Here is a 56,313-nt window from a genome sequence, read left to right on the forward strand (position 1 = left end):
GAGGTCAGCCGGTCCAGGGTAGCGGTCATGCGGGCGGTCGCTGCGGCGTTGGTCTCCTGGTACGGCACGTAGGCGCCGAGCATCGCCTGTTGCAGGTCCTTGCCGGCCTGGACGCTCGGGACGAAATCGGTGATCAGAGCGCGCTTCTGGGCGACATTGCCGAGCATGCCCTCGACCTGGCCGTTGTCGATGGAGGTGCCGCGCAGCAGCCCGAGGGTCGATTCTTCGATGTTCAGGGCATTGAGGGCCATGAGCCGTGCCGCGTCGGGGTTGGTCGCGAAGACGGCGAGCGAGGTCATCTGGTCGAGCATGGTCCGCTGCGCGTTCCACGCGGTCAGCATGTTCGTGCCGTCGGTGAGCACGTCGGTGTTCTCGGTGAGGTCGAGCAGCATGCGGAAGGTCGCTTCACACCGGATGAGGAAGTCGATGGTGCGCTTCTTCAGCTCGTCCCGCGACATGCCGCCGCCCTGGATCGTGTTGTAGAGCGCCTGCCCGTCCTCGACGAGCGCGGTCAGGCTCTCGGTGATCCTCGGGTCGAAATCACCGGCAGCCGCGTGGTTTCGCACGTTGGCCATCGACGTGGTGACCATCTCGGGGGTGATGTCGTCCGAGGTGAGACCGAGGCTGGCCGCGGTCGCGGGACTGACCACGACGTTGGAGAACTCGAACAGTGCCGGTACGACTTCCATCTGGTCCGACAACGAACCGAAGCGGCGCGCCTCGTCGAGCTGCGTCGAGACCCGCAGCGCGCCGAGCGCGATGGCCGCCAGGAGTGGAATCGCGAGCACGACGGCGAGCTTGTACGACAAGCGCCAGTTCATCAGATTGAGGGAGCGGCTCTTTCGTTGCCCCATGTGGTTGCGTCGTCCTTCCCGGGGGATGCGTCTCGGGTAGGCGGGATGGGCGCACCCTTCGGCATATCAGGTGCTCGTTATACAGGACGACAATGCCTGTTGTACATATGAGTTATATGTTCGGTTTTGCGACCTCGCAGAATCTCGTTCCGGGCACGTGATGTCCGTCACTTCAAGATCGAATCCGGAGCAGATCTCGTACGTGTCCGGTCTCGTTGATCGACGCTGCCCGCCGGGTTCCGTCCCGCGAGACCAGGACTCGGGTCACCGAGGTGTACTCGATGGGGAACTCGAGCGGCCGCCCCAATCCGAGGATGCCCTGCAACACGATGTTGACGACTCCGCCGTGGACGACGACGGCAACGGTGTCCTCGTGCGCGCAGTCCGCGACGATCCGCTCGATGCCGGCGTGCACGCGGGTGCGGAACGAGTCCTCGTCGACGAAGTCCGGCAACAGGCCGGCGCGGATGTGCTCGTACGCGGCGGGGGCGAGGTCGCGGGCGTCGTGCAGCGGGATGTAGTGATCGAGCCCGTAGTCGTATTCCGCGAGATCGACGATCTGCTCGACGGGAAGGTCCCGGTCGGCGGCGATCGGTGCGGCTGTTTCCAGCGCGCGGCGCTGCGGGCTGCTGAAGATCCGGTGGATGGGGTACGGGGTGAGCGCACCGGGCAGTCGTGCGGCCTGGGTCCGGCCGTCGTCGGCGAGTGCGGGGTCGGCAGGCCCACCGGACGCCCAGGCGGGCACGGGAAGGGCGTGGCGGATCAGGAGCAACTGCACCCGATCACAGTGCCACGCGTGCCGAGCGCTCGCTCGGCGGGGTGCGAGGTTTCACGTGAAACCACGTACCGGCTCAGCGACCGCGCGGCTTGGCGAGCGGGAAGGCCAACGATTCCCGGATGCTGCCGCCGGTGATGAGCATGACGATGCGATCGACGCCCATCCCCAGCCCGCCGGTCGGGGGCATCGCGTGCTCGAGCGCCTGGAGGAAGTCCTCGTCCAGCTCCATGGCCTCCTCGTCGCCGCCGGCCGCGAGCAGCGACTGTTCGGTCAGTCGCCTCCGCTGATCGATCGGATCGGTCAATTCGCTGTAGGCGGTACCCAGTTCGATGCCCCACGCGACGAGATCCCACTTGGCGGCGACCCCCGGTTTCGTCGGGTGCGGCCTCGTCAGCGGCGACACCGACGTCGGGAAGTCGGTGTAGAAGGTCGGAAACTCGGTGCGGGACTCGACGAGATGCTCGTACATCTCCTGCGCGGTCGCGCCGGCATCCCAGGCCGGGTTGTAGGGGATCTCGCGGTCGTCGCACAGGCGCCGCAGTTCCTCGACCGGTGTGCTCGCATCGACGTCGACGCCGAGTGCCTTCGAGATCGCACCGTGGAATGTCTCGACCGGCCACTCCCCGGAGATGTCGATCTCCACCGGTGTCCCGTCGGGGCCGGGGCGGATCAGGATCTCGCGACCGTGCGCGGCGACCGCGGCATGCTGGATCAGCTCGCGTGCCATCACCCGCATCTGCTCGTAGTCGCTGTGCGCCTCGTAGGCCTCGAGGATCGTGAACTCGGGATTGTGCTTGAAGTCCGCGCCCTCGTTGCGGAACACCCGGCCGATCTCGAAGACCTTCTCCATGCCGGCGACGCACAGACGCTTCAGATACAGCTCCGGAGCGATCCGCAGATACAGATCCAGGTCGTAGGCATTGATGTGCGTGACGAACGGGGCGGCGTTGGCGCCCCCGTGCACCGACTGCAGGATCGGTGTTTCCACCTCGAGATAGCCGCGCGCGCCGAGCCGGTCGCGTAGGGACCGCACGATGGCGCTGCGCGCGGCGAGCAGCCGGCGTGCGTCGGGGTTGATCGCGAGATCGACGTAGCGTTGCCGCACGCGAGCCTCGGGATCGACGAGTCCGCGCCACTTGTCGGGCAGCGGATGCAGGCATTTGCCGTCCAGCCGCCAGTCGTCGACGAGCAACGCCACGTCGCCGCTGCGGCTGCGTCCCATCGTCCCGCTCACTTCGACGAGGTCACCGAGGTCGAACGCGAAGCGGCGGCCGTCGACGCGGTCGCGGTCGACGAGGAGTTGGACGTCGCCGGACCAGTCGCGCAGCACCGCGAACAGCACGCCGCCGAAGTCGCGGATGCGCAGCAACCGCCCGGCGACGCGGACCGGGGTCCCTGCGGGTGCCTCGTGTGCGGCGACCGCGGTGTGGGTGGGGCGCACGGCCACCGGGTACGGATCGATGTCCGCGTCGGCCAGCGGGGCGAGTTTCGCCATGCGCACTCGCACCTGCTCGGGGCGGCGCGGTCCGGCCGGCGCACCGACGCCGGTGCTGCCCGCCGCGGTGCTCATGTCGGCGGAGGGGGCGCTGCCGTCGTCGTGCAGCAACCCGGATTCGACGAGCGACTCCGGAGCGTGATCGTGTGTTCCGGTGTGTCGCGCGGCCTTTCGTCGTCCGAAGCTGGGAACGGTCAGGAAGCCCTCGGCGATCGCGGACGCGATGCCCACGCGAGGCAGTTCCCGGTTCTCCCGGAAGCACAGGTACCGGGGAGCCCACCGCGGACGGTATTTCAGATTGGAGCGATACAGCGCCTCGAGCTGCCACCAGCGGGAGAAGAACAGCAGGATCGAGCGCCACATCCGCAGGATCGGGCCCGCCCCGATGCGCGACCCCTCCTCGAACACCGATCGGAACACGGCGAAGTTCAACGAGATCCGGGCGACACCGAACTCGTTTCCGCGCGCGGCCAGTTCCGAGACCATCATCTCCACCACCCCGTTCGGGGCGGAGGGATTGCGCCGCATCAGGTCCAGCGAGACGCCGTCGGTGCCCCACGGCACCAGCGAGAGCAGCGCGACGACCTCACCGTGAACCAGCGCCTCGACGAGGAGGCAGTTGCCGTCCAGGGAATCGCCGAGCCGGCCGAGCGCCATGGAGAAACCGCGTTCGGTTTCGGTGTCCCGCCACTCGTCCGACAGCCGGATCACCTCGGCGGTCTCGTCGTCGGTCAGATCGCGGTGCCGCCGGATCCGCACCGTCACGCCTTGTTTCCTGGCGCGGTTCACCGCCTGCCGGACGGGACGCATCTCCCTGCCGGACAGCGTGAAATCCGCGGTGTGCAGGATCGCTTCGTCGCCGAGTTCGAGCACCGACAGCCCGGCGCGGCTGTATGCCGTGGCGCCGGCTTCGCTCGCACCCATCACCGCCGGCGCCCAGCCGTAGCCGCGCGCCAGGGCGAGCCATTCGTCGATCGCGTGCGGCCACGCCTCCGGGTTGCCGATCGGGTCACCGCTGGCCAGGCACACCCCGACCTCGACGCGGTAGGTGACCGCGGCCTTCCCGCTGGGGGCGAACACCACCGCCTTGTCGCGGCGGGTCGCGAAATAGCCGAGCGAGTCGTCGCCGTCGCGGTCGAGCAGACCGCGGATCGCGGATTCGTCGCTGCCGGTGAGCGCGTTGGCCGAGCGTTGCGAGCGGAACAGGACGACGACCGCGGCCAGCAGTGCCAGTGCGCCGAGCAGGCCCAGCAGTGTGTTGACGAAACCGTGTGGGCGACCGCTGAACTGGTCGTTGTCCAGTGCGGTCAGCGCGGTCACCCGGTTGAACGCCCACAGCAGTCGTTCGTCGCCGGGCAACGAGCCGGGGAACAGTTCGACCAGACCCCAGCCGACGAGGGTCGCGAGTGCGAGTCCGGCGACGAGGACCCCGAGCGCCTTCCACACCGCTCCGCGCCGGACCCGCGTGTAGAACTGCGGATACGCGGCGACGAGGATCGCGACGACGACCACGTGCACGGCGAGCGCGACGGCCGCGTCGGGGTCGCGGTCGGTGATCGTGACGACCGCGTTGTCGATCGTGAAGGCGATGAGATAGACGGTCAGGATCCACCAGGCGATGCGTTTGCGTCCGGCCAGCGCCGCCGCGAGCAGCCCCAGGACCAGCGCGTACGAGAGACTGGTGTCCGGCGCGTCGAAATAGTAGGTGTCGATGTACTCGCGCGGCGCGTGGATCCAGTAGCGCAGGGTGGGGGAGATCGACCACAGCGCCACCATCACGGCGAATACGCCCAGGCTCGTGCCGGCCACGTGCGGGACCGAAGCGAGTCGCCCCCCTGCGGGCGCGGCCGGGAGGCGGGTGGATACGGCCGGTGGGACGGTGACATCCGCAGGCATGATCACGACGTTAGCCGCGCGGCCCGGAGCGGAAGGTGAAACCGCGGGATCGGGCAGACGCGCCGAGGGTGGGCGCCGTGACGGCGCCCACCCTCGGGGGTACTGGATTCCGGTCGGGCCGGAGCGGGGTCAGACCCGGCTGCGACCGGTGACCAGCTTGACCAGGAACAGCAGGATGCATGCACCGACCAGGCAGGTGATGAAGCTGAAGATCCAGCCGCCGCTCTCGACATCGACGCCGAACAGGCCGAAGATCCAGCCGCCGAGCAGACCACCGATGACGCCGACGACGATGTTGAGCAGGATGCCCTGCTGCGCGTCGGTACCCATCAGTTTCGAGCCGATCCAGCCGGCCAGGCCGCCGATGATGATCCAGGCGATGATGCTCAGTGACAACATAGCGTCGAGTCTCCTTTGTGCGTTATCGGTGTCGTACCGGGGAATTCCCCGTTTCGATCATCGATATACCTTGCGTCGGAATGTGTTTCGCGGTCACGAGATGGTGGTGCTCATCCGCCGATCATCATCGACGCGGTGAGGATGGCTCCGGCGGTGGCGAGCGCGACCAGGGCGCCGAGGGGCGCCGACTGTGTGAGGACGGCGGACGGGACTCCCGTCACGCCGATGCCGGCAAGGGCGAGCGAGGCGGGGAAGCCGAGTGGGTGGTCGGCGAGGGGGGCCAGGGAGTCGTTCGAGCGGGATCCGAAATCGTTCCCGCGGGACGCGATCGGCCGTTCGGCAATGTCGGCGTGCATAGTCGTCCTCTCCTGAACGGCGCTCGAATGCGCCATCGGGGGCGTACCTGCTGTCTGCCGTACGGATGCCCATTTCGCATCGGGTTCATACCCCGGAATATCCGATATCGACGATTCCGGTTTCCTCGGCGGAATTTCTTCTCCGGCGAGACCGAATTTCCGGCCGAGTCCTTCCGGGGTCAGGCGGAGGCAGGGCGCAGCGCCCGCCGTTCGGTTTCGGACAGTCCGCCCCACACTCCGTACGGTTCCCGGATCGCGAGGGCGTGTCTCAGGCAGGCCGTCCGTACCGGGCAGCTCATGCACACCGTCTTCGCAGCGATCTCGCGCTTGCGCCGGTTGCGTCGGGACTCACCGGTCGGCGCGAAGAACACCGCCGAGTCGGTTCCGCGGCAGGCCCCGTGCAGTTGCCATTCCCATTCGCTGTCGACCGGTCGCAGACGGGGATTTCGGTAGTTTCCGATTCGGTTGCTGTTCCTGACGTTCTGGGTCATTCTCAAACCTCCGGCTCGATGGGAAATTGCATTTCACTCGTTCGAACAGGTGAATACTTCTATGGCACTCGGCACGGACGTGTCAAGCAGCGAAAAATGGGTTTGAAATGCGAAAAGGATGGGTACAGGGCCCTCGCCGGATCGCGATGTATGAGATGGCTGCGATCGGGGTAAGAGGGGGCGATCGTGTGTGAATCACACCGAAGGGAGCTGTCGAACGATGCAGGACGGACCGGCAGGAATGCAGTCGGGTGCCGAGCCCTCGCTCGTGAGCGGCGTGGACGTCGCGCGGGGGCCCGCAGCCGAACCGGACGCGGCGACTGTCCAGGTCACGCCCTGTTTCGTGAGCGGAGGGCGGTCCCGTGGGTGAAGTGGACGCGGAGCGATCAGCGTCGGGTTGTAGCGTTCAGCGAATGGAAAACCCAGAAGTTGCATCCGGATCTCATCTCGGACTGGACGTGGATGTCACCGAGGGCGTGGTCGTGCTGCACGTGAGCGGGGAGATCGACGTGGTCACCGCGCCGGTGTTCGAGCGCAAGCTCGCCGAGCTGGCGTCCGTGTCCGGCGTCCCGGTCCTGGTGGTCGACCTGCTCGGCGTCCAATTCCTCTCGTCTGCGGGCCTGGCCGTGCTGATGCGCACGGCCGACGACCTCGAAGGGCGCTCCCGGTTCCTGATCGCTGCCGACGGCCCGGCCACCGCTCGGCCGATGACCCTGGTGGGGATGGCCGACGCCCTCGAGATCTTCCCGACGGTCGAAGCGGCACTCTCGACGGTATGAGCGAGCAGGGACCGCAGTTCGCCCCGCCGTCTCCGGCAGCTGCCGGGGGCGGCGTTCGCGGTGCCGTGGACCGGCCGCTGACGTTCGAGGGCGTGCAGGCCGACCCGCACGTGCTCGCGTGGGCGCGCAGGCAGCTGGCGGGGTGCGCATCCGAGCTCGGATTGCCGCCGGATACGACCGGCGACGTTCTTCTGGCGACCTACGAGGCGCTGGCGAACGTCGTGGAACATGCCTATCCGCCCGGCGAGCCGGGAACGTTCGATCTGGTCGTCGAGAACAATCGCGAGGAAGCAGTGCTCACCGTCACCATCCTCGATCGAGGGGTCTGGAAACCGGAGAGCGACAACCGCGTGACGAGGCGCGGACAGGGACTTCGTCTGATGCGCGCCTGCAGCGACGCCGTGCGGGTCGATCGTCGGGACGGGGGAACGCAGATTCAGCTGCAGTGGAACTACGGGGAGACTCGCAGGTCGCTGCCCGAACGAGAACAGCAGGTCGACCCTTGAGCCACTCACCGCTGGCGCACGCCATGTCCGACTCCGTCGCCTCCTCGCGACCGAACGCCGAACCCGTCCCGACGACGTTGTCCGTCCCCGCCCTGCACACCCAGCTCCCGATCGTGCGGATGCTGACCGAGGTCGTGGCCATGCACAGCGGCTGCACACTCGACCAGGTCTCGGACCTCAAGCTCGCGGTCGACCAGGTCTGCACGCTGCTCATCGATGCGGCCGCCCCGCATTCCGGGGTCTCGTGCTCCTACCGGGTCGTCGGTGACGACCTGCACGTCTCGGTCACCGCGACCACCGTCGCGCACTGGCGCCCGGCGTCCGACAGTCTCGAATGGCGGATCCTCGAACTGCTGACCGACACGGTCACCGCCGGGGAAGAGCCCGCCGAGTCCGGCCGGGGCACCGTGTCGACGGTCGAGTTCACCTTGGCGAAGCCCGCGTGACGGTCGCCGAGACCGGCCCGCCGGCAGGCCGGTCGCCGTCGGCGGGCACTCGGAGAATCGACGAACAGCGAGTCGACGAACTGTTCGCCGCGCTGCGCGGCTGCGCGTCCGGCGCCGAGTCCACCGCGCTCCACGAGCAGATCGTCACTGCGGCGATGCCGTTGGCACAGAACATCGCCCAGCGGTTCTCCGGGCGCGGCGAAGACATGGACGACCTGAATCAGGTTGCGTACGTGGGGTTGCTGCAGGCGATCGACCGGTTCGACGCGGACAAGGGAAGAAGTTTCGTCGCCTACGCCGTTCCCACGATCATGGGGGAGATCCGCCGCTATTTCCGCGATCACGCCTGGACCGCCCACGTGCCGCGCCGGCTCAAGGATCTGACCGTTGCCGTCAACAAGGTCACCGATGGCCTCGCGCAACGTCTGGGCCGGTCCCCGACGGTACCGGAGATCGCGGCCGAGATCGGTGCCGATCCCGCGGAGGTCATCGAGGCACTCGCCGCCCGCAGCGCGTATCAGCCTGCGTCCCTCGACACGCCGCTCGATCTCGGCGACGACGGGTCGGGCGCGACGCTCGCGGACACTCTCGGCGAGGAGGACGACGAACTCGAGAAATCCGAGCGGTACCTCGTGTTGCGCCCGCTGCTCGACCGCGTTCCGGAAAGGGAGCGTCGCATCCTCGTCCTCCGGTTCTTCAAGGAGAAGAGCCAATCCGAGATCGCGCGGGAGATCGGCGTCTCCCAGGTGCACGTCTCCCGTCTGCTGACCCGGACCCTGGCCGAGATGCGAGCGCGACTCGGCGAGGAGTGATTGACATGTGCGGCCTGTGGGTATGAGGTCTCGTACCCCAGACGAGGAGGGCCCATGAAGAAGATCATCGCCGCCGCACTGGTTGCATCCGGAGCCGTGCTGTCGCTGGCCGCCTGTGGAGACGACGACTCCGATTCCGCTTCGGTCACCAACGACAACTCCGTCGAACAGCCGACCTCGGCCGAGGAGACGACCGCCGCCGAAACCTCGGTCACCTCCACGGAACAGCTGGGGACGTTCGACCAGGCCAAGTTGTCCGCCTTCGTCGTCGCGTTCCGCACCGGGTATTCGGACCTCTCGGAGAACCGGGACGATGCGAGCATCGAGAACATCGTGATCACGTCGTGCAACGACCTCGCCAACGGTGTCGACGAACAGCAGGTCACCGAGAAGATCGTGACGCTGGCCGCCAACAACGAGGCGCAGCCCACCCCCGAGCAGGCCGAGCAGATCTACGACCTCGTCACGCCCGCCTGCCCCTGATACAGCCTCACTCTCCGGCGCGGCTGTCTCCGCTCACGTCCGTTCGTGACGTTTCCGGAGGCGGTCGCGTTCGGCCGTGAGTGCCGTGTTCGCGTCCTCGAGTTCGAGGATGCGCGCGATCCCGGCGAGATTGACGCCCTGACCAGACAGTCTGGTGATCCGTTCCAGCCGGGCGAGATCGTCCCCGCTGTAGCGGCGCGTGCCACCGTCGCTGCGGGCCGGGGTGAGCAGGCCGTGCTGTTCGTACAGGCGCAGGGTCTGGATTCCGACGCCGGCCAGCTCTGCGGCGACCGAGATCGCGTACACGGCCTTGGCCGACCCGGGCAGGTGGTCGCGTCGATCCGGGTCCATCACGTTCCTCTCTGATCGGTGCTCAGATTACCTGATATCACCTCTTGCACTCTCCTGTCAGGAGTGCTAAATAATATCTGTGTCAGATGACATAGGTTATCTGAGTTCCCTTCAAGTGAGAATGGAGTGAACCGGAGGTGGCGACCATGTTGATGCGCACCGATCCTTTCCGCGACCTGGATCGTTTGACCCAGCAGGTGTTCGGGACGCCGGCACGTCCGGCGGTGATGCCCATGGACGCGTGGCGTGAAGGCGACGAGTTCTTCGTGGAGTTCGATCTCCCGGGCATCGACGCGAACTCCCTGGATCTCGATGTCGAACGCAACGTGATCACCGTCCGGGCCTCGCGGCCCGAGCTGGACCAGGGACGATCCATGATCGCTGCGGAACGCACCCGCGGGGTGTTCAGCCGGCAGCTGTTCCTGGGGGAGAACCTCGACACCGACGCGATCCGCGCCGACTATCGCGACGGTGTGCTGCGCCTGACGATCCCGGTCGCGGAGAAGGCCAAACCCCGCAAGATCGAAATCGCGCGCCACGATCACGAGCAGCAGGCCATCGACGCCTGAGCCGACCGCTCGAGTCCGGGGAGATCCGATGACGACCGTCGCATTTCCTGATCTGTCATGGCTCGACGACCTGCAGGGCAGGCGGCCCGCACCGATACCGCCCACCCAGCGAAGTCCTCCGCACGGAGTGCCGGCACCGAGCCGCTCACCGAAAGCGAGGTGATGCCCGTCGCATCCACATGTGCTCCTGTAATCCGTCGTGTCTTTCTGCCCGCGGGTGGGTCCGGACGACTCGTGTCTCCGGGCCCACCCGAACTTTGTGGTCACTGCCGTATAGGCACGCCTTCGAGACTTCGAGGCGACGACCAGGGCGAACCGGCATCCAACCGGGCGGCTCGACCGAGCGGGAGCGGAATTTCCGGAAGAAGAGGAATGAGAGGCCCGCGATGTGGGTATCAGGGGGCCGATTCCTGTGGCACGAAGGGTGGAACGATGCAGACGAGGCAGGGGAAAGCGCCATGGACGGCCGCTCGCCGGTCGATGGTCAAGAGCATGTACGCGTTGTACGGAGTCTCGTACTTCCGCGGTCCCGCTCCGGAAGCCGGTTCACGGGCGCGCACGCAGCAGGCAGGAGGAACCGTCTCGTGGGTGTAGCGGATCCCGAACGCGTATCGACCGGTGACGCCGGCCGGGCGAGCGAGGTGGCCGAGGGCGCGCCGGGCTCGCCGTTGAGCCTGGACGTCGACTTCATCGAAGGCGTCGCGGTGCTGCACGCCGGTGGCGAGATCGATGTGGTCACCGCTCCGGTGTTCGAACAGAAGCTGAACGAACTGGGTGCGATGTGCGGCACGTCCACGCTGGTCGTGGACCTGCTGGGGGTCCAGTTCCTGTCGTCGGCGGGGCTGGCGGTTCTCATGCGTACCGCCGACGATCTCGAAGGCCGCTCCCGCTTCCTCGTCGTTGCCGACGGCCCGGCCACCGCGCGTCCGATGACGCTGGTGGGCCTGACCGAGACTCTCGAGGTGTTCCCGACCGTCGAAGCAGCCCTGTCGACGGTATGAACGAACAGGGACGACAGACTGCGTCTCCGCCGCCGGCACAGCCCGGCGGCGGGAGCGATCGACGTCTCTGCCTCGACGAGGTTCGCGCCGACCTGACCGTGCTCGCCCCGATCCGGCGCCGGTTGGCGGAGTTCGCGCGCGAGATCGGACTCTCGGCGGACATGACCGGGGACATGCTCCTGGCGACCTACGAAGCGCTCGCCAACGTCGCCGAGCACGCCTACCCGCCGGGGGTGGAGGGAACCTTCGATCTGTGCGCGGACGATCGTCCCGACGAGGGTGTTCTGATCGTCACGATCGTGGATCGAGGACGATGGAAGCCGGAAGTCGACAACAGCCGTGCCCGCCGGGGACGGGGCGTGCGACTGATGCACGCGTGCACCGACAGCGCCCGGGTCGACACGGGCAGCGGCGGAACCAGAATTCATCTGCAGTGGAACTACGGAACGGACCGCACTTCCCTGCCCGAGCCGGAACAGCAGGTAAAACCTTGACACAGACCGCATCTCATCCGATCGCGGCGGAAGCCGATCCGGGTCCGGGCCCGATGTCGACCGGCGACGGGATTCCCACGACGTTGTCGGTTCCCGCGCTGCACGCCCAGCTGCCGGTCATCCGCATGCTCACCGAGGTGGTGGCGATGCACAGCGGGTGCACGCTCGACCAGGTCTCGGACCTGAAACTGGCGGTCGACCAGATCTGCACCCTCCTCATCGATGCGGCCGCGCCCGCCAGCGAGATCACCTGCCGATTCGACGGCGCCGGCGAGGTGTTCCGCATCGAGGTCACCGCGACGACGATCGCACCGTGGCGACCTGCGCCGGACAGTCTCGAGTGGCGAATCGTGGAGCTGCTGGCAGACACCCTGTCCGCGAGCGAGGAGCCTGCGCCGACCGGTGAGACAGCGGAATCGAGGGTCGAGCTGAGCATCGGGATGCCGGCATGACCGTCGCCGAACTCGATTCGCCGTCCGCCCGGACGGGCCCGGCGAACAACCGCAGAATCGACGAGCAACAACTCTCGGACCTGTTCACCGCCTACCGTGCCTGTCCCGCCGGTTCCGCGCGGGCCACCGCCCTGCACGAGCAGATCGTCACGACCGCGATGCCGTTGGCGCAGAACATTGCTCAGCGTTTCTCGGGCCGCGGCGAGGACATGGACGACCTGAACCAGGTCGCGTACGTCGGGTTGCTGCAGGCGATCGACCGGTTCGACGCCGAGAAGGGGCGGGGGTTCGTGGCATACGCCGTTCCCACCGTCATGGGCGAGATCCGACGTTACTTCCGCGACCATGCCTGGTCCACGCACGTACCGCGGCGGCTCAAGGATCTGACCGTCGGCATCAACAAGGTCACCGACGATCTGGCGCAGCGGCTGGGCCGGTCCCCGACAGCCGCCGAGATCGCCGCCGAGATCGGTGCCGAAACCGGGGAGGTGATCGAGGCTCTCGCCGCTCGCAGCGCGTATCAGCCTGCCTCCCTGGACACTCCGCTCGACCTGTCCGACGACGGTTCGGGTGCGACGCTGGCGGACACGCTCGGCGAGGAAGACGGCGAACTCGCGAAGTCCGAGCGGTACCTCCTTCTCCGGCCGCTGCTCGAGCGGGTCCCGGAGCGGGAGCGCCGAATCCTGATGCTGCGCTTCTTCGAGGAGAAGAGCCAGTCGGACATCGCGCGCGAGATCGGTGTCTCCCAGGTCCACGTTTCCCGGCTGCTGGCCAGGACCCTGGCCGACATGCGGTCCCGGTTGCTCGAGGAATAGGCCCAGTCCACTCACCGGAGACGGGACCGGAGAAGCGGGCCCGCTGCTTCGCGACAGGAAGAGAACCATCGATGACGAACCCCGCTCGGAAGATCCTGTACAAGACCCTGTCCACGGCCACCGGCGTGCTCGGCGGTGTGCTGGCCGGACTGGCGTTCCGCCAGGTGTGGATGCGACTCGGCGACGGCGACACACCGCCGGATCCCAAGGACCTGTCCCAATCGAACCGCGAGGTGCTTTTCGCCGCGGCCCTGCAGGGTGCCGTGTTCGCCGTCGTCAAGGCGGCCGTCGACCGTGCCGGGGAACGCAGTTTCCGAACCCTGGCCCGCTGAACGATTCCCCCGGCCGGGCCGGTTCGACCCTGCCCGTCCGGGGGCCTGCGTCACCGCAGTGCGGCGAGCTCGTAGCCCGTGGCGAACTGCTGCGGACCCAGCAGACGATGGGCGGCGTAGACCGTGAACAGGGGCGCAGCCGCTCCGTGCAGCATCAGAGGCTGCGAATTCCGGAACTCGAAGACCACGCGCCCGCTCAGCGGCTCCGGATGGAAAGCGGTGACCGTGGACCAGTCGAAGTGCATCACCTGTCCCCGTACGAACGCGATCAGCCCGTAGCCGGATGCCATGACGTGCACCTGCTGGTGCTCCCGCCACTTCTGGGCTGCCGCGGCGGCGGCGGCGGATCGTCTCCGCGCGTTGCCGATCATCGATCCGACCGCCATCCCCACCCCGATCGCTCCGGTCCCCACAGCGACGGTGTGCACATACGATCCGTCGCCTGCCGAGACGTAGCGGGCGTACCCCACGGGCGCCTGGACGTGCACCTGTTCCTCGGGCCGCAGGACCACCGGGCCGCACGGCTGAGGTGCCAGCGGGGTGCCGATGCTCAGATGCCGGTAGAGCGCGCGGGCAGCTGCCCACTGGCGCTCCACGTCGTCGCGGTGGCGCCGGGCCGCCGCCTGTTCGGCGGGCCATCCCTTCCAGCGCCAGCTCAGGCCGGCGAGCGCCAGGCACAGGGCGACGATCGTCAGCGGCGGTCCTCCGAGTAACGCGAAGCTCGCGAGCGTCGACGTGTCGCCGGTCTTGGTCGTCGTGTCGACCCCGATCGCAGCCGCCACGGTGCACAGCACCCCTGTCATGGCGACGAATGCCCATGTGATCCATCGGCGTTCGCGTTCCCACACGAAGCGTGAACCTCCGCTCGGGCCTTTCCCCTCGCTGTTCATCGATCCCCCTCGATATCCATGGGTCGAATGCTATTGCTGCCGATCCGGCCACCCGCACGGGGCCGGACGCCGTCCCGGGTGCCCTCGTCCCCGGCCACTCGCGTCTCGGCTGTGACATGGAACACATCCTGAAACCTCGGAGCCGCCCGGCGCATCGAACCTGGGACGAATCGAATACCTCGCGGGGTGGGGAGGAGTGCGTCGTAGGATGCCGGCCCGACCGGTTCGATCCGTCGCGAGAACCGTCGGCCGCCATCGGCCGGCGACGTGGACACCACGTAGGTGAACGAGCCTGTCGCGGTGCACGTTCGGATATCCACGCATCGAAAGTCCATGTGGTGCACGGCTGTCGGAGTCGACATCTGTGCGGGCGTGGACGAGCTACCGGAGAGGAATGCTGTGAAGCGCACCTTGAAATTCATCACTGCTGCGGCAGTCGTACTCGCACCCACGCTGGGCGCGATGCCCACCGCCCAGGCCACGCCGCTCGGCTGCGCGGGCGGGTATCTGGCCCTGGGTGCCGCGGGGGCGGGCTCGATGACCGGAGCCGGCACCGTGCCGTCTCTTCTCGGCGCAGGCGCGGCCACCGCCGTCATCTTCGATCAGTGCGGGATGATGCCGGAAGAGGGGGTTGTCATGGATATCCCCGCCGGTGCCACCTGCGTCGAGATGAGCAACCCCGACAACCGGGTTCCCTGTCCCGGACAGGCACGTGTGTATCCCGGACCGATGACTGCGTGACCGGTCGGGCCGCTACACCGTCCCGGGGGTAGCGGCCCACGCCGTCGGACGCCGCCTTCGCCGGGCGGGTCGGATCAGTGTCCCGGCAAGCGCACGACCTGGACGAAGAAGTTGTCGATCTGCCGCACCGCCGCGATGAACTGGTCCAGATCGACCGGCTTCGTGACGTAGGCATTGGCATGCAACTTGTAACTGCGGACGATGTCCTCCTCGGCACCGGAAGTGGTGAGGATGACGACCGGGATGTCCGCGAGATCCTGGTCGGACTTGATCTTCTCGAGCACCTGCCGTCCGTCGTACTTGGGGAGGTTCAGGTCGAGCAGGATCAGGTCGGGACGGACCGCATCGACGAATTCGCCCCGCCGGTACAGGAAGTCCAGCGCCTGTTCCCCGTCGCGCACCACGTGCAGGGTGTTGCCGACCTTGTTGAACTCGAAGGCCTCCTGGGTCATCAGGACGTCTCCCGGATCGTCCTCGACGAGCAGGACGTCGATGGCGTGTGCTTCGGGGTTCATGGGTTCGTTCCTTCGGTGGTGGCGGCTGTGGGGGCGGGCTGCCCGGACACGGTGACGAGGCCCTCGGTGGCGGGCCGGGCGACGGGCAGAGTAAAGCAGAAGCGGGCGCCGGTGCCGGAATCCGGGTCGAGCCGGATGTCTCCGCCGTGGTACTCGACGATCTTCTTGCACAGGGCGAGCCCGATGCCGGTTCCCGAGTACTCCTCGCGGGCGTGCAGCCGCTGGAAGATGACGAAGATCTTCTCCGAGAACTCTTCCGGAACTCCGATTCCGTTGTCCTGGACGCAGATCCGCCACATGTCGTCGGATTGCTCGGCGGTGACGGTGATCCTCGGTTCGGTGTCGGGCCGGGTGAACTTGAGGGCGTTTCCGATGAGGTTCTGCCAGAGCATCGACAGCAGCGTCGGGTCCCCTTCGATCTCCGGGAGCCGCTCGGGCCGCTCGATGTGGGCGCCGGATTCCTCGATGACGGAACCGAGGTTCGCCAGGGCCTTGTCGAGGGGCCGGTCCAGCGGGATCCGCTCGAAGTCGCTCCCGACCCGTCCGACCCGGGAGAACGCCAGCAGATCGTTGATCAGCGCCTGCATCCGGCGTGCGCCGTCGACCGCGAAATCGATGTACTGGCGGCCGCGGTCGTCGAGCTCGTTGCCGTAGCGTTTCTCGAGCAACTGGCAGAACGATGCGACCTTGCGCAGCGGCTCCTGCAGGTCGTGGGACGCAACGTAGGCGAACTGCTCGAGGTCCGCATTGGACCGCCGCAGCTCCTCCGCCGTGGCGTCGAGCTGGCGGGTCTGCTCCTCCAGTTGCCGCTGCCGGTCGCGGACCACGTCCAGTTCGGCGACGATGCGCCGGCGCATCCCCTCGATGTCGGTGGCGAGGGAACGGATGTCGGCGGGACCGCGGCCGCCGTCGACCCGATGCTCGAACTCGCCCTGCGCGACCCGGCGCGAGGACGCCGACAGCCGTGCGAGCGGGTTGGTGACGGCGATGCGCACCAGCACCGCGAAGACGGCTGCCGCGATCACCAGCACGAGAGCGAGGACCGTGAACACGGCGTTGCGGATCGCACGCATGTGATCGATCTGTGCCCGCGCGTCGGCCACCGCCTCGGTCAAATGCAGGTTCTGCTGGTCGAAGCCCGCGCGGACCTCGTCGAACAGGTCCCTGCCGCGGTCGTAGAACGCCGGGTCGGGTGCCGTACCGGCGAGCAGGGGTTCGGCGAAGCCGGACCGCCAGTCCTGCGCCGCCGCGTCGATGGCGTCGAGATCGGCGAGCAGGTCGGGCCAGTCATGGAGCAGTTCCCGGATCCGGGTCTCGGACTGCTCCTGGGCCTGCACGCCGTCCCGGTAGGGGGCGAGGAAGGTCGCGTCCCGGGTGAGGGCGTAGCCGCGCACACCCGTCTCCTGGTTGACCAGCGCGGCCTGCAGTTGGTAGACGGTCGAGCGGGCGGGCATCAGGCGATCCGTCAGATCGTCGGTCACCCGCGAATTCGCCGAGAGCGCCGTGGCGCCGGCCGCCGAGCCCGCGATGACGAGCAGCGTCATGATCGCCAGGATCAGATTGAACCAGCCCTGCACCGTCAGTTTCGTGCCGCCGGGATTCTGCGGAATCGAAGTCGTCACGCGCGGCCTTCCTCGGTGGCCCACTGCACGTGCAGGACCGCGACGTCGTCACTGAGCCCGTCGTGCGGTGCGGCGAGCGTCTCCACATGCGCGATCAGGGAATCGACGAATTTCTCCCCGCTGCAGGCGCTGCCCAGGGAGCGCGCATACGCCAGCAGGCCCTCCTCACCCAGCCGGTCCTGCTCGTCGACCCGCGCCTCGAACAATCCGTCGGTGAACAGTACGAGCGCGGTCCGCTCGTCGACCTCGAGCGTGGTCTTCCGCCAGGTGCCGCTCTGCCTGCGCAGGCCGAGGGCGGGGCCGCCGGGTACCTCGAGCCACTGGACATCGCTCGGTGTGCGCAGCAGGATTCCCGGATGGCCGGCACGCACAACCTCGATGGAGCGGCGATCCGGGGCGAGGACCACGCTGGTGGCGGTGGCGAAGACGTGCGACCGGGGTCTTTCGGCGACGAGCACCTGTTCCAGCGTACTCATCGCCGTCTCTGCGTCGACGCCACCGAGAACGAGTGTGCGCCAGGCTATTCGCAATCCGACACCGAGAGCCGCCTCGTCGGCGCCGTGCCCGCAGACATCGCCGATCAGCACGTGGACGGTACCGTCGCCGGACTCGACGACATCGAAGAAGTCGCCGCCCAGCAGGCCGCCCGCCCGGCCGGTCCGGTATCGGGTCACCACGTCCACGCTCTCGCTGCGCAGCAGCGGAACCGGAAGCAGACCGCGCTCGAGGCGGGCGTTCTCACGGGAGCGCTGCTCGCTCGCCCGCAACGCGGCGGCGGCCTGCTCGGCGCGTTTACGTTCGATCGCGTAGCGCACCGAGCGGGTGAGCAGTTCCGCGTCCACGACGCCCTTGACCAGGTAGTCCTGGGCGCCTTCGGCCACGGCGGTGAGCCCGGCCTGTTCCTCGGCCAGTCCTGTCATCACGATCACCGGCACCCCGGCGGCGTACCTCTGCACGGCCCCGAGTGCGTCGAGTCCGTGCGCGTCCGGAAGGTTCAGGTCCAGCACGATGCAGTCGGGCAGGCTTTCGCCGAGCCGGGTGCGGGCTTCGTCGAGTGAACGAGCCCACGTGATGGCGAATTCGATCATGGCGTCCGACGCCATCTCCTCGACGAGGACAGCGTCCCCCGGATCGTCCTCGATCAGCAGGAGGGTCACCGCGGCCGCTTCGGACCGGCCGAGGCCACCGTCGGAGTCGAGCACATTTCCTCCTGCAGTCGTCGTGCAACGTCCGCCGGGCCCCACGGACCCGGCGAACGTTGTGAACCATACGAATCTATCGTTACGTGACCCGTTCGTGATCCTCAGCCGCCTCGACGGAGTCCGCTCCGTCCCGCGAGGCGAGCCTGCTGGGCCACCAGATTCGCTTGCCGATGTCGATGGTCAGCGCCGGCACCAGCAACGACCGCACGATCAACGCGTCGAGCAACACGCCGAACGCCACGATGAACGCGAGCTGTCCCAGGAACAGTAGCGGAATCACCGCGAGCGCCGAGAACGTCGCAGCCAGGACGACCCCCGCCGACGTGATGACGCCGCCGGTCACCGTCAGCGCACGCAGCGTGCCCTCCCGGGTTCCGACCCGCGCGCTCTCCTCGCGGACGCGGGTCATGAGGAAGATGTTGTAGTCGATCCCGAGTGCGACCAGGAACACGAACCCGAACAGCGGCACCACCGGGTCCGCGCCCGGGAAATGGAACACGTGGTTGAACAGCAGCGACGCCACCCCGAGCGTCGCCGCATACGAGACGATGACGGTGAGCATCAGCAGCACCGGTGCCACGATCGCCCGCAACAGCAGGATCAGGATCAGCAGCACCACCGCCGTGACCACCGGGATGATGACGGTGCGGTCGCGCGTGGCGGTGTCCTTCGTGTCGAGATCGACCGCAGTGGTGCCGCCGACGAGCGCGTCGGCATCCGGCACGGCGTGCACGGCGTCACGGATCCGTTCGACGGTGCGTTCGGCCTCGAGCGAATCGGCGGGATCGGACAAGGTGGCCTGCACCGCGACGCGACCGTCGACGACGGTCGGCGTCCCGTCGGGACCGGTCACCGGCGTGACGGTCGTGACACCCTCGACCCGGGCCGCCGAGGTGACCGCGCCGAGGGAGTTCTCGCGTGCGACGACGATCGTGGGCGAACCGGTGCCTGCATCGAAGTGCTCACCGAGGATCTGCTGACCGGACGACGAATCCGTCTCGAGCAGGAACACATCCGACGACGCGACACCGCCCGCCTTGAACTGCGGCAGCAACAGTGCGAACCCGACGAGGACGATGCTGCACACCATCCAGATCGGACGCGGATTGGCACCGACCTTCTGCGCGATCGAATTCCAGAACCGGTGCGCCGAAGCGAGATCACCTCGGTCCGCATCGGGATCCACCTTCGGCCGGGTCGGCCAGAACGCGGTCCGGCCCAGCAGCACCAGCGCGGCCGGCAGGAACGTCATCGACGCGATGAACGACGCGGCGATCCCGATCGCCGCGACAGGCCCGAGACCGCGGTTCGAGTTCAGGTCCGACAACAGCAGGCACAGCACACCCGCGATCACCGTCGCGGCGGACGCGGCGATCGGTTCGAGCGTCGAACGCCACGCGGTGCGGATCGCCTCGTACTTGTCCTCGACCGAGCGTAGTTCCTCGCGGTACCGCGCCACCAGCAACAGGGCGTAGTCGGTGGCGGCACCGAACACCAGGATGAACAGGATGCCCTGGCTCTGCCCGTTGAGCGCGATCGCGCCCGCATCGGCGAGCAGATACACCGCGAGGCCGGCCAGAGCGAGCGCGAAGATCGCCGACACGATCACGACGAACGGGAGAATCGGGCTGCGGTACACGGCGAAGAGGATCAACAGCACCACGCCACCCGCGACCAGCAGCAACATCCCGTCGATCCCGGCGAACGCGGAGGACAGGTCGGCGATCTGCCCGGCCGGGCCGGTGACGTGCACGGTCAGCCCGTCCGGCGGAGACGCCACCCGCTCGCGCAGCTCCTCCACCGCCTCACCGACGTCGCTGTCGCCGTCGATCGGCACGATCAACTGGGCGGCCCTGCCGTCCTGGGAGGGGATCGGCGGCGGACCCACCGATTCGGCTGCGAGGAACGCCAGGTCCTCGGGGGTGATCCCGGAATCACGCTCCGCGACGACGATCGCCGGCACGGCGTTCGTATCGGTGAACTCCGCATACAGCTGATCCGCCCGGGTCGACTCGGCCGACGCCGGCAGGAACGCGCTGTTCCCGTTCTGCGCGACCTCGCTGAGCTTCCCGGCGAACGGGCCGCCACCCCCGGCGATCGCGAGCCACACGAGCAGCAGCAGGGCGGGCAGGAGCCATCGCAGGCGCCGCGTCGGGCGCTTCGGTGGTGTCGAGGTCGTGGTGGTCAAGCGTTCCTCCTGGAGTCGGTGGCCCCTCGCAGTGTGAACCATCGTGCCCGCGCTCGGAGCGGACGATCGGTATTCGGAGCCGGCCCGGATGCGGACGGGTGCCGCACGATCTGTGACGTGCCGCCTCGCTCCGCGTCGGCGTGAGGTGCCGCCTCGCTCCGCGCGTTAGGGTGAGGCGTGGCCGCCTCACCGCCGACCCCGGACCGGTCCCACACCCCCCTCGCCGACGAACTGCGCGCGGCCGGATGCGTGTTCGCGGAGGAGGAAGCGGCCCTGCTCGCGGACGCGGCCCGCAGCCCGGAGGAACTGTCCGAGCTGGTCCGGCGGCGCGTAGACGGCGTGCCCCTCGAGCACGTCCTGGGCTGGGCCGAATTCTGTGGCCGGCGCATCGTGGTCGAGCCCGGAGTGTTCGTGCCGCGTCGTCGCACCGAGTTCCTCGCCCGCTGCGCTGCCGAGCGCCTGAGGCCGGGGAACGTCGTCGTCGACATGTGCTGTGGTTCGGGCGCGGTCGGCGCGGTCCTGGGGCACGAGGTCGCGGGGATCGATCTGTACGCCGTCGACGTCGATCCGGTCGCAGTGGGATGCGCCCGCCGCAACATCGAACGGTTCGGTGGTCGCGTCTTCACCGGCGACCTGTGCGCGGCCCTGCCCACGTCGATCGCGGGGCGGGTCGACGTCCTCGTCGCGAACGCGCCCTACGTCCCGTCCCGTGCCGTCGCGTTCATGCCACCGGAAGCACGCCTGCACGAGCCGCGGGTCGCCCTCGACGGCGGCGGGGACGGACTGGACGTGCACCGGAGACTGGCGGACGCCGCACCCGGCTGGCTCGCGCCCGGCGGGCGCCTTCTGATGGAGGCGGGTGTTTCCCAGGCGGACACGGCGGCGCTCATCCTCGCCGCCGCAGGGCTCGACGCGATGGTGCGGACGTCGGAGGAACTCGACGCCACCGTCGTCGTCGGGACCTGCCCGTCGTGATGCGACCGCGGCCGCTGTCCCGGCGGACGGCCGCGCGGTGCCGGGCGTGCGCGGCTGCCCCCTCGGCGCGGGGACAGTGCCGACTCAGCTCAACGGCAGTTCGGCGAAGATGCTCGTCGGCTGTGCGGAGCCGCCCGTCGGTTCGACGCTGAAGCCCAGCGCCGTGGCGCCGGAGAGGTCGCCGAGCACGGCCGTCGTCGACGGTGCGACGTCGGCGGGAGTCATGGTGCCCGCGGACGTGGTGCCCTGGGGTCCGATCAGCCACATCTGGTAGACGGTGCCCTCGCTCGGCGGGGTCACGTTGTTCATCACCAGGACCCCCGCGTCGACCTCCTTCGAGTAGACGACGGTCGCGGTGCCGCCGCCCTCGATCGAGCCCGAGGTGGTGCGCACGTCGTCGGCCGCGAGAATCTGCGCGGACGTCGGCGGGGTGGCGACGTTCTGCCCGATCCGCGACCCGATGCCGACGGCGCCGATCGCGACGATCACCGCGGCAGCCACGGCCAGCAGGAAATTCCGTCGCCGGTTGCGGTGCTGCGCGAGCGAGATCGGCGCAGGTGTCTCCGATGCGGAAGTGGCTGTGGCGGAGACCGTTTCGAGGAGCCGCTGCCGGACCCGCTCCGGCGGTTCCACGGCGCCGATGAGAGAGACCTGCGCCATCGCCTCCCGGATCTCACGGACCTCCCGCGCGAATGCGGCGGCCACTTCGGAACCGGCGGCGGTCACGCGCGCGTCGATCTCGTGGCGTTCGGAATCCGAGACCGCGTCGAGGGCATAGACCGCGGCGAGCCCGAGGAGCTCCTCACCGCCGAAATCGGCGTGGGTACTGTTCGTCATCGCTGGTCACCCCCGAGGCAATTTCGTAGACGGAGCAATCCGTCCCTGATTCTCGATTTGACGGTCGGCAGAGTGGCGGACAGTCGTTCCGACACCTCTCGGTAGGTCAGGCCGCTGTAGTACGCGAGTTCCACCGACTGGCGTTGCAGATCGGTGAGCGTGCCGAGACAGTCCGCGACCTGCTGTGTGTCGTCGCGGCGCACCACCTCCTCGCTCACCGAGTCGAAGGCCGCGTCCGCGGACACCGCGCCGTAGCGGGCCTCGCGGTCGGCGCCGGACTGTTCGGAACGGACCCGGTCCACGGCCCGCCGGTGGGCGAGTGTGATCAGCCACGACAACGCCGAACCCTGGGCGGGATCGAACCCGGGTGCCGTCCGCCACACCTGCAGATAGACCTCCTGCAGCGTTTCCTCGCTGTATCCCGGATCGCGCAGCACCCGCAGCACCATGCCGTAGGCGCGGGCGCGCGTCAGATCGTAGAACTCGGCGAATGCCGCCTGATCCTCCGTCGCTACCTTCGCGAGGAGTGCGTCGAGTGTGTCGGTGCCGCCGCCGACGTCGGTCATCGGCCGTGTCCGCTCATCGCCGAAAAGCCTAGCTGGGCGAATCGGGCAGCTCAACTCGCTTCGGGCACGGACGGATGCGGGGTCAGCGAACGGCGCGGGGGCGAACATGGCGATCGGTTCTCTCGGGCGGGCGGCGCGGCGGCCGCGGAAGGAACGCTTCGGGCCCTCGGTCGCCGCTGCCGGTCGCGGCGACCGCACGGACCCGGTCACGCTTCACGGTGACCTCCGGGGGCTCGCGCGGTGGTGAGGGCGTCGCGCAGGAAGTCGGCGGTCACCGCGTGCCAGCGCCACGGCCGGGTGAGCAGGAAGTGACCGGCGCCGGGAAAGGGCTGCCAGGTCGCGTCCACGCCCCGCCGCCGGGCGGCCTCGGTCTGGGCCGCGGAGGCAGAAGGGTCGGTCCGCCGGTCCGCGGTGCCGTGCGCGACGAGAAGGCGCCGGCCCGGGGGTATGAGGGCCGCCTCGTCGTCCGGCCACCACGGGGCCAGCGCCACCACCGCTTCGACCTGCGGCTGCGCGGCGAGATACGCGACGGCGCGCCCGCCCATCGAGTGGCCGACGAGCCCGATGGGCGCATCGGGCCGCCGTCGTCGGATCTCGTCGAGGGCGCGCAGGCCGTCCTGCACCGGGCTGCGGGCCTCCCCGTTCCATCCCCGCACCGTGTACAGGACCTGACGGACGGTGATGCCGGTGCCGGAAAGCCGTAGCCGCAGAGACTCGGTGAGCAGCGCCATCCGTAACTGCGACGGGTGCCACCACCGCGCGGTCGCAGTGCTCGACGGCATGCCGCCGGGCAGCACCAGCACGTGAGCGCGGCCCCGGCTCGAAGGAATCTCCATGCCCGCCATTCGGAGCCGTGGACGCGATGGATGGGTCGGCCCGGGAAACTCCCCCGGCCGCGGCCCGCGAAAAAAATGTTCCGATCCGACCCATCCACCGGATGACCGGCGGCGAATGACCGGTGACACACCCGATCGACGGAGCCCCCGGGCCCTCGCCACGGAAGGAAGACGAACGATGGCTATTCGAACGCGAAAGAGCATGGCGCTGATCGGTATCGGCGCGGCAGCAGTGATGGGTCTGTCGGCGTGCTCGTCCGACGACTCCGACACGACGATGGAGTCCGCGACTTCGGCAGCGACCTCGGCGATGGAGTCGGCGACCGCCACCGGCACGGCCGAGGCCACGGCGTCCGGTCCGGTGGGACCGGGCTGTGCCGCCTACGCCGAGCAGGTACCGTCCGGGCCCGGCTCGCTCGAGGCGATCGCGCAGGAGCCGGTCGCGACGGCCGCCGGGAACGTGCCGGTGCTGACGACGCTGACCGCGGCGCTGTCCGGGCAGCTCAACCCCGATGTGAACCTCGTCGATACGCTCAACGGCGGCGAGTTCACCGTGTTCGCGCCGGTCGACGACGCGTTTGCGCAGGTCGACCCCGCCACCGTGGAGACGCTGAAGACCGATTCGGCGATGCTCACCGACATCCTGACGTACCACGTGGTTCCGGGCCAGATCCCGCCCGCCGACATCGCCGGTGAGAAGACCACCGTCGAAGGCGGAACCGTGACGGTGACCGGATCCGGCGAGAACTGGAAGGTCAACGAAGCCAACGTGATCTGTGGTGGAATCGAGACCGAGAACGCGACCGTCTACCTCATCGACGGTGTGCTGCTGCCCCCGCAGTGACCCAGGTGCCCGGTCCGACGAAAGGAGATCCCGTGAAACGAGCGTTGTTCGGACTCGCCGCGACGGTACTCGCCGCGGCGGGCTCCGCCGTGGTCGCGGCACCCGCCCAGGCGGCGCCGCTGACTCCCGTTCCCCAGCTGGACGTGACCAGGTATGTCGGCGGCTGGTATCAGCTCGCCGCCAACCCGGCACCGTACAACATCGATTGTGTTCGCGACACGACCGCGAACTACACGCTGCTCGACGAACGCAATGTGCGCGTGGAGAACTCGTGCACGACGATCACCGGTGAGCGGCGCGGGATCGTCGGCAACGCGCGCGTGAACGACACCGCCTCGCTGCACGTGTCCTTCCCGGGCGTGCCGTTCCAGGACTCGCTCGACGGCCCGAGCAACTACCTCGTCACCTATCTCGCCGACGACTACTCGTGGGCACTCGTCGGTGACCCGACCCGCGTGTCCGGCTTCGTGCTGTCGCGCTCACCGGTGGTGGACGAGGCTGCGTGGCAACAGATCCGGGCTGTCGTCGAGGACGCCGGGTACAACTCGTGCCTGATGCTGACCTCGCCGACCACGGAGGGCCTCCAGGAGATCAAGCCGCTCTGCACGGTGTAGCGGAGGTTGTGGCCGGCGCCGGGGACGTGTCTCCGGCGCCGGTTCATCCGTCGCGGGTCCGCACGAGCCGCCACGTGTTGCGGTCGTCCGCACGACGGTAGGTCAGCTCGTCGAGGCATTCGAGCGCGATGGCCAATCCTCGTCCGTGCTCGGCCAGTTCGTCCGGAAACGACACCGATTCCAGATCCACGTCCGCGGCGCGTCCGTCGTCGTGGAAGATCGCTTCGGCCCGGTCGGGGAGGAGCGTCAGTTCCAGGTCGAGGGTCACCGGTTCGCCGCGCCCGGCGTGCTCGACGATGTTCGCGGCGATCTCGACGACCGCCAGCTCGAACTGCGCGAGCGCGGTGCTCTCGACGGCGCCGGGACTCAGCCCGGCGAACAGTGCATGGATCTCGTCGATGGTGGAGGGTCCGGTCACGGTGGTCAGCGAGGCGTGCGCGCCCGTGCCGTGCCCGGGCGTGCCGTCATCCGCCATCGTGTGTCCTCATCCGCCGTCGAAGGCGCTGTCGGCCGAGTCATGGCTTCGCAGAACACGATTGAGATTCGTCAGGGTCAGGACGTTCTGAACCTGATCGGTGGGGGCGGCGATGCGGAGATCGCCGCCGGCCTGGCGAGCGGACTTCAGTCCCGAGATCAGCGCGCCGAGACCGGACGAGTCGATGAAGTCGATCGCGCCGAGATCGACGACGAGCCGCGTGGATCCGTTCTCCACGAGTTCCCGCAGCTGTTCCCGGAGCCGGGGGGCCGCGACCATGTTGAGGCGGCCCTCGGGGCGGATCACGACCGCCCCCGCCTGCGTGGTCCGGGTCTCGAATCCCATCAGCGCACTCCTTCCGAATCCGGTCCCCGATAGCGGACCGCCTGAATCACCACACCGAGAATTACCAGGTCGAACAGGACCCAGAACAGGTTGACGCCCACCCCGAGCGCCGAGATCGCACCGAAATACAGCCGGGTGATCCCGATGACGGAGGCCACCACCAGCACCGCCATGGCGATCAGCTGGAAGCGGACCAGGTGCCAGGGCAGTGCGCCGTCCCCCTGGCGGGTCTTCGGCGTGACCGCGAAGCCGAGCGGTTTGCCGCGGTAGACGTTGTTGAACGCCGTGGTGCACGCCTTGATCCACACCGGGAACAACGCGAGGCTGTACTGCTGGCCCCGCCAGGTGGGGGTACCGCGGCTCACCACCAGGAACAGCAGCTGGTTCAGCAGCAGGAAGGGTATGAGCCGGCCGAAGAAGTCCCAGCTGTACGCCTGCACCGGCATGACACCCAGGACCAGGTATGCCACGGGCGCGAGGATGTACGCGACAGCCGCGAAGCCCGCGAGGTAACTCCACATCGTCGCCCAGTACATCAGCCGCTGTGCCGGCGTGAGTCCGCGCTGCAACAGGGGGTTCTCGCGCAGCATCACCTGGATCGTCCCCTGCGCCCACCGCAGCCGCTGGGTGAGCATCGTGCCCAGATCCTCGGGTGCGAGACCGTGCGCGAGTACCTCGTGGTGGTAGGCGGAGCGCCAGCCCTGGCGGTGCAGCCGCATGCACGTGGCCATGTCCTCGGTCACCGAGATGGTCGCCAGCGGCAGCATGGGCTGGGCCTCGTCGTCACGTCCGACGTCGACGGCGCGGATCAACGCGCGGATCGACTCGATCGCGCCGAGGGGAGACCATTCCCGGCCGGCCAGCCGGTCGAGCGCGTCGTCGTCGAGAAGCAGCGCCGCGCCACCGGATTCGCCGGATCCACCGGTGAGCTCCGCGATCGCCGCGAGGTCCGCGCGCATCGCGTCCGCGTCGGCCTCGACGACGGAACGGGCCGCGGCGTCCACACTCTGCTGGAACTCGTAGGTGATCTCGCCCAGCGGGAGGTGGGCCCGCAGGTCCCGCTTGGCGGTGTCCACGGCAGCGCTCACCGAGTCGAGCGCCGCGAGCACGTCGGCCTGCCCGGGTCCGGTTTCGGCTCGGGCCCGGTCGACGACGGTCTGCGCGGTTTTCAGGGTGCGCCGCACCCCGTCCTCCACCGCCCGGACGTATCCGGTGATGCCGAGCTGCATGAGCGCGTCGCGTCGCAGCACCGCGTTCGAGCCGCAGAAGAAGGCGGCGTTCCAGCCGTCCTTGCCCTGCTGGATCGGTCCGTAGAACAGCGGCGCCTGGCTGCCCAGCGGATCGGACGGCGGCACATTGGTGAAGTACTGCGGGGTCTGCACCAGCGCCATCTTCTCGTCGCGGAAGTACCCGAGGGTGCGATGCAGGATCTCGGGATCGGGCACCTGGTCGGCGTCGAGGATCAGCAGGAACTCGCCCTCGGTCGCGAGCAGCGCGTTGTTGAGGTTGCCCGCTTTGGCGTGCCGGGGCCTGTTCGTCCAGCTCGCCGACCGCGTCAGGTATCGGACGCCGAGTTCCGCGGCGGCGGAAGCGAGCTCGGGCCGGTCGCCGTCGTCGAGGATCCAGGTGGTGTGGGGATAGCGGATGCGCTGCGCGGCCGCGGCGGTGTTCAGCACCAGATCCATCGGTTCGTTGTACGTCGTGATGAACACGTCGACGGTGAGACCGTCCGGCGGTTCGGCCGGGGCGGGCCGGCGCCGCAGCCGCCACATGGTCGATCCGAACAACAGCGAATCGATGAGGCTGTAGGTTTCGGCGACGACCAGCGGCACCGCGATCCACCACGCCGGCCAGTTCACCGAGAACAGCCAGCGCCACACGATGTAGTTGAGGCCGAGCACCGCGGTGAGCACGATGAGCGCGCGGAGCGCGAACGACGGCCCGGTACCGGAGCCCACGTCGTCGCGGTGGCTCACGGTGCGTCCCGATGGACGGCGACGAACGTGACGTCGTCGAGCGGGGGGAGCTCCGACGTGAGTTCCCGGACGGCGCTCAGCAACGCTTCGGGCGTCGGATGTCGGGCCGCGAACCGGTGCAGGACGGCCGGATCGCTGCTCTCGTCGAGCAGATCGAGCAGGCCGTCGGAACACACCACGAGCATGTCACCGGGTGCGAGGAGCGTCTGCTGCGCGGGCCAATCGGCGCCGGGCAGCACCCCGAGCGGAAGTCCCGACGTCGCGAGGGACTCGACGGTGCCGTCGCCGCGGCACATGACCGCGAGCCCGTGCCCGGCGTCGACGTAGCTGATGCACCCGGTGACGGTGTCGAGGACCAGGTGGAACAGGGTGACGAAGCTGCCGGTGTGGTCGAGGTCGTCGTCGAGGTGCTCGGCGGCCGCGGTGGTGAGCGCACCGGCGTCGAGAACCAGCGACTTCGAGGATCCGAACCGTTCGAGCACGCGCGCCGCACCACGGAACGTCGAACGCACGGCCGACGCCAGGATGGCGGCCCCGAGGCCCTTGCCCATGACGTCGGCCACCGTCACGGCGACCCCGCCGGGGACCGGGTAGTGGTCGTAGAAATCTCCGCCGACCACGAACGCCGGGACGCACAGGGAGGTCACGGAATAACCCGGCAGACCCTCCACGGGGTGCGGCAGCAACTGCCGTTGCATCGTGGCGGCCCGATCCAGGTCGTCGGACTGTTCCAGTTCGCGCTGCACCCACGCTGCCAGTTCCTCGAATGCGGCCAGCTGCGTGGCGTCGAGGGTGCGGGGGCGGGTGTCGTACACGCACAGCGTGCCGACCGGGTGACCGCCGGGGCCGCGCAGCGGATACCCGGCGTAGAAGCGGATCCCGTCCTCGCCGCCGATACCGGGGATCCAGGAGAACTCGGGGTCGGCACTCGCGTCCTCGATCACCAGGGCGGGATCGTCGGGTTTCCGGTAGCTGCGCGCGATCGTCGTCTGGCACACCGTCTCGTGCCGGGGCACGTCGATCATCGGGAAACCCTGCGTCGATTTGAACCACTGCCGGCGGTCGTCGATCAGCGACACGGTGGACATCGGGGCGCCGAAGACGTGGCAGGCCATCCGGGTGATCCGGTCGAAGCGTTCCTCACGCGGCGAGTCGATCAGGTTCAGCTGCTCCATCGAATGGAGCCGGGCCTGTTCGAGGGCGGGGGGAATGAACGCATTCGAACCCGCGCCCGTCATGTCAGTGGAACCTCTTCCCTAGTGCCTCGGCGAACGCGGCCGCGGACTCCGGGGTGCTCGCAAGCCGCCAGTTCGTTTCCTTGTCATGATCGAACCACACGAATCCGGCTACGTCGCCGCGACTCTCGAGATAGGTCACAAATTCGCTGATCCATTCTCCCTTCGAGCCGCCCGCGTCCGCGCATCCGACCTCGGTGATCAGCAGCGGGTCGTCCTCCGCGATCCGGCGCAGCTCGTCCAGGGTGGGGCCGAACAGATCTCGTGGTGCGATCCAGTGGCTCCACGGCTGGGACGTGCCCCAGTTGTAGCCGTCCACCCCGACGACGTCGACGTAGTCGCTGCCGGGATAGGTCGCGCCGGTGGGGCTGCTTCCCTCGAACGAGACGTTGGGCGCCCACACCCACTTCACGTTGCGCACCGACTTCGACGCGAACAGGTCGTGGATGTGACGCCAGGCCGCCACGTACACCTCCGGCGGTGTTCCACCGGCTGTGCTCCACGGATACCAGGTCCCGTTCGGCTCGTGGGCGAATCTCAGGTACACGAGCCTTCCCCATGCGGCCAGCTCGTCGGCCCATCGGTACAGGTAGTCGTCGTGCGCCCCTGCCGCGATCGACTCCATCGCGAAATCCTCTGCGTCGTAACGTCCCTCGCCGAGCCATCGCCACGGTTCCCAGGTGATGACCGGATCGGCGCCGGCCGCGGCCACCGCGTCGAGCCCGGCGATCGGCGGAGGCGAGGCGAAATCGGAGAACGACAGGACGATCGTCGGGCGTTCCCCGACCGTGTCCGCCACGGCCCGGAACTCCTCCACCGCGAGTGGCCCCCCGGGAGTGCTCAACCCGAACCGCAGACATCCGCGGGCGGGGTCGTGCAGCGCCGTGACCTCGGTACCGCAATCGGGCCGGGACGGACCGCACGCGGCGGTCGTCGCGGCCAGCGCCACGATCAGACCGGTCAGCAGAAGCCGCGCCGCACAGCCTTTCATCCGGTCGTGTCCACCTCCCGGCGCGCCGCACCCGCGATGTTCTCGAGCATCCCCTTGAAGATGATCCCGTGGAACGGCAGCAGGGCGTACCAATACAGCCGTCCGGCAAGTCCTCTCGGAAAGAAGATCGCCCGCTGGTGCAGTCGCGTCCGGTCCGGCCCGAGTGGTTCGAGGCGCCATTCGAGCCATGCACCGCCCGGGGCGAGCATCTCGGCGCGCAGCCGCAAGAGTTCGAAGCGGTCGATCCGCTCGACCCGCCAGAAGTCCAGGGCATCTCCGGTGTGCAGCGTGGTCGCGTTGCGTCGTCCCCGTGTCAGGCCCACCCCACCGGCGAACCGATCCAGCCAGCCCCGGATCGTCCACGCCAGCGGGAAGGAATACCAGCCGTTCTCGCCGCCGATGCTCTCGACCACCGGCCACACGTCCCGGGCGGGACAGTCGCAGTCCAGGCTGCGTTCGTCGGTGAAGACCACCTCCCCGGCCCAGTCGGGGTCGGACGGAAGCGGCTCGGCGGGTGCGCCCACCGGTGACGCGTTCGCCCACGTGGTTTCGACCTCCCCGCGGTCGATGCGCCGCAACGCCAGCGCGACCGCGTCCCGGTATCCGGTGGTGCCGCCCGGAGGGGGCGGGATCACCTCGTCGATGTCGTGTTCCGTGACCACCGCGTCGGTGCTCAGCGATTCGATCAGGGCCCGGCCCAAAGACGGGGGGATCGGGGTGACCAGGCCGATCCACAGACCGGCCAGTCGCGGCGTGAGGACCGGCAGCACCACGATGCGCCGCCGCAGCAATCCGGCGATCTCGGCATAGACCTGCAGCATCTCGCCGTAGCGGAGCACGTCGGGTCCGCCGATGTCGAAGGTGCGGCTGCTCGGCAGCGGTGCGTCGGCGGCCGCGACGAGATAGTGCAGCACGTCGCGCACCGCGATCGGCTGGATCCGGTTGTTCACCCAGCGGGGTGTGGTCATCACCGGCAGCCGGTTGCCGAGGTGCCGGATCATCTCGAACGACGCCGAACCCGACCCGATGACGACGCCCGCCTGCAACACCAGCGTCGGTACTCCGGAATCGAGCAGGATCCGGCCGACCTGTTCCCGCGACCTCAGATGCGGCGACAGCCGATCGGAATTCGGATGCAGGCCCCCGAGATACACGATCCGCCCGACGCCGGCGCGCCGCGCCGCGTCCGCAACGTTCTCCGCCGATCGCTGCTCGGCCTCGGCGAATTCGCCTCGCCCGCTCATGGAGTGGACGAGATAGTAGACGACGTCGATGTCGAGGCACGCGGCCTCGACCGAGTCCGAGTCGTCGAGATCGCCCTGCACCACCTCGACATCGCCCGCCCACGGGACGTCGCGCAACTTGTCGGGAGTGCGTGCCAGAACCCGCACGCTGTGCCCGGCCGCGACGAGCCGGGGAGCGAGGCGGCCGCCGATGTAGCCGGTCGCCCCGGTGACGAGAATTCGCAACGGTGCCGTCATGCGGCCGGTTCGATGATGTGCCCGAGCTGGTGCCGCAGGCAGTCCTCGATGTGGGGGCGCCGGAAGGTGTGTCCGGCCTCGACCAGCCGACGCGGCACGACGTGCTGGTCGGCCAGCGCGACCTCACGGGCACCCTGGTCGCCGAGAAGCAGTTTCGGGCCGAACGACGGGACCGGCAGCCGGGCGGGACGGTGCAGCACGCTCGCCAGGATCCGCGTGTACTCGTCGTTGCGGACGGGCTCGGGCGAGACGGCATTCACCGGACCGGACAGGGCCGGGTCGGCGAGTGCCCGGTGGTAGACGTCGATCAGGTCGTCGAGGTCGATCCACGACAGCCATTGCCGGCCGTCACCGAGCCGGCCGCCGAGCCCGGCGGTGAACAGCGGGCGCATCAGTTGCAGCGGGCCACCGCGCGGGGTCTGCACGATGCCCGTGCGCACATGGACAACGCGCAGGCCACCGGCCTCCGCGGGTTTGGTCGCGGCCTCCCAGTCGGCGACCACGTCGGCCAGGAAACCCGAACCGCGGGAAGCGCTCTCGTCCAATGTCTCGTCCCCGCGGTAGTAGCCGTACAAGCCGATCGCGGACGCACACACGAACGAGGCCGGTCCGTTCGCGGTGTTCGCGGCGCATTCGGCGAGCAGCCGGGTCGGTTCGACACGGCTGTCGCGCACCGCGGCCTTGTGGTCGTCGGTGAAGCGCCCGGCGATCGAGGCGCCCGCCAGATGCACGACGGCGTCGACTCCTTCGAGCAGGTCGCCGGCCGGTGAGCCGGGATCCCACTGCCGTTCGTGACGGTCGCGGGCGGGCCGGCGCACCAGCCGGACGACCCGGTATCCGCCGGTGCTGAGGAACGCGGTCAGTGCGCTGCCGATCAGCCCGGAGGCGCCGCTCACCGCGACCGTCACCGGCCGCACGCCCTGGGCCTGCGCCCAGCGATGCCGGTCGAGGTCGTCGGCGAGCTGACGGTGCCGGAACCGGAACGTCTGCAGCAGAACCCTTTCGGGCACCGGGGTGTCGACCCGGTCCACGACACGGGTTCGGTCGCGCCCGACCGTCTCGAAGGTGTGCTCGTGCCGCCAGGAGCCGACGAGACCGACCGGCATCGAAGTGAGGCCGTCACGGCCGAGTTCGTCGACGAATCGAGCGGGCGGGTCGTACTCCTCGGGACGGTGGTCGGCGACCCACCGCAGACCGCCCGGCAGACCGAGGACGGCGCGCCCGTCGGCGAGCGAGTCCGCCTCCGCGATCACCCGCATCGGCTGCCACGGCGGCAGCAGCCGGGTGATCGCCCCGGGCCGGGCGTACCACGCGAAGACCTCGTCGCGCGGGACGTCGACGATGCTCGAGTATTCGATGCCCATGGTCCCTCCGTCGTCCCTCGGCCCGTCTGGTTCGGTGCCACACTCTCCGGTGATTCGGGGCCGGGGCACCACCGGATGGGTGGATCATCGGCCCGGCGAGATCTCCCCGTACCGGGCCAGCGCGACCTGCCGTTCCTGCGCGTGGTCGACGATCGGGTCCGGATAGCCCTGAGGCGCTCCGTTCGACGACGACCCGGTCGGCGGCCGATGCACCCCCTTGCCGGAAATGCCGCGTAACTCGGGTACCCACCGGCGCACGTAGTCACCCTTCGGATCGAACTTCTCGCCCTGCGTGGTCGGGTTGAACACCCGGAAATACGGTGCGGCGTCCGTGCCGCACCCGGCCGTCCACTGCCATCCGTGCTGGTTGGACGCCAGGTCGCCGTCGACGAGGTGATCCATGAAATGTTGCGCGCCCCACCACCACGGCAGGTGCAGGTCCTTGGTGAGGAACGACGCGACGATCATCCGGACCCGGTTGTGCATCCAGCCCTCGGCGAGCAACTGGCGCATGCCGGCGTCCACGATCGGGAAGCCGGTGCGGCCCTGCTGCCATGCGGTGAAGTTGCGGTCGGCGTCCGGGCCGGTGTCGTAGCGGATGCCGTCGAACCGGTCGTTGTAGTTGCGGCGCGCGGTGTCCGGCCGGTGGTGCAGCACGTCGGCGTAGAAGTCGCGCCAGCACAGTTCGCTGCGCAGTGTCGTCGCACCGGGATCGGAGCGGTCCCGCAGATCGTGCAGGAGCGTGCGTGGATGCAGGCACCCGAACTTCAGGTACGGCGACAGCCGGCTCGTCCCGTCCAGGTCCGGGCGGTCCCGGTCGCTGTCGTACCGGTCCAGTCCGTCGTCGCGGAACTGCCGCCAGCGTTTCCGTGCCGCGGCCTCCCCGGCCGGCGGCAACGCCACCTCGAGGCCGGCCTCGTCGGCCGGAATCGCCGTCCGGCCGCGGACACCGTCCGGGTCGATCCACGTCACCGTCGACGCCCGGGTCCGCGCCGGCGGTCGCCACCCGTGCTCGAGCCAGGCCTTCCGGAACGGCGTGAACACCCGGTACGGGCTGCCGTCGCCCTTGAGTACGCGGCCGGGGGAGACCGCATAGGGCGACCCGGTGCGCACGAGCGGCACGTCGCCCAGCGCGTCCTCGACGGCGCGGTCCCGGCGCGTACCGTAGGGCGCGTGGTCGGCGCTGACGTGCACCGACCCGGCACCCACCTCCCCGGCGAGTCGCGGGATCACCGTCACCGGATCGCCGCGGACGACGAGCAGCCGCCCCTCGAGATCGTCGTCGAGCGCCCGCAGGCAGCGCATCAGGAAGGTGGTGCGCGGGCCGGGCCGCAGCAGCCGGTCGTCGAGCACGAACACGGCAACCGCGTCCTCGGCGGCATCGGCTGCGGACAGCAGGGTGGGCAGGTCGTGCAGCCGCAGGTCGCGTCGGAACCAGATCAGTGCGGGACTACTCACCCGTCCAGTGTGCCCGGCCCGAATCACGGGGAAACAACGACGACGCCGGTGGACGTCGCGAATAGTCGATCCGGACCTTCTCGGAGACAATGGACGACATGTCCGACGCTTACGAAGTTCCCATCCGCGACGAGTCGATCCGGCTCGGCCAGTTCCTGAAGCTGGCGAACCTCATCGAATCCGGAGCCGAGGCGAAGGAAGTGATCGCGGACGGCCTGGTCTCGGTCAACGGCGAAGCGGAGTTCCGGCGCGGACGGCAGCTGCACGTCGGGGACACCGTGGAGATCGCCGGGGCGAGCGCGCGCGTCACCCGTGAGGGATAGCTAGGTCGTGCGCGCCGCGACCCACGCGGCGATCTGTGTGCGCGAGGCGAAACCGAGCTTCGCGAGTATCCGTTCGACATGACCGTCGACCGTGCGTGAGGAGATCACCAGGTGCTCGGCGACCGCACGGTTGCTGCGTCCCTCCGCGATCAGCATCGCGATCTCGAGTTCCCGCTTCGTCAGCGGCGATACCGTTTTCGGTCCGGTGGTCTCGGCGGTGGTGGACTCTCCGAGCGCGAACGCGACCGCCTCGTCGATCGTGGTTCCCGCCTGTTCCGCGGCGAGCTTGCCGAACGCCGCTTCGCCGAGCGCGTCGACCGCGCGCCTCCGCGCGGCACGCGAATCGTCGGTGACGTGGGGCCCGAACGCGGCGATGTCGGTGCCCAGTCGTGTCCACACCGCGTCGGCCGCGCCGAACAGCTGCGCCGACCTCCGGGGATCACCGGATCCCGCGCACGTCCACGCCAGTACCTCGATGGACAGCGCGGTGCAGATCTTGTCCTTGTAGGACCGCTGGATGCGCAGCGCGTCGCGGGCCGCGTCCACCGCAGCGCCGGACGCGCCCTGATGCAGGTGCACCAGACTCGAAACCCACAGCGAGTAGGCCCGATTCCAGTTCTCGCCGTAGCGGCCGGACAGGTCGAGTACCGCGTTGCACGTGGTGAGGGCGTCGTCGGCGCGCCCGTCGTAGATCTGCGCCATCGCGAGCTGGAACGACGCGGTGAGGACCGCGGCGGTGTCGCCGTGGGCGCGGTGCACGCCGATCGCCGATTCGTACCCTGCGATCGCGTCGGCGGTGCGCCCGCGGAACAGCGCGTGCAGCGCAGCCCAGTGGTCGGCGTGCGCACGCAGCCGGTCGTCGGCAAGAGTTGCTGCGAGAGAGTGGCATTCGATCAGGTGCTGTTCGGCGGCATCGTGGTCGCCCTGGATCAGTGCGATCCACGCCGCCACCCACAGGGCATCGCCGCGTTCGCGGACCGGGTCGGTGGCGCTGTGCAGGATGCGTTCGATGCGGGAACGGCCGTCGGCGAGATTGCCCCCTGCGATCCAGTGATAGCGCAACGCCACCGCGAACTCTGCCGTCGTCGGCGACGACGATTCTTCGCGCAGCGACCAGTCCAGCGCCGCAATGTGATTCGGGTGATCGATACGCAGGCGGGTGAGGATCTCGCGCTGGGTCGAGCCGCACCAGTCCTGCGCCGATCGCGCGGCCCGCGCGGCGTAGTGGTCGCGATGCCGGCGGAACAGTTCGGCGGTTTCCCCGATGCTCTCGGCGAGTTCGGCCCCGTATTCGCGCACCGTCATCAGCTGGAGGTACCGGAGATCTTCGGTGGCGCGATCCGTGCCGACGAGAGATTTGGCGACGAGCCGGTCGAGCAGATCGACGATCTCGTCCTCCGGAAGCGCACCGAACCCGCAGACCGCTTCTGCCGCTTCGAGATCGAACGATCCGGGGAAGACGGACAGGCGTGCCCAGAGCAGCCGCTCGTCGTCCGAGCACAGGTCGTGGCTCCAGTCGATCAGAGCGCGGAGAGTCTGCTGCCGGGGCAGGGCGCTGCGGTTGCCACCGGTGAGCAGCGCGAAACGCCGGTCGATCCGCTCGACGAGCTGTGACGGCGACAGCGACCGGAGCCGGGTCGCCGCGAGTTCGACGGCCAGCGGAATGCCGTCGAGCGAGCGGCAGAGCTGGGCGACGGCGTCGGCGTTCGCGTCGGTGAGTTCGAACCCCGACACGGTGTTGCGGGCGCGTTCGACCAGCAGTGTCACCGCTTCGAACGGCGCGATGTCCACCGCCCGGCACCCGGTACCCGCCGGGGGAGTACCCAGCGGCGGCAGCACATAGGTCTGCTCGCCGGCGATCCCGAGCGGTTCGCGGCTGGTGGTGACGATCCGGATCTCCGGAGCGGCGTCGAGCAGCGTCGTGACCAGTGTGATCACCGCGGGCAGGAGGTGCTCGCAGTTGTCGACGACGATCAGCATGTGCCGGGAGCGGGTGTGATCGGCGAGCTTGTCGAGCACCGGACGGTTCGACTGGTCGGTCACGCCGAGTGCCGCGGCGGCCGCGGACGGCACGGTGTCCGGGTCCCGGACGGCAGCCAGGTCGATCCACCGGACCGAGTCGCGGAACGCGCGCGCCGAGCGCGCCGCCAGCTCCTCCGCGAGCCGGGTCTTCCCGACCCCGCCGGGGCCGATCAGCGACACCAGATGGGCATGCTGCAGGCATGCGCGGGCCGCGTCGAGTTCGCGGCGGCGCCCGACGAAGCTGGTCAGAGACCTGTGCGGGACGGTGGTGGCGGGCAGCGCCGGACTCCCTTCCGAGGTGCCGAAGGATCGGGGCCGAACATACCCGATCGCGCTGTGACCCCCAACACAGGTAGCGATGGGGGTGTTCTGCCCCATCCCGGGCGGGTGTGATCCACGTCATGGTTGTCGGTGTCCGGATCGGCACCCCTCGAGCGCCGTCCCCCGTGATCCACGAGGAGTCACCATCATGTCCTTCGATCGTTCTTCCGCGTCCGCCGACCTCGACGCCGTCGTGGTGGGAGCCGGGTTCACCGGTCTGTATGCGCTGTACAAGATGCGCGACGAAATGGGCCTGTCGGTCCGGGTCTTCGACGCGGCCGACGATGTGGGCGGTACCTGGTACTGGAACCGGTATCCGGGTGCGCGCGTCGACATCGAATCGGTCCACTACTCGTACTCCTTCTCGAAGGAATTGCAGCAGGAGTGGCGGTGGAGCGAGCGGTTCGCGGCGCAGCCGGAGATCCTCGACTACCTGCAGCACGTCGCCGACCGTTTCGACCTGCGCAGGGACATCACGTTCGGCACCCGGATCATCTCCGCGGTGTGGGACGACGATCGCCGCGTGTGGACGGTGGGCACCGAGTCCGGCGAGTCGGTCACCGCGACCTACCTGATCTCCGGGGCGGGCAACCTGTCGGTGCCGAAGAAGCCGGAGTTCCCGGGTATCGACAACTTCGCCGGTGAGGTCCACCTGACCGGCAACTGGCCGCACGAGCCGGTCGATTTCACCGGCAAGCGGGTCGGGGTCATCGGTACCGGATCGAGTGGGATCCAGGCGATCACCGAGATCGCGAAGCAGGCCGGGCATCTGTCGGTGTTCCAGCGCACGCCGAACTACGCGACGCCGATCGGCAACACGCCGATGACCGACGACGAGATCGCGCACGTCAAGGCGAACTACGACGAGATCCGCGCCGCGTCCCGCAACCACTTCCTGGGTGTCCCGTACGACCAGGTGCAGGAATCCGCGCTGGCGGTGTCCGCGGAGGAACGCCGTCGCGTGTTCGACGAGCGTTGGGATGCAGGCGGATTCCGGTTGTTCATCGACAGCTTCCAGGACATACTGTTCGACCGGGAAGCCAACGACACCGTCGCCGAGTACATCCGCGAGCGGATCCACGAGCGGGTGAACGACCCCGAGGTCGCGAAACTGCTCGCACCGACGGGTTATCCCTACGCCACCAAGCGGCCGCCGCTCGAGACGAACTACTACGAAACCTACAACCGGGACAACGTCACCCTCGTCGACGTCGCGAGTGCGCCGATCCGGGAGATCACCGCGACCGGTGTGCGCACCGCGGCCGGCGAGCACGAGCTCGACGTGATCGTCCTGGCCACCGGGTTCGACGCGATGACCGGGCCGCTGCTGGCGATGGGCATCGTCGGCCGCGACGGTGAACGGCTCGAGGACAAGTTCGCGGACGGGCCGCGCACCTACCTGGGCCTGATGATGCACAAGTTCCCGAACCTGTTCCTGGTCACCGGGCCGCAGTCCCCGTCGGTGCTCTACAACATGCCGCTCGCTATCGAGGATCACGTGGACTTCGTCACCGACGCGATCGCACACCTGCGGCAGCGCGGCCTCGACACCATCGAGCCGACCCGGGAGGCCGAGGACGCGTGGGTCGCGCACTGCGCCGCGCTGGCGGAAGCAACGCTGATGCCCGACACCGATTCCTGGTACATGGGCGCGAACATCCCGGGCAAGCCGCGGGCGTGCATGGTCTACCTCGGCGGAGCACCCGCCTACCGGGCGAAGTGCGCCGACGTGGTCGACCGCGGCTACGAGGGCTTCGAACTCGCCGGTGACCGGACCGTGGCCCGGGTCTCCTGACAACCCGAACATCGCTCAGCGCAACACTTTCGAAAGAGGAGAGCACATGGCACTCGACGAGCATGTCGCACAGTTGATCGCGGGACTGCAGGCGCAGGGACTGAAATCGTTCGAACAGATGTCGGTGGAGGAGGCGCGCGGCGTCGTCGCCACCTTCACCGGTCTGCAGGCACCGCCGGAGCCGGTCGCGCGGATCCACGACGACCGGTACCCGAGCGACGGTGGCGAGCAGAACCTGCGGATCTACGTGCCGGAGGGGGACGGCCCGCATCCGGTGGTGCTGTACTTCCACGGCGGGGGATTCGTCGCCGGCGGACTCGATGTCGTCGAGGAGCCGGCGCGCGGCGTCGCCCACGACACCGGCGCCATCGTCGTGACCGCCGCGTATCGCCTCGCACCCGAGCACCGGTTCCCCGCCGCCCCCGACGACGCGTGGGCCGCGCTGCTGTGGGTCGCAGGCAACATCGCCGGTTACGGCGGCGACCCGGACGACATCGTGGTCATGGGCGACAGTGCCGGCGGCAATCTGGCGGCGGTGACGGCTCTTCGGGCCCGCGACGAGGGTGGCCCTCGCCTGCGCGGCCAGGTGCTGGTGTATCCCGTCGTCGACCCGGTGGCGCAACTACCGTCGCGGCGGGAGTACGCCGACGGTTACGTCATCACCGCGGCGGGCCTGGACTGGTTCTGGCGGCAGTACCTGTCCGCGCCCGGGGACGCACGGAATCCGTATGCGGTGCCGGTCCGTGCGCAGTCTCTCGCGGGTCTGCCGCCCACTCTGATCCTCACCACGGAGAACGAGGTCGCGCGCGACGAGGCCGAAGAGTACGGAGCCCGTCTTCACCAGGACGGTGTCGACGTGACCACCGTCCGGTTCGACGGCCTCGTGCACGGGGTGTTCTGGATGTCCGGTGCGGTGCCGCGCAGTCGTGAACTACGCAGTGCGGTAGCCGAATTCGTCGGCACCGTCACCTCGTCCGATCAGGCCTCGGCGCGGACGACGACGCCGTCGTGGTCGCTGTAGACGATCTCACCCGGGTTGAACGTGATCCCGCCGAACTCGACGGGCACGTTCTTCTCCCCGGAACCGGTCTGGGTGCTCTTGCGCGGGTTGGTGCCCAGCGCCTTGATGCCGATGTCGAGGGTGCGGAGGATCGCGGAGTCGCGGACCGCGCCGTTGACGATGACCCCGGCCCAGCCGTTGTCGACGCCGCGCCCGGCGATGATGTCGCCGACCAGAGCGGTGTGGATGCCGGCACCACCGTCGACGACGAGAACCCCGCCGTTGCCCGGCTCGCTCAGGGTCTGCTTGACGAGAAGGTTGTCCTGGAAGCAACGGATGGTGGTGATCGGTCCGCAGAACTCGGTGCGCTTGCCGAACTGGATGAACTGCGTGTCGCAGCTGCGGATGTCCGGGCCGATCTCGTCGGCCAGGTCGGCGGTCGCGGTGAACTCGGGCGTGGTTGCGTCGCTCATACCGCAGAGGATAAATCCCAGCTCATACGGGCAGATGAATATACTCATAACGCCTGAAAGCGGTAGATTCTTGTATTCTTAACGGACAGCGCTGGCTGCACGACGGGACTACAGGACGGTGAAATGCCACTCGACGGACGCTCGACGGTTGTTCGCGTGCCGAAGGCCGGCGAACTGATCGCGGCGAGCCTGCGCCGACAGATCATCACCGGAGAACTCCGGCCCGGCGAGCCGTTGCCGAACGAAGCGGCGCTGATGGAACGGTTCGGCGTATCCCGGCCGACGCTGCGCGAGGCGTTCCGCATCCTCGAATCCGAGGGGATCATCACCGTCCTGCGTGGCGCCCACGGCGGCGCCCGCGTCCAGGCGCCGGACCGGTCCACCGCTGCCCGCTCCACCGGTCTGCTGCTGCAGTACCAGGGTGTGCCCCTCGCCGACGTCTACCGCGCACGCACCGAACTCGAGGTCGCGGCGGTCGGCCTGATCGCCGCCAACCCCGGCGATCGCGTCGACACCCTCGGCGACCTGGTCGAGCGCGGCGACGAACTGACCGGCGACCCGGCGGCGTTCGCGCGGCACGACACCGAGGTGCACCGGATGGTGATGGAACTCGGCGGCAACGAGACGATGGCGGTGCTCGCCGGCATGCTGCTCGACATCATGGACGCCCACAACGCCCTCTACATCTCGACGCGCACCGAGGTGTCCGACCGCCCGGGCGCGGCGGTCGCGCTGCGCTCCAACCGCAAGCTCGTCGCCCTGCTGCGCAGCGGCGAACCCGGTGCCGCGGAAGCGTTCTGGCGCAAACACCTCGACAGCGTCGAACGGGTCATGACGGGCGACTCCGCGACCACTCTCGTCGAGGTCCTGTCCTAGCGGTCCGCCGACGACGGTCCGGTGATGCTCAGCCGGTGAAGGTCAGCCACAGCAGCGCCGCGTTCAGCGCGACGATCAGACCCACCGTCAGCCAGGCCGCACCACTCGTCGCGGCGCGATTGCGCTGCCCGCCCATCAACACCGGATCCGAACTGATCCGCACCAGCGGCACCAGTGCGAACGGGATGCACATGCTCAGCACCACCTGACTGAGCACCAACGCGAACGTCGGATCGACACCCACCGCGAGCAGGATCAGTGCGGGCACCATCACGATCACGCGGCGCAGGATCGGCCGGATCCGGATGTGCAGCAGGCCCGCCATGATCTCGGCGCCGGCCGCCGATCCGACCGCTGTCGACGCCAGGCCGGAGGCGAGCAGACCGATCGCGAAGACCACGCCGATAGTCGGGCCGAGGGAATCGGTGATCGCCGCGTGCGCGCCCTCGATGCTGTCGGTGCCGTCCCGGCCGCGCAGCGCCGACGCGGCGAGCAGCAGCATGCCGATGTTGACGGTGCCCGCCACGAGCAGGCCACCCATCACGTCCCAGCGGGTCGCCCGCATCACCCGGTCCAGACGCGGGCCGGGCTCGACCTTGCCGTGCCGGGCGCGGGCGAGCGCCGAATGCAGGTAGATCGCGTGCGGCATCACCGTCGCGCCGAGCATCGACGCAGCCAGCAGGACCGTCTCGGTCCCCTCGAAACGTGGCACCAGGCCGGCCGTGGCGTCGGTGAACGACACATCCGTGAACGCCAGGCCGGCCAGGAATCCGACGGTGATGATCGCCAGCAGCGAGACCACCACGAATTCGAAGGAACGCTGGCCGCGCCGGTCCTGCACCGACAGGATCGTGATGGACACGGCACCGGTGATCAGTCCACCGACGAACAGCGGCAGACCGAACAGCAGGTGCAGAGCGAGGGCGCCACCGATCACCTCCGCGATGTCGGTGGCGATCGCCATCACCTCGGCCTGAACCCAGAACGCGCGACGCGTCGGGGTACGCAGCCGGGTACCCAGCAGTTCCGGCAGCGAACGGCCGGTGACCACACCGATCTTCGCGGACAGGTACTGCACGAGGATCGCCATGGCATTGGCGACCACCAGCACCCACAGCAGCAGATATCCGTAGCGGGCACCGGCGGTCAGGTTCGCCGCGACATTGCCGGGATCGACGTAGGCGACGGCCGCCACGAAGGCGGGACCCAGCAGCAGGAAGAGGCGCGGTGTGTGCGTCGGCGAGTGGGTCGTGCTCACCGACCGTGTCGGCGTTCGTACTCGGCGCGTTCGACGTCCGCGCGCGCCCGCTCCTTCGACCCGAGCAGATCCGGGTCCAGGCCGTGCTGCTGCAACCGGTGTCGCTGCCAGATCGGCCGCAGCGCGACCGCGAAGTAGATCCACGGGAGGAACAGCAGCAGCATCATGGCGACCGGAATCCACACCGGACCCGGAATCAACAGGAACAGCAACAGGAACGGGATGATCGGGGTGATCCAGCGCACCAGGTAGCGGCGCGTCGCCCCGGGGCCGAGCACGTCGTTGCGGACCCATTCCTGCATGTCGGCGGGCAGCCGACGACCGAACACGTACCCGAGGAGTTGGAAGAAATTCGGTCGTGCGCTACTCATGTGGACCAGGATAGTGGCCTATCCGTACAGGCCGGAGATGCTGTCCGCGAAGTTGGTGACCACCACCTTGCGCCGCAACTTCATGCTCGGGGTCAGATCCCCCGCCTCGACCGTCAGTTCCCGCTCCAGGATCGTGAACTTCTTGACCTGTTCCCACCGGTTGAGCTGGGCGTTGAGTTCGTCGACGTAGGCGGCGATCAGCGACTCGGTCTTCTCGTGCCGCGCGATCTCCGCGAACGACTGCCCGTCGAGGTCGTTCTTGACCGCCCATTCGCCGATCGCCTCGGCATCGAGCCCGATGAGTGCCACACAGTACGGTTTGCCCTCGCCGTGCACGACGATCTCGGCCGCGTACGGACAGATGCCCTTGAACGTCGCCGCGACCGCGGACGGTGCGACGTACTTGCCCTGCGACGTCTTGAACATGTCCTTCTTGCGGTCGGTGATGCGCAGGAAACCATCGTCGTCGATCGATCCGATGTCGCCGGTGTGGAACCAGCCGGCGTCGTCGAACGCTTCGGCGTCCGCATCGGGACGGTCGTGGTAGCCGCTCATCACGCCCGGGCCCTTGATGAGGATCTCGCCGTCCTCGGCGATCTCCACCTCGGTGCCGGGGAACGGCCAGCCGACGGTTCCGAACCGGTATGCGCCCGGGCGGTTGAGGAACGACGCGGCGGACGTCTCCGACAGGCCGTAGCCCTCGAGAACCTTGATGCCGACCGCGTCGAACCACTGCGCGACGTCGTGGTCGAGCGGGGCCGAGCCGGAGACGAAGAAGCGCAACCGGCCGCCGAAGCGTTCCCGGATGGTCGAGAAGACGAGCTTGTCGGCGAGCTTGTACTGCACCGAATCCAACGGCGACGGCGATCGTCCGGCCTGGCGGGCCTTCGACACCCGCAGCCCGACACCGATCGCCCAGTCGAAGATCTTCTTCTTGGCGCCGCCCTCTTCCTCCATCATTCCGTTGATGCGGGCGTGGGCCTTCTCGAAGATCCGCGGCGCGGCACCCATGAACGTCGGCCGAACCACCGCGAGGTTCTCGACGATCTTGTCGACGCGGCCGTCCACGACGGTCGGGAACCCGATCTGGATCGGCACGGAGAGCAGCACCTTGCCGAAGACATGAGACAGCGGCAGCCACAGATACTGAAGGTCGTCGGGATGCAGGATGCCCAGCGCGTCGACCGCGGACGCGGTGTACGTCCACGCCGAATGCGGCAGCCGGACGCCCTTCGGTTTGCCGGTGGTCCCGGACGTGTAGATGAGCGTCGCCAGATGCTCGGGCCTGATGCCGTGGATGCGATCGAGTACGGCACTGTGCTGCTCCTCGAGCAGTTTCCGGCCGAGGTCTTCGAGTTCGGACAGGCCGATCACCCAGTCGCCGTCACCCGGCCCGTCGATGACCACCACCTTGCGCACGTCGGGCAGCTCGTTGCGGTGCGCGGCGAGCTTGCCGACCTGCTCCTGGTCCTCCGCGATGACCACGCGGCTGCCGGAGTTCGCGACGATGAACGCCACGTCGGTGGCGTTCGTCGTCGGGTACACCGTGGTGGTCGCGCCACCGGCGCACATCGTGCCGAAGTCGGCGAGCACCCATTCGTACCGGGTCGACGACGCGAGCGCGACCCGATCCTCCGGCTCGATTCCCAGGGCGATCAGGCCACCGGCGATGAGACGCACGCGGTCGCCGGTCTGTTCCCACGTGACACTCGCCCAGCCGCCCGTTCCGTCCGGGAAGCGGAACGCCTCGTCGTCCGGGTTGCTGGTGACGCGGTCGACGAACAGTCGGGCCAGAGAGGGGGACCGGTGCTCGATCTTGGAGAAGTCGACGGGCTCGTCGGATTTCCTCAGGTCAGCCATGCGCTCAAGTCTAGAAACCCGGGTTCGGCCTCGTCCCCGCTTCCGTCAACCCGGTCCGCGCGGCGGGCACACGGTCGCGCGCTGCAGGTCACGCGCGGCTGTCTGTTCGTTCGGCGGGTGTTGCCGGATCGCGGCCGATGGCGAGTGCCATGAACGCGGCGACCGCGCACAGAGCGCCGGCGACGTAGAAGGCGGCGTCGTAACCGCCGAGCCGGTCGCGCACGAGCCCCGCCAGGAACGCCACGAGACCGGCGCCGATCTGGTGCGAGGCCAGCACCCAGCCGAACACGATCGGTGCATCCGGTCCGAAGTGCCGCCGGCACAGCGCCACCGTGGGCGGGACCGTCGCGACCCAGTCGAGACCGTAGAAGACGATGAACGCGATCATCGGCGGGTGCACGGTGTTCGCGAACAGCAGCGGCAGCACCAGCAGCGAGATGCCGCGCAGCAGGTAGTAGATGCCGAGCAGGCGGCGCGCGTCGAACCGGTCGGTGAACCAGCCGGACGCGATGGTGCCGACGACGTCGAAGATGCCGATCACCGCGAGCAGGCTCGCCGCGGCGGTCATGGGCATGCCGTGGTCGTGGGCTGCGGGCACGAAGTGCGTGCCGACGAGTCCGTTGGTGCTGGCACCACAGATCGCGAATGTGCCTGCAAGAAGCCAGAAGACGCGGGTGCGTGCGGCGGCCGCGAGGACACGCAGGGCGCGCAGTCCGGCGTTGCCGGTGCTCGGTTCGGCGGGCCGGTGGTCGGGTCCGGCGCCGTAGGGGACGGTGCCCACGTCCTCGGGACGCTCGCGCAGGAACAGCATCACGAGCGGTACGACGGCCAGCGACGCGAACGCCACCGTCAACGCGACCGCCTGCCAGTTGTACTTCTCGGCGAGCAGCGCCAACACCGGAAGGAACACGAGCTGACCGGCCGCGCTCGCGGCGGTGAGGATGCCGGTGACCAGGCCGCGCCGGGCGACGAACCAGCGGTCGGTGACGGTCGCGACGAACGCGAGGGCCATCGAGCCGGTGCCGAGCCCGACCAGCACGCCCCACAGCAGGATCAGCTGCCACGTCGCGGTCATGAACACCGTCAGCCCGCTGCCGGCGGCGACGAGCCCGAGCGCGGCGGTGACGACCGTGCGCATCCCGAAGCGTTCCATGAGGGCCGCCGCGAACGGAGCGGTGAGCCCGTAGAGCACCAGGTTGATGGACACGGCCGCCGAGATGCTCGCCCGTGACCAGCCGAAATCCTCGTGTAGGGGTTCGATGAGAACGGACGGCGCCGCACGGAACGCGGCGGCTCCGACGAGCGCGAGGAACGCGACTGTCGCGACCACCCAGGCGAAGTGGATCCGGTGGGTGGTCGGGCGCGGGGCGGCGGTCTCGATCGTCACGCCGATCATTGTCGCTGCTACCGATCTTCCGCGTGAGTGGCGGAAACGACATGTATCGTCCGAATCCTGCCAATCCCATCCCCCGTCTCCGGGTGTCTCCAGAGGACAGGTGAGGGGCAGCGTCCGGATCCGGAAATGTCCGTGTGCGTGATCGTCGAGGAGACTCGAGGTGTCAGGGGTTCACAGGGTCTGGGGAATCACAGGGGCGCCACGACCGATGCCAGGCGTGGAAGCTCCCGAAGGCTGTTGTCGCGTTCGATCCTGATGCGGGCAGAGACGTCGAATGTTTCGCTCAGCTCCGGTTGCGGATCGCCGGAGCCGGACAGCGCCAGAGCGCTGAACGGCCAGTCGCTGCCGAACACGATGTGATCGAGTTCGGTGACGGCGAGGACGCTACGCATCGCCGACGGAGCCGGGCTCAGAGCGGTGTCGTAGAAGAAGCCGCGGATGTGGCGCGAAACATCGAGCGCAGAGGGGCGCGGCACGGCATCGGGCCACTTCTCGCCGATGGGCGTCCGGGACACGATGCCCAGGCGATACGCCAGGAACGGGACCGTGCCGCCGGCATGGGCGAGCTGGAACCGGATGTTCGGGTAGCGGGCGAGAGTGCCACCGGCGATGAGCAGGCTGGCTGCGCGGGTCGTGTCGAAGGTGAACTCCTCCAGGAAATCCGGCAGGGGCAGACTCGGCTTGGCATCGTCGGGTATCGCGGCCGGGTGCACGAAGACGTACGCGGAACGGGCGTCGAGCGCACGCATCAACGGCTCGAACCGCGGGTCACCGAGATAGGCACCGTTGTAGGCGGACAACAACACAACGCCGTCGAGCCGAAGGTGGTCGAGCGCGTGTTCCACTTCGGCGAGTGCGGCGCCGACGTCGTGCATGGGCAACACTGCGAGTCCGCCGAACCGCTCTCGGTGAGTGCGAAAAAGGTCGGCGGCGTAGGTGTTGCAGTAACGCGCCATCTCGATCGCTTCCGCGGGCGGGAGGAAATCGACACCCGGGTCGGAGACGGACAGCACCTGTGCGGCGATGCCGTAGCGGCCCATGAAGTCGAGCGTTGCCTCGGGTGACCACTGGGGCGTCGGATAGCCGCCGATCGTCAGGTGTCCGTGGGACAGCAACGCCGCGCGGTAGTCCGGCGGCAGGAAGTGAGCGTGCAGATCGATACGGTACGGCGCCGACGGGAGCGGATCGCTCTGCTGCCGCGACGGAAGTCCTGCGGCGACAGGCGTGTCGGCGAGCAGGGCACCTGCGCCTGCCGCGGCGACTGCGGTGGTGCGCAACAGTGCTCGGCGGTTGACCAATGTTCCCGGACTCTCGGTTCTCTCGGATGCCATGCGTTCTCCTGTGGACACGGGTTCCTTCGCGGATGTGAATCCGGAAGGGGTGGGCAACTATCGGCGGTCTGCGGTGCCGGTCCCGCTGAGTGCCGGGATCGTCTTCTCGGGGTGCCGCAGAGACCGCGCGGCGGTCTTGAACTGTGTGAGTTTGTCGATGATCGTCTGTCCCTCGGGGGTGTGGCCCCAGATGCTGATGCCGCGGTGCGTGGTGGGCTCCCACGTGGATTCGTCGACCACGATGGGGTTCCAGCCGACCTCCCACTCGAAACCGGACGGAGTGAGCGCATAGTAGGACAGTTCGCGGTCGTTGGTGTGCTGGCCGACTCCGAGCGCCATGCGGAAGCCGAGTTCCTTGACTCTCCGATAGGACCGGGTCATATCGTCGAGTTCGGCGACCTGGATGTTCAGGTGCTGGATGCGGGTGCGGATCGGGTCGACTGGCAGGCCGCGCACGGCCGCGACGGCCACGGAATGATGGCGTTCGTTGACGCGGAGGAAGCGGATCTTCAGTTTCACGCCGCTGATGGTTTCGTCGATGTAGTCCGACAGGCGGGCGTCGAAGACGGTGTCGTAGTAGCCCTGGATCTTGCTCGGCTGCGTCGAGGTGATCGCGACGTGTCCCATTCCCGAAGCGCCGGTGACGAATCCGTCGCTGCTCATCACCAGCGGGGCGGGAGTGAGATGAGCCCGGGTGAAGATCTCCTGATCGATGCCTTTGGGGCCGGGGAAGCGGAGCAGGCGTTCGACGCCCCGGCGGGCAGCATCCTCCTCGGTTCCCTCGGTGACGGGCACACCGCGGTCGCGCACCCGGGCCACGATCCGGTCGAACGACTCGTGATCGTCGATCTCCCAGCCGAAGGCGGTGACATCCTCGGCGTCGCCGCGCTGCAGCAGGAACCGGCATTGATGGTCGTCGAGGCGAAAACGCATGTCCCGGTTCGACAGACGATCCACATGCAGGCCGATCGCGTCGCGGCCGAAACGATGCCAGTCGGTGAACTTCTCGGTCTCGATGACGATGAAACCGAGATGAACGGCGCCGAAAAGTGATGTGGTGGCGCCCATCATGGTTTCCCGGTGAGGAAGGTGGTGGTGACGGCATTGAAGAAGCCGGCACGTTCCCATTGCACCCAATGACCGGTGTTCGCGGTCAGCAGCAGATCGCAGTTGGGCATGGTGTCGGCCAGCATCCGGCCACCGCTGGGACGGTTGACCTTGTCGTCGGCTCCCCAGATCACGAGGGTCGGGGTGGCGAGCCTGCGCAGGCGCCGGTCGCGGGTGAAGTCCATGCGCCACAAGGTGCGCAGAGCACCGGGACCGGAGGGACGACGCAGGGGTGGGTCCGCGACGACCTCCGGATCGATGCTCGATCGGTAGCGTTCGTCGATCACGTCGGCAGGGATCGCGGTGCCGTCGAACACGAGGTACTTGCGGATGAAGGTGTCGAGTTTGTCGCGCGAAGGACCGTCGCCGGTGTAGTACGACAGGAGGGACTGCAGGCCCGGGGTGGGCAGGCCGCGGGTGGTGCCGATGCCACCGGGGCCCATGAGGACCATCCTGTCGACGCGCTCGGGGGTGTCGAGCGCCATGCGCAGCGCGCAGGCACCCCCGTAGGAATTGCCCACCAGGTGGGCGCGGTCGAGTTCCAGACGGTCGAGCACGCCGCAGATGTTGTCGGCCAGACAGCCGAACGGATCGGCCCGGTCGACGCCTTTGCTCGACCGTCCGTACCCGGGAAGGTCCGGCACGATCACCCGGAAGTGGTCGGCGAGGGCGTCGATGTTGCGGGAATAGTTGGACACACCGGACGCTCCGGGGCCGCCGCCGTGCAACAGCAGCACCGGCGGGCCTTCCCCGGCCTCGGTGACGTGGATGTCCTTGCCGCCGACGGTCACGGTCCGTTCGGTCAGTGCTGCAGGGGTCATGCGAAGGTTTCCCTTTCTTCTGGAAGCTCCAGTGCGCAAGTGGGTTTCATTCCTGGCGGCGGTGGTGCGAGGCTGCCGGCTGCGCCGGCGGCCGCGTAGACGACACCGTCCGGCCGAAGTGCCAGTGCGGTGACACCCCTGTCGCGCATCCAGCGCATCAGGGAACCGTCCAGGTCGGCGATGGTGCCGGGCGCGGGGACGCCGCTCCTGGTGAGGCGCACGGCCGGCACACAAACGGTGCGCCACCCGGGCCACGAGTCCGCAGCGCCCAGGTGGACGATGGTCCACCGCCCGCCGAGTACATCGTCGAGGCGGCGGCGGTTGCCCTGCTCGTCCAGGACCCACGGCTGTGGAATCAACCAGCCGATCGGGCCCGATTCGACCGCCTTCGAGGTCGACAACAGGCCCTGTGGATAGAAGGCGTCCGGAATCCAGCGGTTGTCCCGAAGCCATTCGGCGGTACCGGGCACTCGCAGGACGGCCCGGAAGAACCGGTTCCGCACCGCCGCGAGCGCGGGGTTGCGCTGCGTGATGATCTTGCCGACCTTGACGGCCCGGTTGGTCACCTCCCGCACGTGCGGGAGGCGTTCCTGCTGGTAGGTGTCGAGAATCGACTCGGGCAGCGTGCCGCCGAGCACTGCGGTGAGTTTCCAGCACAGGTTGGCCACATCGCGTACCCCGGCGGACATGCCCTGACCGATCCACGGTGGCATCGCGTGTGCGGCGTCGCCGGCGAGGAAGATCCGGCCCACACGCCAACGATCGGCGAAGCGCACGTGGTGGCTGTACACGACCGCACGCAGGATTTTCACCTGGGTGTCGGTGACGCCCTGATCGGCCAGCACCTTCCGGATCGCTGCCTCGGCGACCAGTTCCTTCTCGTCCTCGTCGTCGCGGACGGGGAACTCCCACCGGTGATGCCCGAGCGGGGTGGGACAGTCCACGGTGGGACGAGAAGGGTTGCAGTGGAACCGCAGACGGTCGTGTCCGGGCCATTCCTCGAGCACTTTCGTGTCGATGACCACCCATCGTTCGGCGTAGGTCGTACCCTCGTAACCGATACCGAGCTGGGCGCGGGTGGGGCTCGAACCCCCATCCGCGGCGATCACATAGGACGCCCGCACTCGCCGGAACGCGTCCGCGCGCAGGTCGGCCAACATCAGCTCGGCGCCATCCGCGTCCTGCAGCACCCTCAGGCACTCGTGTTCGAGCAGAACCTCGACGTCGGGGAAGCGGTTCACCCCCTCGCGCAGCACCTTCTCGAGCGCGGGCTGATAGATGAACTGCTGGGGGTGATGCCCGGATCCGTGGGACACGGCCGCGATCTCGACGATCGGTTCGCCCGCGGCGTCGACGAACGCGACGTTCCCGCCGGGGAGCATGTCCCGGTCCAACCGGTCGGCAAGGCCGACCTGCTGCCAGATCCGCAACACTTCCTCGTCGGTCGAAATGGCGCGTGCCCGACCGTAGATATCCGGGTTCCTTTCGACGACAACAACCTTCAGTCCAGCCTGGCCGAGAAGGTTTGCGGCGGTCACGCCGGTCGGGCCGTAGCCGATCACGGCAACGTCGTAGTGCGGGATGTCGGTCACGTCGAGACCTCTCGTCAGGCAGAAAATCGGGGCCGCAGGACGGGGGGAAGGCGGCTGTCGAACCAGGAGTACTGTTCCTGTATCGATCACTACAGTAAAATGATGGGCGGAACGAGTCAATGGACTCGGCGAGCGACCCGAGGAGTGAACGGTGGCCGAGCAGAGGAAGACGCGACAACGCCGCGCGAACGGTGAGGAATCGCGCCGCCGGATCCTGGATGCCGCCGTGGAGGTGGCCACCGAGCGCGGCTACGACGGCACCAGCATTTCGCTGGTGAGCAAGAAGAGCGGCCTACCCGCCAGTTCCATCTACTGGCATTTCAAGGACAAGGACGAACTGATAGCCGCGGTGATCGAACGCAGCTTCGGGACGTGGATGGCGGGCTGGAGGGTACCCGAGGGCACCGAGCCGCTCGAGCGCATCCGGGCGGTGGCAGTGCAGGTCGCCAAGACATTGCTGGATTCTCCGGACTTCCTGCGGCTCGGCCTGATGCTGACCCTGGAGCGACGGCCGGTCGAACCGAGCGCACGCACCATGTTCCTGCAGGTGCGTGAACAAGCGCGACTGCGCTTGGCCGAAGCCGGCCGCGAACTCGCTCCCGATCTGCCCGACGACGCGCTGTCTCTGCTGGTCGTCTATGCGATGGCCGCGGCCGACGGGTTGTTCATCGCGAAGGAAATCGGTGGTGACAGCGTCGATCTTGTGGCGCTGTTCGAAATACACGCCCATTCCCTCTACGACGCCGCGCAGCGGTTGAGCGCTGCCGCGGGGAAGTGAGGCGAGCATGCGCAACGGGCCGGGCGGCCCCGACTTCTACGGCGGAAATTCGCCCGAATCGAGCCGGTTGAGCGGGTGAACCGAGATGAAACGATTTCGTGGCCGAACGAAAATCCGACGGTAGGTGTGAACCGCTCGTGGTGGGGAATCCTCCGGCATGGAACCGAATCGACGAAGTGTGAGTCCCGAGGCGCTCCACGGTGGCCGATTGCTTGCCTTCGCCGGTGACGGCGACCGGGTCACGCTGACTCAGCAGGCGGCCGCACTGGTGTACGGCCGAAGACCGGGTGAAGCGTCGTACGACGACGTGCTCGAGTGGGTGGTGAACACCGTCGCCGACGTGATCGCGGAGAAGATGGGGCCAGCCGTCGACGGCGACGTGGACGGGACCACCGGCTATGCGATCACGCTGCGAACCCCGGAGGGAGACCACCTCCCGATCGAGGATCTGCCGACACCCGAACGGTACGTGTGGCAGGCGGTCGTCGAGGCTCTCGAAGGCGACGCCCGACGCGTGCACGGCTGTCTCGAGATCGTCGAACGCGGTAGCGGGCCCGGCGAACGGGCCCGCGCGCTGATCGAGGCGGTCTGCCTGCTCGATCGCCTGCTCGACCTTCCCGCCTTGCCCGGGACATACACGGTTCCCGAGTAGGGCTTGTTCGAACGCAGCTGCGTTCCGCGGGGCAGGACGTCCTACGCCGGCCGTGTCGGCGACGAGAGTGTCACGCTGCGACCTCGACTCCCAGCGCCTCCAGCAGCTTGCGCCGGTATTCGGCCGTCTCCACAACCCGCGAGGCGCGCGGGTGGGGGAGGTCGATGTCGAGTTCCACCGAGAGCTCGCCGTGGTCGAGCACGATGACCCGGTCGGCGAGGGCGATGGCCTCGTCGACGTCGTGGGTCACCAGCAGCACGGCCGGCTTGTGGGCGGCGCAGAGTTCCTGGAGCAGTGCGTGCATGCGGATCTTCGTCAGCGCGTCGAGTGCGCCGAACGGTTCGTCGGCGAGCAGCAGTTCGGGCTCCCGCACGAGCGACCGGGCGAGCGAAACACGCTGCTGCTCACCGCCGGAAAGTTCGCTCGGCCATGCCGTCTCACGCCCGGCGAGGCCGACCTCGCCGAGTGCCTTGGTGCCGCGTTCCACCGCGTCGGAGCCCTCGAGGCCGAGGATCACGTTGTCGAGCACCCGGGCCCACGGCAGCAGCCGCGAATCCTGGAAGACGACGGCGCGGCGCTCGGGCACGTCGATCGTCCCCGATCCCGGGACGCCGTGGTCGAGTTCGGCGAGGGCACGCAGCAGGGTGCTCTTGCCGGACCCGCTGCGCCCGAGGAGGGCGACGAATTCGCCGGCGCGGATCTGGAGGTCGATGTTCCGCAGGACCGCGCGACCGTCGAACCCGCGGCTGAGGTTCGAGGTGCGGACCGTCAGCTTCCGATCGTCCTGCGCCATGACAACGCCTTCCTTTCCACTGTGCGGACCGCGAGGTCGCTGCCGAACCCGAGGATCGCGTAGACCACCAGGCCGACGATGATGATGTCGGTGAGCCCGTAGTTGCGGGCCTGGAACATGAGGAACCCGATGCCACTCGTCGCGTTGACCTGCTCGACGACGACCAGCGCCAGCCACGCCACCGTGACCGCCATGCGCAGGCCGGTGAAGAATCCGGGCAGGGCTCCCGGCAGTGCGACGCGCCGGATGAACTGTGCGCGAGACAGATTCAGCGTCTCGGCGAGTTCGACATAGCGGGAGTCGATGCCGCGCAGCGCCGCATACGTGTTGATGTAGATCGGGACGAACACCGACAGTGCGATGAGCAGGATCTTCATCTCCTCACCGATGCCGAACCAGAGGATCGCGAGCGGCATCAGCGCGAGGGTCGGGATCGACCGTTTGATCTGGACAGGACCGTCGACGAGCGCCTCGCCGATCCGGGACAGGCCGGAGATCAGCGCGAGGACGACACCGAGGACCACGCCGATGACGCCACCGATCACCGCGCGCTGCACGGACGTCCACAGATTGCTCGGCAGGCGGCCGTCCTGGATCAGGTCCCAGCCGGTGGTCACGACCGTCCACGGGGCCGACAGCGTCTTCGGGTCGAGTGTCCCGGTGGCCGACGCCACGGTCCAGACCGCCAGCAGCAGAACGGGTCCGATCGCCAGGCCGAACCTGATCGGCTTGCCGGGCGCGAGGCGACTGCGGGTGGTGCGGGGTTGCAGATCCGGCCCGCCGGACCGTTCGGGTTTCCGGTCGGTGTCGGTGTCGGTGTCGGCGTCGCCGGCCAGGCCGCTGCCGAAACGCCGGGTTCGGACGACCGAGGTGCTCATCGACCTTGTCCTTTCGTCGGTTCCGGTCAGACGCCGGCGGGGTCGAGTGCGCGCGCGTACTGGCTCGCCGGACGCGGCAGGCCGTAGTGGTCGCGCAGGGTCGTGCCGGTGTACTCGGTGCGGAACAGGCCGCGCTCCTGCAGGATCGGCACCACCGACGAGGTGAACGCCTCGAGACCCTGCGGGTACTGCGGCGGCATGATGTTGAAACCGTCCGCGGCGCCCCCGCGGAACCACTGTTCGATGGTGTCGGCGATCTGAACGGCGGTACCGGCGACGACGTTGTGCCCGCGCGCCCCGGCGAGCTTGTGCAGCAGCTGACGCAGAGTCGGCTGTTCTCTCTCGACGATCTTCGCGAACACCAGCCGGCGGCTGTTGTTGTTGTCGGTGATGTCACCGGATCCGGCGAACAGTTCGGCGGGAACCGGGGCGTCGAGATCGAGCTCGGTGACGTCGATCCGCCCCATCTTCGAGAGCTGGCCGAGTCCGTATTCGACGATCGTGAGTTCGTTGAACTCGCGATGCAGGTCTTGTGCCTGAGCCTCGGTCGCGCCGATGAACGGGCTCAGACCGGGAAGGATCTTGACGTGCTCAGGATTGCGGCCGAAGTCTGTTGCGCGCGATTTGATGTCGCCGTAGAACGCCTGGGCGTCCTCGATTCGCTGATGGGCGGTGAAGATGGCCTCGGCGTACTGTGCTGCGAAGTCGCGCCCGTCGTTCGACGATCCGGCCTGCACCAGCACCGGCCGCCCCTGCGGCGAGCGGGCCGAATTGAATGGGCCACGGACGCTGAGGTATTCACCCTCCACGTCGATGCGATGGATCTTGCTCGGGTCGGCGTAGACGCCGGCCGCCTTGTCGATGACGACGGCGTCGTCCTCCCACGAGTCCCACAGCTTGACCGCGGCGTCGACGAACTCGCGGGCGCGGGCGTATCGCTGTTGCACATCGGGATGGTCGGTGAGGCCGAAGTTCGCCGCCGCCGCGTCGGTCGCGGTGGTGACGATGTTCCATGCGGCCCGGCCACCCGAGATGTGGTCGAGTGAGGAGAACAGGCGCGCGAGGTTGTAGGGCTCGTAGTAGGTGGTCGACGCGGTGGCGATCAGACCGAGATGCGTGGTGGCCGTCGCCATTGCGACGAGTGTGGTGATCGGCTCGAGCCCGTAGTCGGGTCGGTACTCGACCTCGGTGCGCAACGCGGGACCGTCGGCGAAGAACGCGGCGTCGAGCTTGGCGGCCTCGGCGGTGCGGGCCAGATCCTGGTAGTAGCGCACGTCGTAGATGCGTTCGGGAGTGCTGTCGGGATGGCGCCACGACGCTTCGTGGTGACCGGTCGGGTAGATGAAGGCGTTGAGGTTGAGCTGACGGTTCGTCATGAATTTTCCTCGATTCAGGGTCGGTCGTGGCCGGCGCCGATGTCGGCGACCGTGGTGGCGATGACCTCGTCGAATCGGAGGTCGAAGGCGTCGGCCGCCTCGACGGGCCGGGGCAGTTCGCCTGCCGCGTCGATCACGTCGACGATGTGCTGCTCGGTCGCGACCAGGTTCTCGTCCAGTCGCGGAAAGGTGGTCTTGCCCGCCGCATCGAGGATGCGGGCACCGTCGGCTGCGGTCAGACCCTGGCTGGTGACGAAGTACGCGTCGATCCAGGCGTCACGGTTGTCGTTGATCCAGTCCTGTGCCCGCACGTAGGAGGCAACGTAGGAGCGGATCGCCGCGGCGGTCGCCGGGTCGGACAGGGCGCGCTTGCTCGAGTACAGGTAGGACAGACCGTCGCTGAGGTCGGCCGTCTCGGCGCGCGAGAGCGCGGTGGCGCCCGGGTTCTGCATGTAACGGGAGAACACCGGCTCGCTCATCGGCGCGGCGTCGATCTGGTTCGAGCGCAACGCGTCCGGGAAGTCGGGCAGCGCCATCGGGGTGAGCTGTACGTCGTCGACGGACAATCCGGCCTTGTCCAGTGCCCGCAGCACGAACGCCTGCTGGGAAGTGCCTTCGGCGTAGCCGATGCGGCGTCCCTTCAGGTCGGCCAGCGACCCGATGTCGGATGCGCCCGGAGCGATCCCCAGGTTGAGGCCGTTGTCGGTCTGGAGCGCGGCGACCACCTGCACGTCGTCATCGGCGACGAGCGATTGGACGGCCATGATCTCGCCGGCCCATGCCACGTCGACCGCGTCGGCGCGGAACGCCTCCAGGATGGACGGTG

General features: G+C 68.5%; 57 protein-coding genes and 1 pseudogene (1 of these 58 only partly in view). 21 read left to right on the forward strand and 37 right to left on the reverse strand.

Annotated features, from left to right (window positions below):
- From A8G15_RS21130 to A8G15_RS21155, 6 genes and pseudogenes are all read right to left on the reverse strand, one after another.
- Window positions 1–854 (reverse strand): annotated as a pseudogene (locus tag A8G15_RS21130) (ATP-binding protein); the annotation flags it as partial.
- 172 nt (window positions 855–1,026) lie between these two features.
- Entirely contained in the window at window positions 1,027–1,632 is a 606-nt protein-coding gene (locus A8G15_RS21135) for a histidine phosphatase family protein (protein ID WP_068164121.1), read from the reverse strand.
- A 73-nt stretch (window positions 1,633–1,705) separates the two neighbouring features.
- Entirely contained in the window at window positions 1,706–5,023 is a 3,318-nt protein-coding gene (gene lysX, locus A8G15_RS21140) for a bifunctional lysylphosphatidylglycerol synthetase/lysine--tRNA ligase LysX (protein WP_068164282.1), read from the reverse strand.
- A 129-nt stretch (window positions 5,024–5,152) separates the two neighbouring features.
- Entirely contained in the window at window positions 5,153–5,422 is a 270-nt protein-coding gene (locus A8G15_RS21145; RefSeq protein WP_068164124.1) for a GlsB/YeaQ/YmgE family stress response membrane protein, read from the reverse strand.
- Between the two features lie 110 nt (window positions 5,423–5,532).
- The gene (locus A8G15_RS21150) at window positions 5,533–5,778 is read right to left on the reverse strand and encodes a hypothetical protein (RefSeq protein WP_068164128.1); all 246 of its coding nucleotides are present in this window, start codon (window positions 5,776–5,778) and stop codon (window positions 5,533–5,535) included.
- A 179-nt stretch (window positions 5,779–5,957) separates the two neighbouring features.
- Entirely contained in the window at window positions 5,958–6,269 is a 312-nt protein-coding gene (locus A8G15_RS21155; protein WP_082900051.1) for a WhiB family transcriptional regulator, read from the reverse strand.
- A gap of 413 nt (window positions 6,270–6,682) precedes the next feature.
- Between A8G15_RS21155 and A8G15_RS21160 the strand changes: the two genes are divergently transcribed.
- The 5 genes from A8G15_RS21160 to A8G15_RS21180 are packed head-to-tail and all read left to right on the forward strand — an operon-like array spanning window position 6,683 to window position 9,295.
- Window positions 6,683–7,048 (forward strand): anti-sigma factor antagonist, encoded by a 366-nt coding sequence (locus tag A8G15_RS21160; protein ID WP_082900052.1) that lies wholly within the window; start codon window positions 6,683–6,685, stop codon window positions 7,046–7,048.
- Complete coding sequence (locus tag A8G15_RS21165) at window positions 7,045–7,554, forward strand: ATP-binding protein (RefSeq protein WP_082900053.1); 510 nt, start codon at window positions 7,045–7,047, stop codon at window positions 7,552–7,554. The genes A8G15_RS21160 and A8G15_RS21165 overlap by 4 nt, the downstream gene beginning before the upstream one ends.
- Window positions 7,551–8,000, forward strand: coding sequence for an ATP-binding protein (locus A8G15_RS21170; protein WP_245687935.1), 450 nt, complete (start codon window positions 7,551–7,553; stop codon window positions 7,998–8,000). Before A8G15_RS21165 ends, A8G15_RS21170 begins: the two co-directional genes overlap by 4 nt.
- Window positions 7,997–8,812, forward strand: coding sequence for a SigB/SigF/SigG family RNA polymerase sigma factor (locus tag A8G15_RS21175; RefSeq protein WP_245687936.1), 816 nt, complete (start codon window positions 7,997–7,999; stop codon window positions 8,810–8,812). Before A8G15_RS21170 ends, A8G15_RS21175 begins: the two co-directional genes overlap by 4 nt.
- 54 nt (window positions 8,813–8,866) lie before the next feature.
- Window positions 8,867–9,295, forward strand: a complete 429-nt coding sequence (locus A8G15_RS21180) for a hypothetical protein (RefSeq protein WP_068164137.1) — start codon at window positions 8,867–8,869, stop codon at window positions 9,293–9,295.
- 33 nt (window positions 9,296–9,328) lie between these two features.
- Here the strand turns inward: A8G15_RS21180 and A8G15_RS21185 are convergent, their stop codons facing one another.
- A complete protein-coding gene (locus A8G15_RS21185) occupies window positions 9,329–9,646 on the reverse strand; it encodes a MerR family transcriptional regulator (protein ID WP_068164140.1) in 318 nt (105 codons plus the stop codon).
- A gap of 146 nt (window positions 9,647–9,792) precedes the next feature.
- On the opposite strand from A8G15_RS21185, the gene A8G15_RS21190 reads away from it, so the two are divergent.
- The 6 genes from A8G15_RS21190 (at window position 9,793) to A8G15_RS21215 (ending at window position 13,309) form a co-directional block, all read left to right on the forward strand.
- On the forward strand, window positions 9,793–10,215 hold the full coding sequence (locus A8G15_RS21190) for an Hsp20/alpha crystallin family protein (RefSeq protein WP_068164294.1): 423 nt from the start codon (window positions 9,793–9,795) through the stop codon (window positions 10,213–10,215).
- A 584-nt stretch (window positions 10,216–10,799) separates the two neighbouring features.
- Window positions 10,800–11,216 carry an anti-sigma factor antagonist gene (locus A8G15_RS30080; protein ID WP_245687937.1) on the forward strand — a complete coding sequence of 139 codons (417 nt, stop codon included), beginning with the start codon at window positions 10,800–10,802 and terminating at the stop codon, window positions 11,214–11,216.
- Window positions 11,213–11,710: an ATP-binding protein gene (locus A8G15_RS21200; protein WP_082900056.1), complete on the forward strand. Its 498-nt coding sequence runs from the start codon at window positions 11,213–11,215 to the stop codon at window positions 11,708–11,710. The genes A8G15_RS30080 and A8G15_RS21200 overlap by 4 nt, the downstream gene beginning before the upstream one ends.
- Entirely contained in the window at window positions 11,707–12,162 is a 456-nt protein-coding gene (locus A8G15_RS21205) for an ATP-binding protein (protein ID WP_245687938.1), read from the forward strand. Before A8G15_RS21200 ends, A8G15_RS21205 begins: the two co-directional genes overlap by 4 nt.
- Window positions 12,159–12,977 (forward strand): SigB/SigF/SigG family RNA polymerase sigma factor, encoded by an 819-nt coding sequence (locus A8G15_RS21210; RefSeq protein ID WP_068164147.1) that lies wholly within the window; start codon window positions 12,159–12,161, stop codon window positions 12,975–12,977. Before A8G15_RS21205 ends, A8G15_RS21210 begins: the two co-directional genes overlap by 4 nt.
- 71 nt (window positions 12,978–13,048) lie before the next feature.
- The gene (locus A8G15_RS21215) at window positions 13,049–13,309 is read left to right on the forward strand and encodes a DUF4235 domain-containing protein (protein ID WP_068164150.1); all 261 of its coding nucleotides are present in this window, start codon (window positions 13,049–13,051) and stop codon (window positions 13,307–13,309) included.
- Between the two features lie 50 nt (window positions 13,310–13,359).
- On the opposite strand, the gene A8G15_RS21220 is transcribed toward A8G15_RS21215, so the two are convergent.
- Window positions 13,360–14,199 (reverse strand): hypothetical protein, encoded by an 840-nt coding sequence (locus A8G15_RS21220; protein ID WP_068164153.1) that lies wholly within the window; start codon window positions 14,197–14,199, stop codon window positions 13,360–13,362.
- Window positions 14,200–14,598: 399 nt separating this feature from the next.
- Here A8G15_RS21220 and A8G15_RS21225 point away from each other — a divergent pair, with 399 nt between their 5' ends.
- On the forward strand, window positions 14,599–14,940 hold the full coding sequence (locus tag A8G15_RS21225) for a hypothetical protein (protein WP_156665502.1): 342 nt from the start codon (window positions 14,599–14,601) through the stop codon (window positions 14,938–14,940).
- A gap of 74 nt (window positions 14,941–15,014) precedes the next feature.
- Here A8G15_RS21225 and A8G15_RS21230 read toward each other — a convergent pair whose 3' ends face one another.
- From A8G15_RS21230 to A8G15_RS21245, 4 genes are all read right to left on the reverse strand, one after another.
- On the reverse strand, window positions 15,015–15,455 hold the full coding sequence (locus A8G15_RS21230; RefSeq protein WP_068164160.1) for a response regulator: 441 nt from the start codon (window positions 15,453–15,455) through the stop codon (window positions 15,015–15,017).
- Window positions 15,452–16,999 carry an ATP-binding protein gene (locus A8G15_RS21235; RefSeq protein WP_082900068.1) on the reverse strand — a complete coding sequence of 516 codons (1,548 nt, stop codon included), beginning with the start codon at window positions 16,997–16,999 and terminating at the stop codon, window positions 15,452–15,454. Before A8G15_RS21235 ends, A8G15_RS21230 begins: the two co-directional genes overlap by 4 nt.
- 74 nt (window positions 17,000–17,073) lie before the next feature.
- A complete protein-coding gene (locus tag A8G15_RS21240; protein WP_068164166.1) occupies window positions 17,074–18,279 on the reverse strand; it encodes a PP2C family protein-serine/threonine phosphatase in 1,206 nt (401 codons plus the stop codon).
- A 79-nt stretch (window positions 18,280–18,358) separates the two neighbouring features.
- Complete coding sequence (locus tag A8G15_RS21245; RefSeq protein ID WP_245687939.1) at window positions 18,359–20,467, reverse strand: MMPL family transporter; 2,109 nt, start codon at window positions 20,465–20,467, stop codon at window positions 18,359–18,361.
- Window positions 20,468–20,644: 177 nt separating this feature from the next.
- Here A8G15_RS21245 and A8G15_RS21250 point away from each other — a divergent pair, with 177 nt between their 5' ends.
- On the forward strand, window positions 20,645–21,442 hold the full coding sequence (locus A8G15_RS21250) for a putative protein N(5)-glutamine methyltransferase (RefSeq protein ID WP_068164169.1): 798 nt from the start codon (window positions 20,645–20,647) through the stop codon (window positions 21,440–21,442).
- An 84-nt stretch (window positions 21,443–21,526) separates the two neighbouring features.
- Here the strand turns inward: A8G15_RS21250 and A8G15_RS21255 are convergent, their stop codons facing one another.
- From A8G15_RS21255 to A8G15_RS21265, 3 genes are all read right to left on the reverse strand, one after another.
- Window positions 21,527–22,279 (reverse strand): anti-sigma factor, encoded by a 753-nt coding sequence (locus tag A8G15_RS21255; RefSeq protein ID WP_068164171.1) that lies wholly within the window; start codon window positions 22,277–22,279, stop codon window positions 21,527–21,529.
- On the reverse strand, window positions 22,276–22,845 hold the full coding sequence (locus A8G15_RS21260; protein ID WP_068164175.1) for a sigma-70 family RNA polymerase sigma factor: 570 nt from the start codon (window positions 22,843–22,845) through the stop codon (window positions 22,276–22,278). Before A8G15_RS21260 ends, A8G15_RS21255 begins: the two co-directional genes overlap by 4 nt.
- 206 nt (window positions 22,846–23,051) lie before the next feature.
- The gene (locus A8G15_RS21265) at window positions 23,052–23,681 is read right to left on the reverse strand and encodes an alpha/beta hydrolase (protein WP_068164179.1); all 630 of its coding nucleotides are present in this window, start codon (window positions 23,679–23,681) and stop codon (window positions 23,052–23,054) included.
- A 178-nt stretch (window positions 23,682–23,859) separates the two neighbouring features.
- On the opposite strand from A8G15_RS21265, the gene A8G15_RS21270 reads away from it, so the two are divergent.
- Together A8G15_RS21270 and A8G15_RS21275 are read left to right on the forward strand one after the other, a co-directional pair.
- Window positions 23,860–24,525: a fasciclin domain-containing protein gene (locus tag A8G15_RS21270; protein ID WP_068164182.1), complete on the forward strand. Its 666-nt coding sequence runs from the start codon at window positions 23,860–23,862 to the stop codon at window positions 24,523–24,525.
- A 32-nt stretch (window positions 24,526–24,557) separates the two neighbouring features.
- Window positions 24,558–25,139: a lipocalin family protein gene (locus tag A8G15_RS21275; RefSeq protein ID WP_068164307.1), complete on the forward strand. Its 582-nt coding sequence runs from the start codon at window positions 24,558–24,560 to the stop codon at window positions 25,137–25,139.
- Between the two features lie 43 nt (window positions 25,140–25,182).
- Here A8G15_RS21275 and A8G15_RS21280 read toward each other — a convergent pair whose 3' ends face one another.
- From A8G15_RS21280 to A8G15_RS21315, 8 genes are all read right to left on the reverse strand, one after another.
- Window positions 25,183–25,614, reverse strand: a complete 432-nt coding sequence (locus tag A8G15_RS21280) for an ATP-binding protein (protein WP_068164184.1) — start codon at window positions 25,612–25,614, stop codon at window positions 25,183–25,185.
- Between the two features lie 9 nt (window positions 25,615–25,623).
- Entirely contained in the window at window positions 25,624–25,962 is a 339-nt protein-coding gene (locus tag A8G15_RS21285; protein WP_156665506.1) for an STAS domain-containing protein, read from the reverse strand.
- A complete protein-coding gene (locus tag A8G15_RS21290; protein ID WP_068164190.1) occupies window positions 25,959–27,935 on the reverse strand; it encodes a glycosyltransferase in 1,977 nt (658 codons plus the stop codon). The genes A8G15_RS21285 and A8G15_RS21290 overlap by 4 nt, the downstream gene beginning before the upstream one ends.
- Entirely contained in the window at window positions 27,932–29,173 is a 1,242-nt protein-coding gene (locus tag A8G15_RS21295) for a PP2C family protein-serine/threonine phosphatase (RefSeq protein ID WP_068164191.1), read from the reverse strand. Before A8G15_RS21295 ends, A8G15_RS21290 begins: the two co-directional genes overlap by 4 nt.
- Window position 29,174: 1 nt before the next feature.
- Window positions 29,175–30,161: a glycoside hydrolase family 26 protein gene (locus A8G15_RS21300; protein WP_082900059.1), complete on the reverse strand. Its 987-nt coding sequence runs from the start codon at window positions 30,159–30,161 to the stop codon at window positions 29,175–29,177.
- Window positions 30,158–31,642, reverse strand: coding sequence for an SDR family oxidoreductase (locus tag A8G15_RS21305; protein ID WP_068164192.1), 1,485 nt, complete (start codon window positions 31,640–31,642; stop codon window positions 30,158–30,160). The genes A8G15_RS21300 and A8G15_RS21305 overlap by 4 nt, the downstream gene beginning before the upstream one ends.
- Complete coding sequence (locus tag A8G15_RS21310; RefSeq protein ID WP_068164193.1) at window positions 31,639–33,006, reverse strand: TIGR01777 family oxidoreductase; 1,368 nt, start codon at window positions 33,004–33,006, stop codon at window positions 31,639–31,641. The genes A8G15_RS21305 and A8G15_RS21310 overlap by 4 nt, the downstream gene beginning before the upstream one ends.
- 84 nt (window positions 33,007–33,090) lie before the next feature.
- On the reverse strand, window positions 33,091–34,464 hold the full coding sequence (locus A8G15_RS21315; protein WP_068164194.1) for a cryptochrome/photolyase family protein: 1,374 nt from the start codon (window positions 34,462–34,464) through the stop codon (window positions 33,091–33,093).
- An 89-nt stretch (window positions 34,465–34,553) separates the two neighbouring features.
- Here A8G15_RS21315 and A8G15_RS21320 point away from each other — a divergent pair, with 89 nt between their 5' ends.
- Window positions 34,554–34,787, forward strand: coding sequence for an RNA-binding S4 domain-containing protein (locus A8G15_RS21320; RefSeq protein ID WP_068164195.1), 234 nt, complete (start codon window positions 34,554–34,556; stop codon window positions 34,785–34,787).
- Here A8G15_RS21320 and A8G15_RS21325 read toward each other — a convergent pair whose 3' ends face one another.
- The gene (locus A8G15_RS21325; RefSeq protein ID WP_068164311.1) at window positions 34,788–37,058 is read right to left on the reverse strand and encodes an ATP-binding protein; all 2,271 of its coding nucleotides are present in this window, start codon (window positions 37,056–37,058) and stop codon (window positions 34,788–34,790) included.
- A gap of 220 nt (window positions 37,059–37,278) precedes the next feature.
- Between A8G15_RS21325 and A8G15_RS21330 the strand changes: the two genes are divergently transcribed.
- Complete coding sequence (locus A8G15_RS21330; protein WP_068164196.1) at window positions 37,279–38,925, forward strand: flavin-containing monooxygenase; 1,647 nt, start codon at window positions 37,279–37,281, stop codon at window positions 38,923–38,925.
- Between the two features lie 46 nt (window positions 38,926–38,971).
- Window positions 38,972–39,946 carry an alpha/beta hydrolase gene (locus A8G15_RS21335; RefSeq protein ID WP_068164197.1) on the forward strand — a complete coding sequence of 325 codons (975 nt, stop codon included), beginning with the start codon at window positions 38,972–38,974 and terminating at the stop codon, window positions 39,944–39,946.
- Here the strand turns inward: A8G15_RS21335 and rraA are convergent.
- Complete coding sequence (gene rraA / locus A8G15_RS21340; RefSeq protein WP_068164198.1) at window positions 39,904–40,398, reverse strand: ribonuclease E activity regulator RraA; 495 nt, start codon at window positions 40,396–40,398, stop codon at window positions 39,904–39,906. The two genes, A8G15_RS21335 and rraA, sit on opposite strands and share 43 nt — an antisense overlap.
- A gap of 123 nt (window positions 40,399–40,521) precedes the next feature.
- Here rraA and A8G15_RS21345 point away from each other — a divergent pair, with 123 nt between their 5' ends.
- Window positions 40,522–41,274 carry a FadR/GntR family transcriptional regulator gene (locus tag A8G15_RS21345; protein WP_068164199.1) on the forward strand — a complete coding sequence of 251 codons (753 nt, stop codon included), beginning with the start codon at window positions 40,522–40,524 and terminating at the stop codon, window positions 41,272–41,274.
- A gap of 28 nt (window positions 41,275–41,302) precedes the next feature.
- Here A8G15_RS21345 and A8G15_RS21350 read toward each other — a convergent pair whose 3' ends face one another.
- The 8 genes from A8G15_RS21350 to A8G15_RS21385 form a co-directional block, all read right to left on the reverse strand.
- Window positions 41,303–42,532 carry an Nramp family divalent metal transporter gene (locus A8G15_RS21350; RefSeq protein WP_068164200.1) on the reverse strand — a complete coding sequence of 410 codons (1,230 nt, stop codon included), beginning with the start codon at window positions 42,530–42,532 and terminating at the stop codon, window positions 41,303–41,305.
- Window positions 42,529–42,903, reverse strand: coding sequence for a DUF5313 family protein (locus A8G15_RS31970; RefSeq protein WP_068164201.1), 375 nt, complete (start codon window positions 42,901–42,903; stop codon window positions 42,529–42,531). The genes A8G15_RS21350 and A8G15_RS31970 overlap by 4 nt, the downstream gene beginning before the upstream one ends.
- Before the next feature lie 18 nt (window positions 42,904–42,921).
- A complete protein-coding gene (locus A8G15_RS21360; protein ID WP_068164202.1) occupies window positions 42,922–44,763 on the reverse strand; it encodes an AMP-dependent synthetase/ligase in 1,842 nt (613 codons plus the stop codon).
- Window positions 44,764–44,851: 88 nt separating this feature from the next.
- Window positions 44,852–46,150, reverse strand: a complete 1,299-nt coding sequence (locus tag A8G15_RS21365; RefSeq protein WP_425415114.1) for an MFS transporter — start codon at window positions 46,148–46,150, stop codon at window positions 44,852–44,854.
- Between the two features lie 197 nt (window positions 46,151–46,347).
- Entirely contained in the window at window positions 46,348–47,490 is a 1,143-nt protein-coding gene (locus tag A8G15_RS21370; RefSeq protein WP_082900061.1) for an amidohydrolase family protein, read from the reverse strand.
- 57 nt (window positions 47,491–47,547) lie between these two features.
- On the reverse strand, window positions 47,548–48,558 hold the full coding sequence (locus A8G15_RS21375; RefSeq protein WP_068164204.1) for a VOC family protein: 1,011 nt from the start codon (window positions 48,556–48,558) through the stop codon (window positions 47,548–47,550).
- Complete coding sequence (locus tag A8G15_RS21380; RefSeq protein WP_068164205.1) at window positions 48,558–49,418, reverse strand: alpha/beta fold hydrolase; 861 nt, start codon at window positions 49,416–49,418, stop codon at window positions 48,558–48,560. The genes A8G15_RS21375 and A8G15_RS21380 overlap by 1 nt, the downstream gene beginning before the upstream one ends.
- Entirely contained in the window at window positions 49,415–51,010 is a 1,596-nt protein-coding gene (locus A8G15_RS21385) for a bifunctional 3-(3-hydroxy-phenyl)propionate/3-hydroxycinnamic acid hydroxylase (protein WP_068164206.1), read from the reverse strand. Before A8G15_RS21385 ends, A8G15_RS21380 begins: the two co-directional genes overlap by 4 nt.
- 151 nt (window positions 51,011–51,161) lie before the next feature.
- Here A8G15_RS21385 and A8G15_RS21390 point away from each other — a divergent pair, with 151 nt between their 5' ends.
- Window positions 51,162–51,788: a TetR/AcrR family transcriptional regulator gene (locus tag A8G15_RS21390; RefSeq protein WP_068164207.1), complete on the forward strand. Its 627-nt coding sequence runs from the start codon at window positions 51,162–51,164 to the stop codon at window positions 51,786–51,788.
- Between the two features lie 208 nt (window positions 51,789–51,996).
- The gene (locus tag A8G15_RS21395; protein ID WP_156665504.1) at window positions 51,997–52,440 is read left to right on the forward strand and encodes a hypothetical protein; all 444 of its coding nucleotides are present in this window, start codon (window positions 51,997–51,999) and stop codon (window positions 52,438–52,440) included.
- A gap of 70 nt (window positions 52,441–52,510) precedes the next feature.
- On the opposite strand, the gene A8G15_RS21400 is transcribed toward A8G15_RS21395, so the two are convergent.
- The 4 genes in view from A8G15_RS21400 to A8G15_RS21415 are tightly spaced (at most 26 nt apart) and all read right to left on the reverse strand, a layout consistent with a single transcriptional unit that may run on beyond the window.
- Complete coding sequence (locus tag A8G15_RS21400) at window positions 52,511–53,233, reverse strand: ABC transporter ATP-binding protein (RefSeq protein WP_068164209.1); 723 nt, start codon at window positions 53,231–53,233, stop codon at window positions 52,511–52,513.
- Window positions 53,209–54,111 (reverse strand): ABC transporter permease, encoded by a 903-nt coding sequence (locus tag A8G15_RS21405; protein WP_068164210.1) that lies wholly within the window; start codon window positions 54,109–54,111, stop codon window positions 53,209–53,211. Before A8G15_RS21405 ends, A8G15_RS21400 begins: the two co-directional genes overlap by 25 nt.
- 26 nt (window positions 54,112–54,137) lie before the next feature.
- Entirely contained in the window at window positions 54,138–55,487 is a 1,350-nt protein-coding gene (locus A8G15_RS21410) for an LLM class flavin-dependent oxidoreductase (protein ID WP_068164211.1), read from the reverse strand.
- A 14-nt stretch (window positions 55,488–55,501) separates the two neighbouring features.
- Window positions 55,502–56,313, reverse strand: partial view of an ABC transporter substrate-binding protein gene (locus A8G15_RS21415; protein ID WP_068164212.1) — the 3' portion only. Its footprint extends 244 nt past the window's final position; the window shows 812 of its 1,056 coding nt (coding positions 245–1,056); the start codon falls outside the window, past its right edge; its stop codon occupies window positions 55,502–55,504.

Origin of the sequence: Rhodococcus phenolicus (assembly GCF_001646785.1) — a bacterium.
Taxonomy (GTDB): domain Bacteria; phylum Actinomycetota; class Actinomycetes; order Mycobacteriales; family Mycobacteriaceae; genus Rhodococcus; species Rhodococcus phenolicus.

What these genes read in the sequence shown, in the direction of transcription:
- A8G15_RS21310 (WP_068164193.1), bottom strand. Translation starts at nt 33,006, where the DNA reads ATGGGCATCGAATACTCGAGCATCGTCGACGTCCCGCGCGACGAGGTC.
- A8G15_RS21270 (WP_068164182.1), top strand. Translation starts at nt 23,860, where the DNA reads ATGGCTATTCGAACGCGAAAGAGCATGGCGCTGATCGGTATCGGCGCG.
- A8G15_RS21400 (WP_068164209.1), bottom strand. Translation starts at nt 53,233, where the DNA reads ATGGCGCAGGACGATCGGAAGCTGACGGTCCGCACCTCGAACCTCAGC.
- A8G15_RS21220 (WP_068164153.1), bottom strand. Translation starts at nt 14,199, where the DNA reads ATGAACAGCGAGGGGAAAGGCCCGAGCGGAGGTTCACGCTTCGTGTGG.
- A8G15_RS21260 (WP_068164175.1), bottom strand. Translation starts at nt 22,845, where the DNA reads ATGACCGACGTCGGCGGCGGCACCGACACACTCGACGCACTCCTCGCG.
- A8G15_RS21180 (WP_068164137.1), top strand. Translation starts at nt 8,867, where the DNA reads ATGAAGAAGATCATCGCCGCCGCACTGGTTGCATCCGGAGCCGTGCTG.
- A8G15_RS21410 (WP_068164211.1), bottom strand. Translation starts at nt 55,487, where the DNA reads ATGACGAACCGTCAGCTCAACCTCAACGCCTTCATCTACCCGACCGGT.
- A8G15_RS21405 (WP_068164210.1), bottom strand. Translation starts at nt 54,111, where the DNA reads ATGAGCACCTCGGTCGTCCGAACCCGGCGTTTCGGCAGCGGCCTGGCC.
- A8G15_RS21200 (WP_082900056.1), top strand. Translation starts at nt 11,213, where the DNA reads ATGAACGAACAGGGACGACAGACTGCGTCTCCGCCGCCGGCACAGCCC.
- A8G15_RS21360 (WP_068164202.1), bottom strand. Translation starts at nt 44,763, where the DNA reads ATGGCTGACCTGAGGAAATCCGACGAGCCCGTCGACTTCTCCAAGATC.
- A8G15_RS21230 (WP_068164160.1), bottom strand. Translation starts at nt 15,455, where the DNA reads ATGAACCCCGAAGCACACGCCATCGACGTCCTGCTCGTCGAGGACGAT.
- A8G15_RS21255 (WP_068164171.1), bottom strand. Translation starts at nt 22,279, where the DNA reads ATGACGAACAGTACCCACGCCGATTTCGGCGGTGAGGAGCTCCTCGGG.
- A8G15_RS21190 (WP_068164294.1), top strand. Translation starts at nt 9,793, where the DNA reads ATGTTGATGCGCACCGATCCTTTCCGCGACCTGGATCGTTTGACCCAG.
- A8G15_RS21185 (WP_068164140.1), bottom strand. Translation starts at nt 9,646, where the DNA reads ATGGACCCGGATCGACGCGACCACCTGCCCGGGTCGGCCAAGGCCGTG.
- A8G15_RS21155 (WP_082900051.1), bottom strand. Translation starts at nt 6,269, where the DNA reads ATGACCCAGAACGTCAGGAACAGCAACCGAATCGGAAACTACCGAAAT.
- lysX (WP_068164282.1), bottom strand. Translation starts at nt 5,023, where the DNA reads ATGCCTGCGGATGTCACCGTCCCACCGGCCGTATCCACCCGCCTCCCG.
- A8G15_RS21300 (WP_082900059.1), bottom strand. Translation starts at nt 30,161, where the DNA reads ATGAAAGGCTGTGCGGCGCGGCTTCTGCTGACCGGTCTGATCGTGGCG.
- A8G15_RS31970 (WP_068164201.1), bottom strand. Translation starts at nt 42,903, where the DNA reads ATGAGTAGCGCACGACCGAATTTCTTCCAACTCCTCGGGTACGTGTTC.
- A8G15_RS21280 (WP_068164184.1), bottom strand. Translation starts at nt 25,614, where the DNA reads ATGGCGGATGACGGCACGCCCGGGCACGGCACGGGCGCGCACGCCTCG.
- A8G15_RS21160 (WP_082900052.1), top strand. Translation starts at nt 6,683, where the DNA reads ATGGAAAACCCAGAAGTTGCATCCGGATCTCATCTCGGACTGGACGTG.
- A8G15_RS21305 (WP_068164192.1), bottom strand. Translation starts at nt 31,642, where the DNA reads ATGACGGCACCGTTGCGAATTCTCGTCACCGGGGCGACCGGCTACATC.
- A8G15_RS21370 (WP_082900061.1), bottom strand. Translation starts at nt 47,490, where the DNA reads ATGGCATCCGAGAGAACCGAGAGTCCGGGAACATTGGTCAACCGCCGA.
- A8G15_RS21295 (WP_068164191.1), bottom strand. Translation starts at nt 29,173, where the DNA reads ATGACGGGCGCGGGTTCGAATGCGTTCATTCCCCCCGCCCTCGAACAG.
- A8G15_RS21320 (WP_068164195.1), top strand. Translation starts at nt 34,554, where the DNA reads ATGGACGACATGTCCGACGCTTACGAAGTTCCCATCCGCGACGAGTCG.
- A8G15_RS21265 (WP_068164179.1), bottom strand. Translation starts at nt 23,681, where the DNA reads ATGGAGATTCCTTCGAGCCGGGGCCGCGCTCACGTGCTGGTGCTGCCC.
- A8G15_RS21345 (WP_068164199.1), top strand. Translation starts at nt 40,522, where the DNA reads ATGCCACTCGACGGACGCTCGACGGTTGTTCGCGTGCCGAAGGCCGGC.
- A8G15_RS21210 (WP_068164147.1), top strand. Translation starts at nt 12,159, where the DNA reads ATGACCGTCGCCGAACTCGATTCGCCGTCCGCCCGGACGGGCCCGGCG.
- A8G15_RS21330 (WP_068164196.1), top strand. Translation starts at nt 37,279, where the DNA reads ATGTCCTTCGATCGTTCTTCCGCGTCCGCCGACCTCGACGCCGTCGTG.
- A8G15_RS21165 (WP_082900053.1), top strand. Translation starts at nt 7,045, where the DNA reads ATGAGCGAGCAGGGACCGCAGTTCGCCCCGCCGTCTCCGGCAGCTGCC.
- A8G15_RS21335 (WP_068164197.1), top strand. Translation starts at nt 38,972, where the DNA reads ATGGCACTCGACGAGCATGTCGCACAGTTGATCGCGGGACTGCAGGCG.
- A8G15_RS21215 (WP_068164150.1), top strand. Translation starts at nt 13,049, where the DNA reads ATGACGAACCCCGCTCGGAAGATCCTGTACAAGACCCTGTCCACGGCC.
- rraA (WP_068164198.1), bottom strand. Translation starts at nt 40,398, where the DNA reads ATGAGCGACGCAACCACGCCCGAGTTCACCGCGACCGCCGACCTGGCC.
- A8G15_RS21145 (WP_068164124.1), bottom strand. Translation starts at nt 5,422, where the DNA reads ATGTTGTCACTGAGCATCATCGCCTGGATCATCATCGGCGGCCTGGCC.
- A8G15_RS21375 (WP_068164204.1), bottom strand. Translation starts at nt 48,558, where the DNA reads ATGGGCGCCACCACATCACTTTTCGGCGCCGTTCATCTCGGTTTCATC.
- A8G15_RS21235 (WP_082900068.1), bottom strand. Translation starts at nt 16,999, where the DNA reads ATGACGCTGCTCGTCATCGCGGGCTCGGCGGCCGGCGCCACGGCGCTC.
- A8G15_RS21380 (WP_068164205.1), bottom strand. Translation starts at nt 49,418, where the DNA reads ATGACCCCTGCAGCACTGACCGAACGGACCGTGACCGTCGGCGGCAAG.
- A8G15_RS21150 (WP_068164128.1), bottom strand. Translation starts at nt 5,778, where the DNA reads ATGCACGCCGACATTGCCGAACGGCCGATCGCGTCCCGCGGGAACGAT.